We start from the raw sequence: 57,671 nt of genomic DNA, 5'->3' as shown, positions 1-57,671 counted from the left end.
TGGAAAGAGCTATACCCAAGCCTTAAGTTTACCTTCAACAGGTGTTAACACCACAAAACTTCACTATATGTCGAAGTTTGTGTATGAATTTGAAAACGATGATGGCAATTGGACAATTGGTGAGATTCATCAGCGATTAACTAAAATTTCTCGAATGAAAGCTCAATATACTCCTTGGCAAGTAGGATTGGCAGCTGCTCTAGCTTGTGGAGGATTTACCTTTCTTTTAGGCGGAGGAATAGTTGAAGTAATTTGTGCATTTTTAGGCGCTGGAGTTGGAAATTATGTTCGACGAAAGATGATTGACCGTCGCTTAACGATTGTGGCAAATATTATTGTAGCTGTTACTGTTGCTTCCTGTGTGTATGTAGGAGCATTTTATCTACTTCGTCTTTTTATTCCTTTAAGTAAACACTTACTTGATGGTTATATTGGAGCGATGCTATTTGTGATTCCAGGCTTTCCTTTTATTACTTCGGGACTTGATATGTCCAAATTAGATATGCGGTCTGGTTTAGAGAGAATGGCATATGCATTAATGATTATTTTAATTGCAACTAGTGTAGGTTGGGGTGTAGCGATGATTTTAAATGTACACCCACAAGATTTTTTACCTCTTAATTTAGGAGCAGTAACTTTAACTATCTTACGTTTGATTGCTAGCTTTTGTGGAGTTTTTGGCTTTTCAATTATGTTTAATTCAAAAATTCAAATGGCGACAGCTGCTGGGCTAATTGGAGCAATTGCTAATACACTACGTTTGAGTTTAGTACAATGGATAAATATGCCGGCAGCTGCTGCAGCATTTATTGGAGCTTTTATCGCAGGGATGCTAGCATCCTTCATTCATCAAAAAATAGGCTATCCAAGAATTGCAATTACTGTCCCTTCAATTGTGATTATGGTGCCAGGGCTTTATATGTATCGTGCAATGTTTAATTTTGGATTTATTTCAATTAATATTGGTGCACGGTGGGCAATGCAAGCAATAATGATTATTTTCTGCTTACCACTCGGATTAATTGTGGCAAGAATTTTAACAGATAAACATTGGCGTCATGCTGGATAGAATAATACCTGTGGAGTTTCCATAGGCATTTTTTGATAGTATATTTAAGCAAAATTGACTTAAAATCATCTTGACAAAAATATGATTTATATTAAAATTATTAACAAATAAATTAAAAGATTTTGAAGAGCAGAGTAACTAATTTTAATTTAGTACAGAGAATTGACGACTGGTGAGAGTCAAGTAAAGGGAATTAGTGAAGATGGGCTTGGACATCAGAGTTAGTGAATTTTTAGCTAACTACGGGGTTGCATTCGTTAAAAATGCAAGGTAATTCTCAATGGAGAGCTACTTACGAAGGTTATTTATGTAAATAAATAATAAATTAAGGTGGTAACACGAAGCACTCGTCCTTATGTGATGAGTGCTTTTTTGTTTGCAATAGGAGGTATGATGATGACAATTTTTGAAGAAGCTAAAAAAGGATTAGTACTTGATGGGGCAATGGCAGATGAGTTGCAAAGACAAGGAACAGATTTAAATAGTAAGCTTTGGACAGCGGCTGCATTAATTGATCAAGAAGAAAAAGTTTATCAAGCCCACTTAAGTTATTTTAAGGCAGGAGCCAATATTGTTATTACCGATACTTATCAAGCAAATATTCCAGCTTTCGTAAAGGCTGGTTACAGTCAAGAACAAGCCAGTGAATTTATCAAAAAAGCAGTTAAAATTGCTAAGAAAGCAAGAGATGATTATGAAAAGAAAACTGGTATTCATAACTATGTGGCAGGGACAGTAGGACCTTATGGAGCTTACTTGGCAGATGGAAATGAGTATCGAGGAGATTATGAATTAAGTAAGCAAGAATACTTAGATTTTCATTTATCAAGATTAAAGTTAATTCTATCTGAACATCCGGATATCATTGCAATTGAAACACAACCTAAATTAAGTGAAGTAGAGGCCTTACTCGATTGGCTAGCACAAAATGAACCAAAGATTCCAGTATATGTAAGTTTTACCTTAAAAAATAAAACTTCAATTAGTGACGGAACTTCGTTAGCTAAGGTTGCCCAAACCATTAATAAATATGAGCAAGTTCTTGGGGTGGGAGTTAATTGTGTAGCTCCAACCTTAGTATCACCAGCTTTAGAAGTTTTGAATAAAAATACTAGTAAGCCTTTAATTGTTTATCCTAATCAAGGATCAAGCTATAATCCTGAAATTAAAGAGTGGGAAGAAGTTAAAGAAAGTTTTGATTTTTCAAAATTAACTAAAAAATGGTATGAAAAAGGTGCCAGAATAATTGGAGGCTGTTGTACTACAGGCCCTAATGAAATTAGCCAAATTAGTAAAACTTTAAATCAACTTAAGGAAAGAAGGTAAATAAAATGGCACATGAAACACACTTAAAAAGAAAGATGAGCACACGTCACATTCAAATGATTTCTTTAGGTGGGGTAATTGGGACAGGATTATTTTTAAGTTCTGGCTATACCATTCATGAAGCAGGCCCTTTAGGGACAGTACTTGCTTATGGAGTAGGTGCCTTAATTGTCTTTGCGGTAATGTTGTGCTTGGGAGAACTATCAGTAGCGATGCCATATACTGGTGCGTTTCATGTGTATGCTAAAAAGTTTATTAGTCCTTCTGCAGGATTTGTGGTAGCAATCCTGTATTGGTTAACTTGGACAATTGCATTAGGGTCAGAATTTACGGCAGTTGGATTAATTATGCAAAAATGGTTCCCTAATACTCCCGTTTGGATCTGGAGTTTAGTGTGTATGATTGTTATTTTTTTAAGTAATTTCTTTTCGGTGAAGGGATTTGCAGAAAGTGAATTTTGGCTAGCTGCCATCAAAGTATTGGCAATTGTAGGATTCATTATTTTAGGTGGGGCGGCTATTATTGGTTTATTATCAGTTAAAGGTGAGCATGGAGCTCCAGGATTAGTTAATTTTTATAAAAATGGTTGGCTTCCTAATGGTTGGGGTGGTGTATTTACCACTATGCTTACTGTTAACTTTGCTTTTTCAGGGACAGAGTTAATTGGAGTTACAGCTGGTGAAGCAAAAGACCCTAATAAAGCAATCCCGCAAGCAATAAAAACGACTTTGTGGCGTCTATTGGTATTTTTTATTGGTAGTATTGTTGTAATGGCCGCTCTAATTCCTTATAAAGTAGCCGGAGTGACAGAAAGTCCATTTGTTTATGTTTTGGATGAGATTCATGTGCCTTTTGCGGCTAATATTATGAACTTTGTAATATTGACAGCAATTATTTCAGCTGCTAATTCAGGGCTCTATGCTTCAACAAGAATGCTTTGGTCTTTAGGAAATGAAAAGACCTTGCCTGCTGTTTTTGCTAAAACAAATAAAGCTGGTGTTCCGGTAGTGGCGCTATTAGCAAGTATGTGTGGCGGTATATTAGCATTAATTTCAAGTAAAGTTGCTGCTAGTACAGTATATTTAGTTTTAGTATCAATTTCGGGATTGGCAGTAGTATTTGTATGGATGGCAATTGCTTGGTGTGAATTAAAGTTCAGAAAGGAATATATAAAAGCTGGTAAAAAAGTTAGTGAGTTAAAATACCGTACTCCTTGGTATCCAGTAGTTCCATATTTTGCATTTTTTGCTAGTTTGATTTCTTGTATTTTGATTTGGTTTGATTCAAGTCAAAGAGTTGCCTTGTACTATACTGTGCCATTTGTAGCAGTTTGTTGGCTAGGGCATTGGCTATGGCTAAGACGAAGAGGTATAAGTAAAGAAAAAAGAGAGGTTGAATAATTAAGTTAGATTATTTCATTTTGGAATAATTATAAAAAATAACAATTTTTGGATTATACTAAAAGGGTTGGTATTTTTTATAGGAGTGTTCAAATGAAAAAATTAAGTAAGCTAGTAGCAAGTGTCGCTTTCAGTGTAGGACTATTAGGAGTAAGTACTACAGCTCATGCAGCAGATAATCACTATGTAGTAAAACATAATTCTTTTGTTTACAATAGTAAGTTAAAGAAAGTTAATCTTTATAAGAAAGTAGCTGGGAAAAAATATACATCAACTACTTACCGTGTAGGTACTACTTTAACAGCCGATAATGTTAAGACAATTAAGGGAAAGAAATATTATCAAATCGGGAATAATAAGTTTGTTCGAACAAGTAATTTACAAACTTTTGCGGACTACTTGAAAAAGAATAAAAATAAAGTAGTAATGCCTGATTTAGATGAAACCGATAGCGATGCTCAAGGAAATTTAACTGATTCAGGGTTAAAGAAAGTGGCAGAAAATAACCAAAAAGATACTACTATTTATCATCGCGAAGATAGTAAAATGAAGAGTAAACTTTTAAGTAAAGCTAAAAATCTTTTTGGTGCCTTTCATTATGGTAATCACCTTGGTTTTGGTAATTGGGCATCCCCAAATCGTAAAGGAACCACTGATTGTTCAGGATTTGTGTGGATAGCGATGAAACAAGCAGGCTACAATGTTTCAGAAAAAGCTTTTGCTACCCCAACTATGGAAAGTGATGCACGAATTAACCACCAATACTTCACCAAAATTTCTGCTTCAAAGGCAAAAGCTGGTGATGTAATGATTGTAAATGTTGGTAACGGATTATATAGTAATGGTCATGCTGCTATTTTAACCGGTAATTATCACGGGCTAGCTACGCCAATTATTCAAATGGGTGGTAATGGAAATAGTGTTAACTACAGTACTCTTGGCCCATCACTTGGACAAACTCTTTTGGGTGGTAGATTTACCTATGCTCGTCCAGTAATGAGCTACCAAAAAGATCAAAATTAATATTAGTTTTAACTAAACTAGTGGATAAAAAGAACGATGATTTATGGAAGAATCATCGTTCTTTTTGTTTGAAAGTATACTTATAGATTTAGCCATCTAATTTTCAACTAAGTCTACAAATTTACCATCAGTAATATTTTGTAACTCCTGAGGATTAATTTTAATACTACGACCTACTTCACCGCTAGATACAATAATAAGAGGCTGATCTTTCATAGTTTCGGAAAGATAGATAGGAAAATGGTGTTGTTCATAAATTCCAATTGGTGTATTAGCGCCATGGACATAGCCAGTTGTAGGAACTAATTTTTTTAAAGGCAATAATTCACATTTCTTATTGCCACTAGCTTTTGCAAGTTTCTTCATACTTAAGTGATCATTGATAGGGATTACAGCTACAATTGGGCTAACTTTATTTCCCTCACAGACTAATGTTTTGTAGACCAATTTGCGGTCTTCGTCTAAAATGGAAGTATCAACTTGTTGGACATCCCCTTGTTGAACAGTTTTAAAAGTTTTTTGTTCATAAGGAATTTTTTTCTGATCCAATATTTTTTCAACTAAAGTTTTTTTAAGTTTTTTATTTTTATTTTTTTTCGACATAATTTTCACCCAATCATTATCATAACGATGTTAAGGTTGAGTGTCAAAAGGAGTAATTATTTATGAGATTATTAGCCATTAAAATTAAAGCAGGTCATGAGATTGAAGATGGATTGACTTATTTTTTACAAGAACAATTAGGAGCCAAAGGAATTGAAGTACGTAAACGTAGCGATTTTATTGAGCAAGAAAATCGTGATCGCTCAATTTTAGTTGAATTAGAAGATATTGCTGATTTACCAGAAGATTTGGAATTAACTGCATATTTTGAAGCAGATGAAGATAAAGATGAGTTAGTTAAGAAAATTACAGCTAAAATTGAAGAAATGAGAAGTTATGGTTTACAAACTGGTAATATTTCATTAGAAACCAACTATGTAGCAGATCAAGATTGGAATACAGCTTGGCAAAAATTTTATCATGTAATTGATTTTTCTCGCCATTTAGCGATTGTGCCTGAATGGGAGGATTATCACCCAGCTTTTGGTGATCAACAACTTATTAGACTAGATCCAGGTTTGGCTTTTGGAACTGGTGGACACACGACAACCCAACTAGTGTTAATGGCGCTAGAGCGGTCACTGATAAGACCTATGAAAGTAATGGATATTGGAACAGGATCAGGAATTTTAGCAATTGCTGCTAGTAAACTTGGTGCAAAAGAAGTCTTAGCAACTGATATTTCTGATGAAGCAGTTACAGCGGCAAGAGAAAATATTAAATTAAACCATTTAGATAATATTAAAGTTAGAAAAGCTAATTTATTAAAAGATACTAATGAAAAGTTTGATTTGATTCTAGCAAATATTTTAGCAGAAGTACTGGTAGACTTGATTCCAGATTTAGATACCCATTTAGCTGAAAAAGGAAAGGTAATTTTTTCTGGAATTGATTATTTACAATTACCTAAAATTGAAGAATTACTGGATGAATATGGATTTGAGATTAAATTAAAGATGCGTGAAGGACGTTGGATTGGACTTTTAATTGCACGCAAGGAAAACTAATGAGAGTAGAGGTCAAGAATGAAAGAAGATAAACAAAGTTTTATCAGCAAACTTAATCAAAAAAATTTTATGCCAGTAATTTGGCTGACAATTTTAGGATTGGTAGTTTGGATAATTAGTCCACTGATACATTTAGCAGTTGTTTGGCGAATGGGGCTAATCTTTTTTATTTTTAATAGTATATTAGCTTATGAAATTGGTCATTTAATTGCTGTACGAAAAGCCAGTAAGTGGTGGTTGCTACTTTTTCCGATAGTATTTGCAATTGTGGTAGCAATCCATTATGCTACTTATAATTACTTATTATGTGTGGTTTATATTTGTATGGAATTATTTGGTTTATGGCGAGACGATTTTTATCATGAACCAAAATAAAGAAATTGAGGTGAATTTAAATGTCAAAATATCAAGAAATGACGCATGAAGAAGTTTATGAAGAATGTAAAAAATATATGAATAAGGAGCACTTAGAGTTTGTTGAAAAAGCTTATCAATTTGCTAAAGCAGCTCATGAAAATCAATATCGCGCTTCTGGACAACCATATATTATTCACCCAACACAAGTAGCAGGTACGCTAGCAACTTTACGCTTAGATCCAGATACAGTAGCAGCTGGGTATTTGCATGATACTGTGGAAGATACTCCAGTTACTAATGAAGAAATTAAAGAAAAATTTGGGAAAGATGTAGCATTTATTGTTGATGGAGTTACCAAATTAAGTAAAATTCCTTATAAGTCTCGTAGTCATGAGGAATATTTAGCTGATAACCATCGTAAAATGATGATTGCTATGGCAAAAGACTTGCGAGTAATCATGGTTAAACTAGCCGATCGTTTGCATAATATGCATACACTTGATCATTTGCGCCCTGATAAACAACGCCGCATTGCTGATGAAACTTTAGATATTTATGCACCTTTAGCTGATCGTTTAGGAATTGGAACAGTTAAGTGGGAACTTGAAGATATGAGTTTGCATTATTTAAACCCACAACAATACTATCGCATTGTTAATTTAATGCAGTCAAAGAGAAGTCAGCGTGAAAAATACATTGCGGATGCAATTTCTGTCTTAGAGAAAAATCTTGATGATTTAGGAATCAAGTATGAGATTTCAGGACGTCCTAAGCATATTTATTCAATCTATAAAAAGATGGTTAATAAGCATAAAGATTTTAGTGATATTTATGATCTCTTAGCTGTTAGAGTAATTGTAAAGTCAATCAAAGATTGTTATGCCGTTTTAGGGGCAGTTCATACTAAATGGAAACCAATTCCAGGCCGTTTTAAAGATTATATTGCTGTGCCAAAAGCTAATGGTTATCAATCACTGCATACGACAATTATTGGGCCAGGTGGTAAACCTTTAGAAATTCAAATTAGAACTGAAGAAATGCATCGAATTGCTGAATTTGGGGTAGCTGCTCATTGGGCTTATAAAGAAGGTTTACAAGAAGCCGAACAAAATGATGTGAATAAAAAGTTAAATATGTTCCAAGAAATTTTGGAATTAAAAGATGAAACAGTTGATTCAGAAGAATTTATGAAGAGTGTAAAAACTGATTTATTCTCTGATCGAGTGTATGTCTTTACGCCAAAAGGGGATGTTTATGAACTGCCTAAAGGATCAAGCCCACTAGACTTTGCCTATTTAATTCACTCTGAAGTGGGTTCTCATTCAGTAGGAGCCCGCATTAATGGTAAAATTGTCCCACTTGATTATCAGCTAAAAACTGGTGATGTTGTTGAAATGCTAACACAAGCTAATGCTCAACCATCACGTGATTGGGTAAATTTGGTAAAAACTTCCCGTGCTAAAAACAAGATTAGACGCTTTTTTAAAGCACAAGATCGTGAAGAAAATATTGAAAAGGGAAAGAAGCTAATTGAAGAAGAATTAACAAACCGGGGCTTTTTGGCGAAAGATTTTTTAGATAAAGAACATTTAGCAAAAGTATTTGACCATTTCAATGCTAAAGATGAAGACGATCTTTTTGGAGCCATTGGCTATGGGGAAGTTTCTGTCCTTACCTTAGCTAATCGTTTAACAGAAGATGTTCGCAAAGCTCAAGAAGACAAGAAAAAGCAAGAGCTTGAAGAAAAAATAATGAATACTGGGCAACAAAGTGTTAATCAAGAAACTCCAAGCCCTAACAATGTTATGCGCCTTAAACATAATAATGGGGTTATGGTTCAAGGTGTTTCAGATTTAATGCTTCATTTAGCTAAATGTTGCAATCCTGTACCAGGTGATCCAATTATTGGATATGTTACTATGGGTCGTGGAGTTACAGTTCACCGCACAGATTGTCCAAATGTAACTGAAAAAGCTAGAGAAGCAGGGCGATTAATTGATGTAGCATGGGAAAATATCGCTAAAAACAATAAAAATGAAAGTTATAATGCTGATATTGAAATCTATGGTTATAATCGCTCCAAACTCTTAAGCGATGTAATTACAGCATTAAATACAAAAACACAAAATATCGTTAATATTTCTGGAAAAGTTGATAACAATAATATGGCTCATATTTATGCAACTGTTTCAGTGCGTGATGCAGCTCACTTGGAAGATATTTTAGTAAGAATGCGTGATATTCCAAACGTTTATGAAGCAAAGAGGTCAAATAATTAATGAGAGTTGTAATTCAAAGAGTTAATAAAGCACAAGTAGCTATTGATGGAGAAACTGTTGGAAAAATTAAACGAGGCTTTTTGTTATTAGTGGGTCTTAAGGAAGGAGACACTGAAGAACAAGTAAAAAAGGCAGCTAATAAAGTAGCTAAAATGCGCATCTTTGAAGATGAATCAGGAAAAACAAATAAATCTTTAAAAGATGTAAATGGTGAAATTTTGAGTGTAAGTCAGTTTACTTTGTTAGCAGATACTAAACACGGAAATCGACCAAGTTTTATGCAAGCAATGCGTCCACCCAAGTCAAAAGAATTATGGGAATTATTTAATGAAGAACTAAAAAGTGCTGGTTTCCAAGTAGAAACTGGTAAATTTGGTGCCGATATGCAAGTGAGTTTAGAAAATGATGGTCCTTTTACAATTGTTTTGGATATTTAAGAAAAATTTATCGTTTATTATTGACTTTTTTTAAAGAAAATAATAAGCTTAACAAAGAATTATCGATGACAAAGATTGAAGATTAGCACGATTCGTTTCAGAGACTGCTTGGCTGGTGAGAAAGCAGATGAATCATAATCTGTGACCCCTTTAACAGATAATTAAGCGTCTCGCGAGCGTTAATCGTAGGAAACCTAAAGGTGGTACCGTGCTAATTTTAAGCGCCCTTGTTTTTCAAGGGTGCTTTTATTTTGTTATAGAAAAAAGGAAGATTAAATGAAAGTTCAAAGACCTAAAGGTACAGTTGATATTTTGCCAGATGACTCTTATAAATGGGAAAGAGTAGAAAATGTTGCACGCAATTTCTTTTCACGAGCTCATTATCGTGAAATGAGAACACCAATGTTTGAAAACTATGAAGTATTTTCACGTTCAAGTGGTGAAAGTTCAGATATTGTTGAAAAAGAAATGTATGACTTTTATGATAAGGGAAATCGTCATATTGCATTGCGTCCAGAAGGAACAGCTGGAGTAGTACGTGCTTATGTAGAAAATAAGTTATACGGACCAGAGCATGTAAAACCATTAAATGTTTTTTATATTGATCCAACTTTTCGTTATGAACGTCCTCAAGCGGGACGTCAACGTCAATTCCATCAAATTGGAATTGAGAGTTTTGGCTCAGATAGCTATTTAGCAGATGTAGAAACAATTGTTTTAGGACATGATTTACTTGCTGAATTAGGCGTAAAGAATTATGAATTACATATTAATTCTTTAGGAAATGCCCAAGTAAGAAAAGATTATCATGACGCTTTGGTAAACTACTTTACTCCTTTAAAAGATAAGCTTTCTGAAGATTCTCAAAGAAGATTAACAATGAATCCTTTAAGAATTTTAGATTCTAAGGCAGCTGAAGACCAAGAATTTTTACCGGGTGCTCCTAAGATTGTCGATTATTTAGATGAAGAATCACGTGAAAACTTTAATAAAATCACCTCAACTTTAACCCAATTGGGAATTGACTATGTCTTAGATGATGATTTAGTAAGAGGATTGGATTACTATACTGGCATTATTTTTGAATTTATGGTTGAAGATCCAACATTGTGGGAATCTGCTACCACAATTTTAGGTGGGGGAAGATATGACCACTTAGTTGAAGAATTTGATGGGCCACAAACGCCAGCTGTTGGTTTTGGAATTGGGGAAGAAAGATTAATGCTTGTCTTGCAAAAGCAAAACCCTGAACTTTTTGGTAAGCCCGCAGTAGATTTCTTTGTTGCAAATATTGGAGAAGGAACTGAATTAAAAGCAGTAGAAATTGTACGCTCAATTCGTAATCAAGGTTATAGTGCTCAATATGATGTTGATCAAAAGAAATTAAAGGCTCAATTTAAGAAAGCAAATCGAGTAAATGCAAAATATGTAATTACTTTAGGTGCCAAAGAACTAGAAAATGGTATTTTGAACATTAAGCGTCTTGCTGATGGTGAAACAATTGATTTAAGTTTAAATGATTTAAATGATATGGAAAATGTAGTAAATAAATTAGAGGGTTAATTATGGAAAAAAGAACTGATTATGCAGGAAATATTACTTCTAAATATATTGGTCAAGAAGTAACTTTATATGGTTGGGTACAACGTGTACGTAATTTAGGAAATTTGGTTTTTATTGATTTAAGAGACCGTGAAGGAATTGTCCAAGTTGTTGTAAATAAAGATTCTGGAAAAGAATTAATGGATATTGCTTCTAAATTAGGTAGTGAATACGTAATTGAAGTAAAAGGTAAAGTTGTAAAACGTGCTAGTGAAAATCCAGAAATGAAAACTGGAGAAGTTGAAGTTGAAGCTAGCGAAATTGATGTTTTAAATAAATCAAAAGTTCCACCTTTTGAAATTAAAAATGATATCAACGCTGCTGAACAAACTCGTTTGAAGTATCGTTATCTTGATTTGAGAAGACCAGATTTGCAACAAGCTATTATTACACGTGCTAAGATTTTAAAGGCAGTACATGAATACTTTGATGAAAATGGCTTTATTGATATTGAAACTCCTATTTTAGGTAAATCTTCTCCAGAAGGTGCACGTGATTACTTGGTTCCTTCAAGAATTTATCCAGGTAGCTTTTATGCATTGCCTCAATCTCCTCAATTGTTTAAGCAATTATTAATGGGGGCAGGATTTGATAAGTATTATCAATTAGCTCGTTGCTTCCGTGATGAAGATTTACGTGGAGATCGCCAACCAGAATTTACTCAGATCGATATGGAAACTTCATTCTTAGATGAACAAGGTGTTCAAGATTACACTGAAGGTTTACTCAAGAAGGTAATGAAAGACGTTAAGGGAATTGATATTGAAACTCCTATTAAGCGTATTACTTGGGATGAAGCAATGAACAAGTATGGTTCAGATAAGCCGGATACTCGTTATGAAATGTATCTTCATGATTTAAGTGATATTTTTAAAGATAGTGACTTTAAAGTATTTTCAGGAGCAATTGCTGATGGCGGAGTAGTGAAGGGCATTGCTGTTAAGAATGGTGCCAAGCAATATTCACGTAAGAAGATTGAAGAAAAGCAAGATTATATTAAACGTTATAATGCTAAAGGTTTAGCATGGGTAAAATATGAAGATGGCGAATTTTCAGGCCCAATTGCACGCTTTTTAACTGATGAAAATAAAGAAGCTTTAAAGAAAGAATTTAATCTTGAAGGTGGAGAATTAGTTGCGATTGTCGCTGATAAGTGGAAAGTAGTGACTGATTCGCTTGACCACTTACGTCGTGAATTTGCTAAAGAAACAGGAATTATTCCAGAAGATACTTATAGTTTTGTATGGGTAGTTGATTGGCCATTATTTGAATATGATGAAGGATTTGGTCGTTGGATTGCAGCTCACCACCCATTCACGATGCCTGATGATGAGGGAATTAAGTTACTTGATACTGATCCTCATAAGGCACATGCTCGTTCATATGATATTGTCTTAAATGGTGATGAACTTGGTGGAGGCTCAATCCGTATCCACAAACGGGAAATTCAAGAAAAAATGCTTAAAGCTTTAGGCTTCAGCAAAAAACGTGCTTATGAACAATTTGGTTATCTTTTGAATGCATTAGATATGGGATTCCCACCACATGCAGGACTTGCGATTGGACTTGATCGTTTTGCTATGATGCTTGCTGGTAAGGATAATATTCGTGATGTTACAGCCTTCCCTAAGAATGCATCTGCTTCAGAACCAATGATGCATGCTCCAGCACCAGTTGCGGATCAACAATTAGCAGATATTGGAATTGAAGTTGAAAAGCAATATCATGATAGTATCGCTGAAACTAATGAACGTTTAGAAAAAGAAGCAGCACAACAAGCTGACCAGAATACTGACTGGGATAAATAATATAAAAAGAGCTAGTTTGATATGAATCCTAAATTAGGACGTAGCACTAGTTCTTTTTATTAGGCAAATAAGTGGCTTGAAGCCATCAGCAATGTTATAACTTAGTAAAGTAAAAGATTAGGAAGGATGAGAAGATGAGTAAATATGAAAAAGCAATTTTTGCTGGGGGATGCTTTTGGTGTATGGTTGAACCTTTCGATCATTGGGATGGTGTAAAAAGTGTTGTTTCTGGTTACACTGGTGGTGTAGTAGAAAATCCAACCTATGAACAAGTTTGTAGTGGACTAACGGGTCACAAAGAAGCAGTAGAAATTACTTATGATCCAAGCAAAGTATCTTATAAAAAATTGCTTGATGCTTACTGGCAAGTGGTGGATCCTACTGATGATGGGGGTCAATTTCAAGATCGGGGTAGTCAATATGAGCCGGTTATTTATTATACAAATGAAAAACAAAAACAAGAGGCTTTGGCATCTCGCAAAGAATTAGAAGAATCTCATAAATTTGATCGGCCAATTGTAGTAGCGATTGAAAAAGCAGAACCTTTTTATCCAGCTGAAGATTACCATCAAGATTTTTATAAAAAAGATCCCCTTCGCTATCAAATTGAAGAGATGGGTGGAAGAGAGCAGTACAAGAAAAATTATTGGGGCAAATAAAATAATAAAGGTAGTGAAGTTTTAAGAAAGGTGTGTTATAAAAGAAGAGGTAATATATTAAATAGCAAGAGGAAAATTCATGGATCAATTGGAAAGATTGACAAGGCGACATAATTATCTTTCAAAAGTTTCAGCGGCTTTGTTTTATGCGCTAGCAGTAGCTGTAGCTTTGAACTTTTTTTGGACACCTGGGAAGATCTATGCTTCTGGGGTAACTGGTTTTGCACAAGTATTGCAGTCAGTTTCAGAAAGATTTTTACCCTTTACTTTAACTACTTCGATAATGTATTTTGTTTTGAACGTGCCTTTATTTATTTTAGGATGGTTTAAAATTGGACATAAGTTCACCCTTTTCACGATAGTGGCTGTGCTCTTGGCTTCTATCTTAATGAAATTCATTTCACCGGTTAAATTAACATATGACCCAATAATTTGTGCAATTTTTGGTGGAGTGATCAACGGAATTGGAACAGGATTAGCACTTAAGTCAGGAATTTCAACTGGTGGCTTAGACGTTCTAGGGATTATTCTACGTAAAAAAACTGGTAAAAGTTTTGGCCAAATTAATATCTTTTTTAACTTGATTATTGTTATTTGTGCAGGTTTTGTATTTGGGTGGAACAGAGCTTTATATACTGCACTAAACATTTTTATAAATGGTCGTGTGATTGATGCAGTTTATACTCAACATCAAAAGTTACAGGTTTTGATTGTTACGGAACACCCTAAGCATATCGTCGAAGGAATTCAGGAGAGAATGCATCGCGGTATTACAATTTTGCATGATGCTGAAGGTGGTTTTAGTCACACAGAAAAAACTGTCTTATTAATGATAGTGGATCGTTATGATATGTATGATATTTATAATATTGTTAAGAAAAACGACCCTTATGCTTTTATGAGCACTACAGAAGTTTCGAAAGTTTACGGAAGATTTATTGAACAAAAACCTGTTTAGTTTTTTATAATAAAATGAATCTTTAGTATTGACCGTTGAAGTTCGGTTAGCTATAATTTATATATATTGTTGTGACACACTAAGTTGTGTCAAGAAATGGAAGGAGGGATCACACATGGCCAAGACAATCGTTCACGAAAACGAGTCTATTGATGATGCTCTTCGTCGTTTCAAACGTTCCGTTTCTAGAAGTGGTACCTTGCAAGAATACCGCAAACGTGAATTTTACGAAAAACCTAGTGTTAAGCGTAAGTTAAAATCTGAAGCAGCACGTAAGCGTAGACATTATTAATAAAGAAAAGCTCTGATAGATTAAGGTCTATCTAGAGCTTTTTTTTCACAAAAAGCTTAAAATATAGATAGAAAAATTTTAGGAGGAATTGATTATGGCATTAACTGATACTTTAATGGAAGATATGAAAACTGCAATGAAAAATAGGGATAAAGAGGCTTTAACTACCATTCGTTCAATTAAGGCTGCCCTAATGAATTATAAGATTAAAGTGAATCATGATTTAACTGCTGAAGATGAATTAAGTGTTTTATCGAGTGCAATGAAGCAACGCAAAGAATCTTTAGAAGAGTTTGAAAAAGCTGGGCGTAAAGATTTAGTTAAGCAAACCAAAGATGAAATAAAAATTTTAGAAAAATATATGCCAAAACAAATGACTCCTGAGGAATTAGAAGCAACTGTGGCAGAAGTAATTACTGAAGTTGGGGCAACTTCGAAAAAAGATTTTGGTAAGGTAATGCAAGCTTTAATGCCAAAGATCAAAGGTAAGGCTGATGGTAGTCAAGCTTCTGCAGTTGTTGGTAAAAAACTCAATTAGTGTAAAAAGGAAGGATTTTTAGTGGAACAAGCTTTATTAGAAGGAACATTAACACCTACCCAACCAGATAATATTATGAATTTAGTTGGAATTAATGATGGTAACTTACGGTTAATTGAAGAATCCTATGATGTAACTATTAATGATACAGGTAGTGCAATTGAAGTTAAGGGCCCAAATGATGTAGTTAAAAAGGTGATGGCAATCTTAACTGCTTTAGATAAAGTCGTAACTAAAGGTGTTTCGATTACTGCGACAGATGTAGTAAGTGCAGTAAAGATGGCTGATAAAGGAACTTTAGAATTTTTTGGTGAACTATACAACAAAGTTTTGATTAAAGATGCTAAAGGCCGGCCAGTACGAGTTAAAAATATGGGTCAAAAACGTTATATTGAAGCTATCAAAAAACATGATGTTGTTTTTGGAATTGGACCTGCTGGGACTGGAAAAACATTTTTAGCAGTAGTAATGGCAATTAGCGCTTTTAAAAAGGGAGAAGTTTCTCGAATAATTCTTACGCGTCCCGCAGTTGAAGCAGGAGAATCACTAGGATTTTTACCAGGTGATTTAAAAGAAAAAGTTGATCCATATTTACGCCCAATTTATGATTCACTTTTTGCAATTTTAGGCGTAGAAACTACTAATCGGTTAATGGATCGCGGCTTAATTGAAGTTGCTCCGTTAGCATATATGCGTGGTAGAACCTTGGATGATGCTTTTGTAATTTTAGATGAAGCTCAAAATACTACTCAAGCGCAGATGAAAATGTTTTTGACCCGTCTAGGGTTTAATTCAAAAATGGTGGTTAATGGAGATCAAACTCAAATTGACTTACCTGGAAAAGCTAAGAGTGGATTACTCCAAGCAGAGCACATTTTGGCTAATATTGAACAAGTTAAATTTATTAACTTCACTTTCAATGATGTAGTTCGTCACCCAGTAGTAGCTAAGATTGTTAAAGCTTACGATGAAAATGGAGAGACTAAATAATGGATAATTTAGATATTTCCTTTAATGATGAAGTAGGATTCTTAAAAACAAGAAATAGAGATTGGAAAGAATGGATTGCGAAACTTTTGTATTCAGCTAAAGACGCAATTGGAAAAGAAAATCCTCAAGAAATAAGTATTAATTTTGTAAATAGTGAAAGAATCCATGAAATTAATAAAAAATATCGAGGTAAGGATCGTCCAACAGATGTAATTTCTTTTGCAATTGAAGATGACGATGAAATGCAAATAATGAACCAATTTTTAAGCGAAGATCCAAATTTTGTTGAAGATATTGGCGACTTATTTATTTGTCCAGAAGTAGTTGAAAAACAAAGCATTGACTATGAAACTGGATTTGATCGTGAAATTGGCTATACTCTTGTACATGGTTATCTTCATTTGAATGGATATGATCATATTGAAGATCAAGAAGCAGAAGAAATGTTTTCCATTCAAGGAAAAGTTTTAAAAGATTATGGCTTACCCCTTTATCCAAATCAAGAAACTCATGGAAAGCAGATCCATTGATAAAGCGCATTTTTAAAATGTGGTTTTTCCATTGAAAATCAAAGAAAGAAGAATAGAAATGGTAGAAAAAAATAATTTTAAATCTGGCTTTGCCGCATTAATTGGCCGTCCCAATGTTGGGAAGTCCACATTATTAAACTATCTTGTAGGACAAAAAGTAGCCATTATGTCCCCTCAACCACAAACAACTCGTAATAAGATTTCAGGAGTTTATACTGATGAAAATGAACAAATTATTTTTATAGATACTCCAGGAATTCATAAACCTAAAAATAAATTAGATGATTTCATGGACAAATCAAGCTATTCAACATTAGATGAAGTTGACGTAGTTTTATTTATGGTGGAACCTGAACCCGCAGGTAAGGGAGACCAATATATTGCTGAAATGCTAACTAAGGTAAAAAAACCAGTTATTTTAGTGATTAATAAGATTGATACGGTTCATCCTGATAAATTATTGCCAATTTTAGATTCTTATAAACACTTAGGTGATTTTGCAGATATTGTTCCAATTTCAGCAAGTCAGGGAAATAACGTTGATGAATTATTAAGAACTATTTCTAAATATCTTCCAGAAGGCCCTCAATTTTACCCTGCTGATCAAGTAACGGATCGTCCGGAGTACTTTATTGTGGCTGAATTAATTAGAGAACAAGTTTTACGCCAAACTAAAGAGGAAGTACCACATGCAACAGCTGTTGTAGTAGATCGAATGAAGGATCACGAAAATGGTAAGTTGCAAGTGGAAGCTACAATTTATGTAGAACGTGATGGGCAAAAAGGAATTATTATTGGAAAAGGCGGTCAAATGTTGAAAAAGATTGGGACAGCCGCTCGTCACGAAATTGAAAATTTATTAGGAGAAAAGGTTAATTTACGTCTATGGGTGAAAGTCCAGAAAAATTGGCGTTCAGATCCACTATTTTTAAATAGAATTGGTTATAATTCCAAGGAATTACGCTAATGGTAAAACAACTGGTTGAAGTTGAGGGAATCGTTTTTAAAAGGAAACGATACCAAGAATCAAGTGTTTTATTAAAGATGCTTACTAAAGAGTATGGGATTATTAGTGTAATTGTAAAAGGAGCTTTAAAAAATAAATCTAAATTGGGTGGTGCAACCTTAAATTTTTCTTATGGAACTTACGTAATTAATACAAATTTTAAAGGAATAAGTAATCTAAGAACTTTTAAAAATACTAATCAATTTGATAATTTATATCTTGATGTGATAAAAAATGCCTCAGCTGCCTATCTTTTAGACTTAATAAGCCATGCTTTTATTGAGTATGAAAATGTAGGAAAGTTTTATGGATTAATTCTGGAAGCTTTAAAGGCAATTGATTTAGGTAAAGATCCTCAAATTATTACTCAATTAGTGCAGTTGCAGTTACTTGAAGCTTATGGAGTAAAGCCGAATTTTGAAGAATGTGTTATTTGTCATAAAAGACAAGGTAAATTTGATTATTCTTTAGAATTGGGAGGCATTATCTGTAGTGACCATTTTGAAAAAGTTTCGCGAAGAATGAATTTGCCAGCAAAGCTTGTAAGTTTACTACGCACTTTAATGCTAGTAGATATTAAACGAATTGGGAAAATCAATATTGATCCATATTTAAAAAAACAGACTCAAGGCGTAATTGATCGAATTTATCAAAATTATCTTGACTTGAATTTAAAATCTAAAAAGGTTCTTCAAGAATTAGAAGTCTTTTAAAGTAAGTCTAGGTAAGAGAACTAGTAATTTTTTGCAATTAGTGCTAAAATATATAAACGGATAATTGGCGATTATAAAGGATAAAAAAGTACTAGAACAGCGAATGTGGATAGTGAGAGCACAACTAGGAAAGGCACCTTTTAGCCAAATTAATTAAGAGCAGGGAGAATACTCCCTGAATTAGGGTGGAACCGCGAACCAATCGTCCCTATGCAAATTTTTGCATAGGCTTTTTTTATAGCCTATGATGTGAGGAGAATACATATGTCAGAAAAACTGAATATTCAGAATATGATTTTTAAATTAGAACAATTCTGGGCCTCTAAAGGTTGTATGATTATGCCATCATATGATGAACAAAAAGGTGCAGGGACAATGAGTCCATACACTTTTTTACGTGCCGTTGGTCCAGAACCTTGGAAGGCATGTTACGTTGAACCTTCAAGACGACCAGCAGATGGTCGCTATGGTGATAACCCTAATCGTTTATATCAACACCATCAGTTTCAGGTAGTTATGAAACCAGCGCCAAAGGAAATTCAACAATACTATCTAGATAGTTTAAGAGTGTTAGGAATTGAGCCTTTAGAACACGATATTCGTTTTGTTGAAGATAACTGGGCAAACCCATCAATGGGATGTGCTGGTGTTGGTTGGGAAGTATGGCTTGATGGAATGGAAGTTTCCCAGTTCACTTACTTCCAAGTAGTTGGAGAACTTGAAGTTAAACCAACAATGAGTGAAATTACTTATGGTGTAGAACGCTTAGCTTCATATATTCAAGATGTTAACTCTGTATTTGACCTTGAATGGGGAGATGGGGTTTTATATCGTGATATCTTTAAACAACCAGAATATGAACATTCTAAATATGCTTTTGAAGAAAGTAATCAAGAGCAATTACTTAAGGCATTTGATGATTACGAAGCAACTGCAAAGCAGCTATTAAGTAAGAACTTGATCCATCCTGCGTATGATTACATTTTAAAGTCTAGTCATACTTTTAACTTGTTAGATGCCCGGGGAGCTGTTTCTGTAACTGAACGTGCAGGATACCTTTCACGAATTAGAAACTTAGCTCATCTTGCTGCAAAGGGATTTGTAGAAGAGCGTGAAAAGCGTGGTTTCCCACTATTAAAGCATCAAGAAAACAAAGAAAAGGTGGCAAATAATGACTAAAGATTACTTATTTGAAGTTGGTATTGAAGAAATGCCAGCCCATGTTGTTTCAAAGAGTGTAAAACAATTAGCTGATAAAACAAAAAAATTTTTAAAAGAAAATGGTTTATCTTTTACTGATATTAAGACTTTTTCAACTCCACGCCGTCTTACAATTTTAGTAAAAGATTTGGCCGAACAACAAGAAAACATTGATGAGGTTAAAAAAGGTCCAGCTAAAAAGATTGCACAAGATAGTGATGGAAACTGGACAAAAGCAGCCCAAGGTTTTGCACGTGGTCAGGGAATGACAACAGATGATATTTATTTTGAAGAACTAAAAGGCACAGAATATGCTTATGTACACGTACAAAAAGAAGGTAAAAAAGCTAGTGATATATTGATGGGGATGAGTGATATTGTTAAAAGTATGACTTTCCCTACTAAGATGCGTTGGGGTGCAAGCGGTGATTTTGAGTTTGTACGTCCAATTCATTGGATGGTGTCACTTTTTGGCAGTGAAGTTGTACCAGTTAAGTTACTTGATATTGAAGCAGGTAGAAAGACTCAAGGACACCGTTTCTTAGGAGATAGTGTAGTATTAGCAAATTCTAGTGACTATGAAGAAGCTTTAAAGAGTCAATATGTAATTGCTAATGCGGCTGAACGTAAAGAAATGATTGTCCGTCAAATTGAAGAACTAGCTGCACATCATAACTGGAAAGTAAAATTAGATAAAAGTTTACTTGAAGAAGTTACTAACTTAGTTGAGTATCCAACTGTTTTTGCTGGAAGCTTCGATGAAAAATATTTAAACATTCCAGATGAAGTTTTGATCACTTCAATGAAAGATAACCAACGTTACTTTGAAGTATACGATGAAAATGGTAAGTTAATTAACTACTTTATTTCAGTTAGAAATGGGAACAGCGAATATCTTGATAACGTAATTTCAGGTAATGAAAAAGTTTTAGTTGCTCGTTTAGATGATGCACAATTCTTCTATGATGAAGATAAGAAATACCCACTTTCTCATTTTGTAGATAAGTTAGCTAATGTTTCTTTCCACGATAAAATTGGTTCAATGTCTGAACATATGACAAGAGTAAAAGAAATTGGAAATTATCTTGCTAAGCAATTTAATTTATCTGATGAAGTGGTTAAAGATTTTAATCGTGCAGCGGATATTTACAAGTTTGATCTTGTGAGTTCAATGGTAGGAGAATTTGCAGAATTACAAGGGATCATGGGTACTCACTATGCTAAATTGGCTGGTGAAAATGAAGCTGTAGCAAATGCAATTAAAGAAAGCTACATGCCAATTAGTGCAGAGGGAGCATTACCTACAAGCGAAGTTGGATCACTTTTGTCAATTGCTGAAAAATTAGATACGATCATTGCCTTCTTTGGGGCAGGGATGATTCCAACTTCCTCTAATGATCCATATGCTTTAAGAAGAAGTGCCTACGGAATTGTTAGAATTCTTCTAAATGAAGATTGGTCACTGTCTATTAAAAAGGTTTTACCAGAGATAATTACTTTAATTTCTGGTAAAACTCCTGCTAAACTCCCTAAATCAGATGAACAAGAAAGTGAAATTGCTGATTTTATTCGTGACCGTGTAAAACAATTTTTACAAAGTAATGACTACAAATATGATGTTGTGGATGCAGTGTTAGCTTCTAGTCAACAAGATCCAATGCAAATTGTAGCAGCTGCTAAAACCCTTCAAAAGCATCACGATGATGATGATTTCAAACCAGTTGTTGAAAGTTTAACTAGAATTACCAATATTCTAAAGAAGGCAGAATTAGCTAACGATTCAGAAGTAAATGCAGATTTATTTACTTCTGATAGTGAAAAAGAACTTTTTGCAGGGGTTGAAAATTTACAAAATGATGATTTAGCAATTGATGAATTATATCAAGGATTTGTAGATTTACAGCCGGTTATCAATGATTATTTTGAAAGTAATATGATTTTAGATAAAGATGAAAAGGTTAAGAATAATCGCTTGACCCAATTGCAAAAAGTAAATGACTTAGCTAGTCGCATGGGTGATTTAAGTAAACTAGTAATTAAGTAGAAAAGAGTCAGGCAATGGCAGGCCGTATTCCAGAAGAATTAATTAATGAAGTAAGAAATTCGGTAAATATTGTTAATGTCATTGGACAGTATGTATCTTTAGAAAAAAAGGGCAAAGATTACATCGGTTTATGCCCTTTCCACCAAGAAAAAACTCCTTCCTTCACGGTAAATGAAGAAAAGCAATTTTTTAAGTGTTTTGGATGTGGGAAGGGTGGAAATGTATTCAAGTTTATCATGGAAAAAGAACATTTGAATTTTCCAGAGAGTGTTCGTGTAGTTGCTCAAACTGCTAATATTCCTTTACCTGAAACACAAGGGTCACGTACCTATACTTTAAGTCCTTTAAAACAAATGTATAAAGATACTGCTGAATTTTATAATTTTGTTTTAGTAGATACTCAATTAGGTGAACGAGGCCGACAATACGCACAAAAGCGTGATTTAGATGATGAAATTATCAAACATTTCCAGATTGGGTATGCACCAGAAAGACCAAATGATCTTTTTAAATATTTAAGTAAGAAATATGACGAACAATTACTAAGTCAAAGTGGACTTTTTGTTCAAGGCGAAGATGGGACTTTATATGATCGCTTTCGTGATCGCTTAATGTTTCCATTAGGGGATGAGGCTGGATACACTGTAGGATTTTCAGGGAGAAGAATCTCTGAAAATAAAGAAATAGCTAAGTATGTGAATTCACCTGAAACGAAAATTTTTAATAAATCGAAGTTGCTCTTCCATTTTTCTGAGGCTAAAAAAGAAGCCCGTAGTAAACAAAAAAATGAGTCACAGTTAATTTTATATGAAGGATATATGGATGTGATTGCTGCCTATAAAGCAGGAGTTAAAACAGGGATTGCATCGATGGGAACAAGCTTAACCGATAGTCAGGTTTCTCTGATTAAACAAGTAACTCCAAATATTATCATTAATTATGATGGTGATAGTGCAGGGGTGCATGCAAGTGAGCGAGCAATCAAAATGTTTGCTAGTAAAAAGCAAGTAAATCCATATGCATCTTCAAATGATGAACGCAACTTAAGTGTGGTAAGTTTACCAGATGGGATGGACCCAGATGAATATGTAAAAAAATACAGTGCCAAAGCTTATCGACAAGCGTTAAGTAATGCTCAACCAGCAATTGATTTTTTGCTGAGCCGGCTTGCTAAAAGGTATGATCTTACTAATACAAATGAAAAAGAAAAATTTGCCAGAGCGGCAATTTCATTAATTGTTCAGGCTACAGATGATTCTTTAAAACAAGGCTACTACCTTAATGAAATTGCTAAAAAGACAGAAATTTCTGTCGATTTATTAAAACCAGAGTGGAATCGGCAACAAATTGCACGTAATCGGGTAAATAGAAAAATTTTTCGAAATACCCTTAGTCAGTCGCGCAGACTCGATGATGAGCAGGTTACTTCTCCTGCGGTTGAAGAACAAGTTGATAAAAATGTTGTCTTAGATAGATTATTGTATTTATTTATCCATTCAAATAAAGCTCGAGATTTAATTTTGAGTAAACATTTCTTATTTCCGGTAGAAAGTTATGCACGCTTGGAAGAACAATGGCTCCAGTTTCAAGAAATGCATCAGAATCCTAATGTAGAAAGTTTTGTGGATTTTGTATCACCAACCAATTTAAGTACAATAGTTACTAATTTTGAAATGAATCAAATGCCACCAATTGAAGATGAGACCTTGGAACAAGAAATTGATGATTTGATCCAAGCAGTTAATGCAGAAAAGTTAGATAATGAGCTTAAAAAGTTAAAAGAAGAAATTGAAGATGCAATTCAAAAGAATGATAATAATAAAGTATTGCAACTCTCAAAAAAAATTATAAATTTACGTAGAACAGAAAAAGAAGGAGGATTACTTTAATATGGCAGAAAAAAAGACTACAACTCAAGAACAACCAAGTCTCGATAAAGTAGTAAAAGAAGTTGTCAAAGAAGTAAAGAAAGATAAGCAGATCGTTGATACAGACTTTACTGCACGCTTAATTACTCCTTATCATTTAGAAGGAAAAGCAGTTGATCAGTTAGTTCAAGAATTTGAAGATAACGGGATCTCAATTGTTGATGAAAAGGGTGAACCTTCTAAGTTAGCATTAAAGAAACAAAAAGATGTTGAAAAAGCTGAATTAAAAGATATGTCAGCTCCATCTAGTGTTCGAATGAATGATCCAGTAAGAATGTACTTAAAGGAAATTGGTCGTGTTTCTCTTTTAAGTGCAGACGAAGAAATTGCATTAGCAAAGAGAATTGAAGATGGTGACGAAGAAGCAAAGCAGGAGTTAGCAGAAGCCAATTTACGTTTGGTAGTTTCAATTGCTAAAAGATATGTTGGACGTGGAATGTCATTTTTGGATTTAATCCAAGAAGGTAACATGGGATTAATGAAAGCAGTAGATAAGTTCGACTATCGATTAGGATTTAAGTTTTCTACTTATGCAACTTGGTGGATTCGTCAAGCCATAACTCGTGCAATTGCTGATCAAGCACGGACAATTCGTATTCCTGTTCATATGGTAGAAACAATTAATAAATTAATTCGTATTCAACGTCAATTGCTTCAAGATTTGGGGCGTGAACCAACGCCAGAAGAAATTGGTGCTGAAATGGATATGCCAACAGATAAAGTAAGAGAGATTTTGAAAATTGCCCAAGAACCTGTATCAATGGAAACACCAATTGGGGAAGAAGATGATTCTCATTTAGGAGACTTTATCGAAGATAAAGATGCAACAAGCCCTGAGCAACATGCTTCATATGAACTTTTAAAAGAACAGTTGGAAGGAGTACTTGATACTTTAACTGACCGTGAAGAAAATGTATTGCGTTTACGTTTTGGCCTGGATGATGGACGTACTAGAACATTGGAAGAAGTAGGACGAGTATTTGGTGTTACTCGTGAACGTATTCGTCAGATTGAAGCTAAAGCTTTACGTAAATTACGTCACCCAAGTCGGTCAAATCAATTAAGAGACTTTTTAGATTAATAGTTAAGTTAAAAGGAGGAAGAAGAAAATTCTTTCTTCTTTTTCTTTTGTAAAATTTTAGTAAACTAGTATTAGAAGACTTACAAGTAGAAGGGAAAATAAAATATGGAAGAAAGATTAGGACATCTAGCAGAAATGGTGGATCAGGATGCAAGATTAGCTGATATTGGAACGGATCATGCGTACTTACCAATTGAACTTATTAAACGAAAAAAGATTGATTTTGCAATTGCTAGTGATGTTGCTAAAGGGCCGCTTGAAAATGCAAAAAAAGATATTGCTGAAGCTGGATTACAGGGAAAAATTGAAACTAGATTAGGATCTGGATTAGAAACTTTAACAGATGATGATAATTTAGATACAATAGTAATTGCAGGGATGGGTGGAAAGCTGATGACAGATTTACTGGAACAGGCTAAAAATTCAAAGAAACTCTATCCAACTTTAATCTTAGAACCTAATGTCGGTGAACCAGGAGTTAGAAGTTGGCTAGTTGATAATCAATATAAGATAGTAAAAGAAGAAATTATTGAAGTCAGTGGCCACATTTATGAATTAATTAAAGCTACCTTGCAAGAGAAAAAAGTTCCCCTCTCGGAAATGGAGATACAATTTGGTCCGGAATTATTAAAGGAAAAGAATTCAGTTTTTACAAAAAAATGGACCAATCAGTTAAAATACCAAACCCAATTATTGAGTAATCTCAATAAAGCAAAAGTTAAGGCAAATGATAGAATAAAAGAAACAGAAAAATTAATAGCAGAAATTAAGGAAGTATTATAACAATGACCCAAGTCAGAGATATTGTAAAACAGTTACAAGAAGTTTTCCCAGAAGATATTGCTAGTAAGGGAGACCCTGTTGGAATTCAAATTGGTTCTTTAAGTCAGAAAGTAACCAAAGTGATGACTACGCTTGATGTACGACCACAGGTAGTAGAAGAAGCAGTAGAAAACAATGTAGATTTTATTGTGAGTCATCATCCAGTAATTTTTCGTCCAGCTCGTAATTTAGATTATGCTGATCCGCAAAATGCAATGTATGCCAATATTATTAAAAACGGAATTACAATTTATTCAATTCATACGAATTCAGATAAAGCAAAGAACGGTTCTTCTCAATGGGAAGCAGAGGAATTAGGGTTAGAAAATATTGAACCATTTGCTCCTGATGCCGATGGCATTGCAATTGGACGTAAGGGAAAATTACCCCATAAGATGACGGCCTATGATTTTGCCTACTATGTTAAAAATAAAATGAATTTAAAAATGGCGCGACTAATCACACCAAGTAATGAAAAAGAAATTTCAACTGTCGGATTAATTTGTGGAGATGGAGGAAAATTCTGGAAACGTGCTGTTGAAGAGGAAGTAGATGCCTTTGTAACTGGTGATATCTATTATCATGTTGGTCATGACATCATTTCTTCAGGTTTAACAGTAGTGGATCCAGGCCATTATAGTGAAAAGCTATTTAAATATAAGGTAGCTGAATTATTAGAAAAATGGAATAAAGAGAAAAGTTGGAAAACTGAAGTTATTATTTCAGAAGTTTCAACAAATCCATTTCAAGATTTATTTTAAAGAGGTAATATAAAATGACAGAATATCCAACCCTTTTACCACGTTTTTTAAAGTACGTTCAAATAAATTCACGTTCAGATGAGAACTCTACAACTGTTCCCTCTACCAAACGAGAAAAAGATTTTCAAAAAGATGTTTTAATGAAGGAATTGATGGACTTAGGTCTAAAAGATGTTCACTACAATGAAAAAAGTGGCTGTGTCATTGCAACTATTCCTTCAAATATTGACTATAAAGTTCCAGTTTTTGGCTTACTAGCACATAGTGATACGGCAGATTTTAATTCAGTAAATGTTAAACCTCAAATTACTAAAAATTATGATGGAAAATCTAAGATCCGTTTAGGGGAATCAGAATTTTATTTAGATCCAGAAGTTTTTCCTCATTTAAAAAACTACAAGGGTCAAACTATCATCTCAGCATCAGGTGATACTTTACTTGGTGGGGATGACAAATGTGGAATTTCTGAAATTATGACTTTTGCGGAATATTTGATGACTCATCCAGAAGAAAAACATGGTGAAATTAGAATTGCTTTCACTCCAGATGAAGAAATTGGTACTGGAGCACAACATTTTGATGTAGATGAATTTAATGCAGATTTTGCATATACTGTTGATGGCGAAGCGCCGGGTAAATTAGATTGGGGAACTTTTTCTGCTGCTCAATTTAGTTTAGATATTCAAGGGGTTAACGTACACCCAGCTGTAGCAAAAGGACAAATGATTAATGCAATTCAAGTCGGAATTGATTTTCAAAATTCTTTACCTCAGAATGAAGTACCCGAAAAAACTGATGGAAAAGAGGGATTTTTCCATTTAATGAATTTTGAAGGAACAGTTGACAGTGCTCATTTAGATTACATTATTCGTGATTTTGAACGACAAGGGCTTGAAGAACGTAAGAACTTGGTTAAAAGCATTGTTAAGAAGATGAATGAAGAGCTTGGCAGTGAAAGAATTAAGTTGAAGATGTGGGATCAATACTATAATATGGCTGATGAACTGAAGAAGCATATGGAGATTGTTGATTTGGCAAGGGAGGCTTATAAAGCAGAAGGTTTAACAATAAACGAAGATCCTGTTCGCGGGGGTACAGATGGTTCTCAATTAACCTACATGGGACTCCCAACTCCAAATCTTTTTGCAGGTGAAGAAAATATGCATGGTCGTTTTGAATACACTGTTTTAGAAAGTATGTGGAAAGCCGTCGATGTATTACGTCAAATTAATAAATTAAATGTTGAAAGAAACAAGTAACAACGGCATTTTAAAGAGGTTACCTTTGATTAAAGGTAGCCTCTTTTTTTGTTAATTTGGTTTTAAATTTTATAAAAGGTAAAAATTTGTAGAGGAGTCGCCCAGTGTTTACTAATATTATTGAATTTATCTTTTTAGTATCACATTATAATCATTTTATAGTATAATACAGATATAAAATGATATTTATTAAAGGAGATTATTATGGAAGTTAAAAAAGTTCAAGTAAATGTGGATAGAGAAATTGCAGAAGATGCAGAAAATGTAATGAACGAAATCGGAATAACTCCAACCGCTGTAATTAATACTTTGTATAGAGAGATTGTTGCAACAGGCAAGATTCCTTTGAGTTTTTCCTTGACTCCTGAACAAATAGCAACTATGAGAATCAAAGAAGCTGCAATGCGTCTACCAAATAAAAAGATAGAAACAGATGAAGAAATTGCGGAGTTCTTTGATGAAGAGTAATGAAATATACATAGCTTATGTATCATGGAAAAATGATGGTAAGCACAGACCAGTTTTAATTGTAAAAGTTAATAAAAAAGAAGTTAGGGTATTTAAGATTACGACGCAGTATGAAAATAAATCTCAATTTATTAAAGAAAAGTATTATAAAATACAAGATTTAGTTTCAGCTGGATTAGTAAAACAATCGTACATTGATACTGGTGAGACGTATACTTTAAATAGTGACAAAATTAAGTTTAAAAAGATTGGAACGCTTGGTTTAGTAGATATTTTGGGGCTTGATAAGTTCATTAATAGAAGGTACAAAAAAAGGTACAAAAAAGAGTAAGATTTCTAAAAATAGAATTCTTACTCTTAATTTTTAGTCTAGGGAGTTTTTCAAAAACTCTTTCTTTATTTTAAATCTGTCTGATTTTTGGATTCTAATCTATTATTATTAAAAACGAAGGTAGCACTCGCTGTGGCATCTCCCTTGACGCCTGTAAGCCAAGTACCAGTTAAATTCTTTGTACCCATAATTAATGATTCATTTAAACTGTCAGGTTCGCCAAATTGCTTTACGATAGTTTCGTATGAAGATCCATCTTTTACTTTATTGAAAGTAGCTAAAGTAATTTTAGTTGGACGACTAGAAAATTTAAATCCACTAATATCTTTTGATACAACATTATTGTTAATTGTTTGAATTACAATAGTAACGTTTCCTTTAACAAAAGTTTCATCTTTAACTTTTATGCCATTTGTTGTACTTGAGGAGGTTGAAGAGGGAACACCTAATAGTTTTTCTACATTGGTGAGGGTTGAACCTCCCTGACCTTCTTGAGCCAAATCACCGACCTTGATTTTATTGAATTTTTGTCTCAATTCTTTATTTTGTGAAATTATTTCATTTTTACTACTTGATTGTGAAGTAGATGTTTTTGTGGAATTTCCTGTATTTCCACAAGCTGTAACTCCTAAAGCTAACAAAAGGGTGGTACTTGCTAACAATAATTTATTTAGTTTCATTTTTGTATTCCCTTTTAAAATTCTTTAAATTAGCTAAGTAGATTGAACCCCCGATGATGGCTAAGATTCCACCTACCCAGCCTAAAGCAGGAATTAACGAAATGGCTCCACCAACTATTAAGAGTACATTTGATGAAGTTTTAACTTGCTCAGTTCCCTTATAATAGATGGCTCCAACAATTCCTAAAACCAAAATTGCTATTTTTATGATGTATAGCAAGATAGTAATTATACTGAATGTTATTGCGCTATCCGAATTATTGCCGACATCCACCATGGCTCCGGCAACCATAAACCAAACACCAAAAAGTAAAACGATACCTCCAGCTAGTCCTACAATCCCATTTGTTAGGGCTAAATTTTTGTTTTTCACTGAAAAACACTCCTTAAGTAAATTCAGCTTTTAAAGTCTTCAGTATCTGGACTGTAAATATGAGATTGTTTTTTTATTTTAAGATATAGCTAAATTATATAATTAATATTTTCACTATCATCCTGTCAGTCAATGTAGTAGCAAATTAATTCTTCTACCAAAAAACACTTTCCTTTACATCCACTATAAATTTTAATATGAGTCCTTTCTTTAAGTAACTCTTTTAATTTCCTATTCATTACTTTTATTTTACTATTTAATGACTATTAATTCTATAAAATTAGTGGTTTATGGAAATAATAGTGAAAGAGGGCGAGGTCTAAAAACGTGTTAAAGGAGAAAAATAAATGAAACGTGAAAATTTAAAAGATCTAGGCTTGCATGACGAACACATAGGGTGGCGTTCACCCTTTTGCGATAGAAGATAAAATTAATATTGCTTAAATAATCCAAGTTATTTAAAATTAAAATTATCTTTCATCTTGGAGGAATTAAAAGTGAAAGTTATTTGTGACTTTGTGTCTGTAAATTTTGGAGAAAAAGTGGATTATGATTACAAATTTTATCAAGATATTTTCAAAAGTATTATTTGCATTGGTTTTAGTGGCAGGAGCTGTTAAGTCGATTCAAATTTTAGAGCCAGCGCAACCAACGTTTGCCTCAATTTTCTCTCCGAGGAGACCTAACTAAGTGGTGCCAAGAAGTCCAGACTGGGTTTATGTTGGAAACTTTAGTGCAAGAATTAGAGAGTTGTTATGGGAACGCATTCAGGAAAATTTAAAAACTGGAGAAGCTACCTTAATTTATTCTACAAATAATGAGCTAGGGTATACTATCAAGACAACACGAAAAGATAAAAAAGTGGTAGACTTTGATGGATTGCCTTTAGTGAAGCATCTTATTTTTAAAGAGACGTCTTTAAAAGAAGAGAAAAATTATGGATGGAGTACAGCTGCTAAGATGCATCAAGCTAGGCGTACTAAAAGTAAATTAATTGTTCATTCTTCTTTATCTAAAGAAAAATATTTAAAAAATGTAGTATGTATTGATACTGAGATTACCGGATTGGATCCTGAAAAAGATGAACTGATTGAAATAGCTGCTGTTCGGCGTAATAAGACCGGTGAAATTATTAAGTTTCAGCGTTATATAAAAATTGATCAAATAGTTAGTTCAAAAATATCCCAATTAACTGGTATTACTAATGAAATACTTAATAAATCGGGATCAAATTTGGATAATGCTTTAACTGACTTGGAAGAGTTTATTGGGGATAATCTTATTATGGGTTATAACATTAGATTTGATTTAGAATTTCTACGTTTTGGATTTATTAAAATGGGTAAAAAGATGTTTAATAAAAGTAGAGATTTATTAAGATTGATAAAAAGAAAGAATAAGTTCATGAGCAATTATCATCTAAATTCTGTATTAGATAAATATAATATTATTAATGAAAACCCTCATACTGCAGCTGGGGATGCACGAGCAACTTTTTTTATTAGGTGAAAAGCTATATGAAGAAGGAATATTAAAGATCTAATTGGTGTTTTTGATATTGCAAAAATTAGCTATAATTAATTCGGCGATTATTAAAACTCATCAAAATTTAGAAGTAGTAATTTAAAAAGGTTGATATAACGGAATTTTTAACTGTATTCTCCACGTAAGTGGAGGCAATTGTAAATATCACTTCCTTACCTATCTTCATCTACTAAAAGTATAGATTTTGTAGATGGGTCAAGATTTGTGTGCTCAGTTATTGATTTTATTATTCGGTATTATCCAATCAACTTTGTAAGCTAATATAAAAATAACAAGTGTATTATTTCAATCTGGAAGATTTTAAGACAAACGTTTAAGAATGGTATAAAGTAAAGGAGTTGAAAAAATTAAATATTTTTGGAGGAAAATATGCAAAGTAATGTAGAGAAAAATGGAAATAACAATTTTTCTGTTAGTTTATTGATGCCTTGGATCAAAGGAGTAATGGAAGTTAATGAGAACTTCATGCATGTCAAAATGCCTAATACAACTTTCTTTGGTCTTATTCCAGCAGGTGGAAGAAATCAAAATATTCCGCTCCCTGGTTTAACAAGTGTAGAAATTGAATCAGTCTACAAAATTGGAAGCATGCTTTTAGGAATTTTGATTGCCATCGCAGGATTTGCTATGTTTAATACTAGTGCCTTAGGAGCAGTGTTAGTAATTCTTATTGGTGCTTTAATATTTTTAAGTGGTATCCGGACTAAATTAATTTTTGAAAAGTCTGGAATGGAACAATCAGTTGCAGTACCATTTTTTGAAAGTGCCCATGTACGTGAGTTTGCAGATGAAGTTAATAATAAGATTCAAGAATATCAAAATGATAGAAATACTCGCGCCCAAATGGATCGCCAAATTCAAAATCAGCAAGCAACTTCTCAAGATATTGTAAATGCGATTAATAATCAGCAACAACAAGAACAAGCCCCTCAACTTAAAGCTGTTAATGCTTCTACGGATGTTTCTAGCGATACAGACACTAAGTTTTGTTCAAGTTGTGGTAACCAAGTAGCTGCTTCAGCTTCATTTTGTACAAACTGTGGAACAAAATTAAATTAATACTGAAAATTTATCCCCTTTTATATAAATCCCCTCATGGAATTATGATTTGATGTAAAATTCAAGCCATAATTCTTTTTTATTAATAACATTAAGTGCGGGGGTACTAAAAAATGGTGGGAGGGGCGCCGTTTAATTCCTGAAGAAATGCCTAAATCTTAAGCCTTTAAAATAACAATTGTATTATTTCAATCTGGAAGATTATTAGACAAACTATTAAAAATATTATAAACTTTAAAAGTTGTAAAAATATTTAATTTTGGAGGAAAGTAATGAAAACGTGTCCAAATTGTCATGCAGAAATGACAGAAGATGTAAAATTTTGTACAAATTGTGGAACAAAACTAGATAGTGCTACTTCACAACAACCTAATACTTCAAATTCAGGAGTTTCGAATGGATTTAGTAATTTTGCCGAAACTATTACTACAAATGTAGATTTTAAAAAAGAAGGAAAAAATTACTGGTCTTGGTTAAAATCAGGTTGGTTCCATCCTATGGAAGAAGTTGACGGTAGTTCCTGGTATGGAATCAGTACATTAGTTGCTGAAATTATTTTAACTTTTATTGGAGTTCGAATTTTAATTGGTAAAGGGATTAGTGAGGCTATCAAGGGATCAACAATTAGTATTGCTGATAAATCAATGATTACTAAGTTTGTTAGTGGACTTGTTTTTAAACTCAGTTTACTAACAATTGTAATTTGTGCTGCCTTACTTGCGGTTACTTACTTTATACGCTTATTTGTTTATGGGCGTAAAGAGAATCCATTTTCTTTCGTTAACGAAGTATCACATCGAGCAAGTTTAGGAGTAATTATAACCGTACTTTCTTTCTTATCATTAGCTTTATTTAGCTCTCCAAGTATTGGTGCAATAAAGTGGAATGTGTTTTTAATCAGTGCGGGCCTTGTATTATTTACCTTAGCAATTTATAGTATGATTTTTGCAGGTGAAGGCGCAGTTCATGATAAATACTTTGGTGCGATCCTTTATGCAATTGCGTATGCCATCATTCTTTACATTGCCTGGTCTGTAATAAAAGATATGGCTGTTTCAGCTATTATGTCTCAATTCCATGTAGACTTAGGCCAATTTTGGAATTATATGGGAGGCAGTCGCTACTAAAATGAAAAAATTTTGTCCAAATTGTGGGAAACCGGTTAATCCGACTGATAAAGTATGTGGTAATTGTGGACATCGCCTTTCTGACCAGAAAGAGCCTGTAGAAAAAGTTTCCAAATCTACTCAGCTTCCCCAAGAAACTGAACATAGTACTCAATCTTCTGCTTTAGATTCTAAACAGCAATCTTCAATGAAATGTCCAAATTGTGGGAAATCTGTTAGTCCAACTGATAAAGTATGTGGTAATTGTGGATATCATTTAAGCGAGCCTTCTAGGGTTAAAAAGGCACCTCAACAATCTAAAAAATCAGTTTCAAATTTTGAATCTAAACCCCAAATTCAAAAAAGAACACAATCTGTTCCTCGTCGGCCAATGAAAACAAAAAATAAAATTTTACTTGGCTTAGGAATTGGAGTAGTGATTATTTTAGGTGGAGGCTATTATGCTGGTAGCCAATATTTTAGCCAATCAAATCAAGTGGATCGAATTTTTGCAGCGGTAAAGAATCCTAATGCTAATTTATCTAAGGATGTAATTTCAGATGATAATACAACTAAAGTAACTGCAGCTAGCTTAAAGCCATTCCAAAATTATTATCATGAAAATCAAAAAGAAGCCGATGATTTAGCAGAAAGTATGAAAAATAACACTAATACTTCTCAAGTTCAATTAGTTAAAAATGGCTCTAACTTCTTAATTTTTCCTAAGTATGTTTTGAAATTGAGAACCTATAAGCCAGAAATTTCAACTAATCATGATAATTCTATTGTTAAGATTAACGGGAAAACTATTGGTAACTTAACTGAAGATGGTGCTAGTTATACAACAACTAGTCCAAGCCTTTTTCCAGGGAAGTATAATTTAGAAGTTCAATCGGATGTTTCAGGTCGTACTTTAAAAACAAGCTCTAGTGTAGACGTTTGGAATAATAAAGATATTAATTTGGATATTAAAACCCAAACTTTTAAAATTAAAGGCACACCTAATGCTGATGTATATATTAATGATCAAAAGATTGGTACGTTAGATAATGATGGTGAAGCTACTTGTGAAGATTATCCAATGACAAAAAATATGAATCTTTATTTAACAACTACTTACAATAAAAAGACTATTAAATCAGAAGTAATCACTGATTTAGAAGGAGAAATTGACAGTATAAGTGATGAGGAAAATGGAACCTCAAACAGTGGTACTGTAACAATGGAAGATGGTAGCTGTATTGTTGAACCTCAGTGGGATGGCGTTATTTCTAAAGATGATGCTGAGAAACTATTGGATAATGCATGGTCCTCACCAGATTCTGATGAATTTATTGATGGTGAAGACAATAAAGACTACAACGATATTAAGAAAGTGCTTAAGGATATTGATAAAAATGAAGAAATAAATTCCGCTGACAAGGAAATCGTTGTTGAGTCAGTAAGTCCTGCTGGAAAAAATATGAGTGCAATAATCTTTAAGATTAATTGGACTTTCCATAAAGATGATCATGATAAAGATCAAACTATGGAGTATAAAGGTGGCTTAATCGAAAAAGATGGTGATGATTACAAGATTAAAACCATTGGAATAGGTAAATTAACTAAAGATAAAAGAGTAGATACAGATGACGATGATGACTAAAAAATTAATTTTACTTAGTAGTGTAGCTTTAATAAGTTTAGGAGCAACTGCTTGCCAAAATGATCAGCAAAAATCAAGTACAACTTCGTCTGCTAGTGCTTCTCAAAGTAAGAATAATTTTCCAGAAATAGGGAGAGATAAAAGTACTTCTTCGACAGCTAGTGAAAAGTCAGGGTCAGTTGATTCTGACTTTTCTAATAATGAATGGATGTTAATGGGCTATTTAACTTATAAAGATAAAAGTATTAATAATCTTCAAAGTACAATTCAAGAAATTGAAGATGACTTTGCTAAAAGAGATTTGACCGCCCAGAAAAACTCGGAAAGCTCATATACTTTATCCAATCAATATGGAAGTGTTGATGTAAATATTAAGGAAGATAAAGTAGTAATCTCAAATGATGGTGTAACTACTGTTTCTAAAGATGAACTAGCAAAAGCATTTTCTGGAAAAATGTCTTCGATTAAGGCAATGATTAAATACATAAACTCTACTTCAAATTCGGATTCTTCAGACCACTCTACTAATGATAATGAAGGTGGTTGGAAAAGTAGCTTACCTGCAGAAATATGGGGTAAGTATGAAACAAAAAAATATGGGGCGGATCTTATGAGTACAGTAACCATTGATGCAAATTCGATAACTCTTTGGGAATCGGGAATGCCACCTCGTGAAGGCAAGAATGTTAAATACAAGCAAGTCTCTAATAATACTTATCTTATTCAATATGATGGAGAAGCTCGAGGGTTATATAAAGGTGAAAAAAATGCCCGAGTATTATTCAGAAAGAATGGCAGTATTTATCAACTTGGTGAGATACAAAATGGGAAAACATCCTGGGACTCACATGATTATTATAAAAGTAATTAATTGGATAAATTGAAGAATTTAAGAAAGAAGAACAATAATGACTAAAAAATTAATTTTACTTAGTAGTTTAGCATTAATAAGTTTAGGAGCAACAGCTTGTCAAAATAATCAACAAACTAGTAGTACATCTTCTTCGCAATCATCTGTAAGTAGTAAAGCAAGTCTACCATCTGTGAATAAAACAAGTAATTCTTCAGTAGAGGAGTCGAATCAATCCTCAAATTCAGAGATAAGCCAAACTTCTTCAAGTGATCAAATGAGTTCCTCAAGCGCATCTTCAACTAGAAGCGAGCAATCCCAAGATACTAACAAAGAATCAGAAACTAACCTTCCAGGGGATGAAGGAGCTTTCCCTATTCCAAGTGAATATCAGGGAACTTGGTATGGATATGACAGTGAGGGAAAAGAAGAAAAGATTACTTTTGAAGGATCAAAGATTATTACTGAGGAAGGCTCTACACAACTTCGTAAAGTAAATATAAAGAAGCTACCAGATATTCCAAGTGAAAAGCAGGCAGTCGCCGCTAAGGATTATAGTCGGGCACTAATAGTTAGCGTTGATGGTATTCAATATATTAATGTTAGAGGTTATTTCCAAGGTGCAGGAGATGGTGGATATTATGGCGCTCATACTGAAAAAGGACAGCCAGTAATTGTCACTGCACATGGAGCTGGCGCTTGGGCAGATGGAGTATATTGGAAATCCCCAGAATTAGCTAAACAATATAAAGATGAAAAATTTGATGATTTAAATTATCAAGATTAGAAATTAAAAGTTAAAACAAAAAGACTACATAATTACCTAACGAAAGTTAAATAGGTTATGTAGGCTTTTTGTTTGAATTTATTACAAATTTTCATATTGGAAGATATTTTGAAGGATTAAGTGTTTGTAGTAAAATAGGTATGTTTTTAGACTAGTTTCTAGCCTCATTGAAAAGGAGTAATTTTTAATGGTAAAATTAGGAGCTGCACTAAAGAACATACGTCTTCAAGCAGGCATTACACAACAAGAAATGTGTGAAGGTGTATGTTCTGTATCAGCCTATTCTAAAATTGAAAGAGATATTCATAATATTGATATAGATACGCTTTGTGAAATTTTTGATAACAACCTTGGTGTAATAGATGTTGACAGCTTTTTAAAAATTATGTTAAGTGAAAATTCTAAATCTGAAGAATCAAGGTTACTAGAAAGTATTTCTCAGGCACTTGTTTTAAAAGATAAAGATAAGTTTGAGAAGATTAGAAAAGAAGCGATAAATAAAAATTTAAGCGAATTAATCAAAGAAGGATTAGCATATGCAGAAACGAGTTTTGGCATAGCTAAAAAGTGGCCAGCCACTCCTGAAATTAAAAAAAGAATTCAAATTTTATATAGAGTAGAAAATTGGGGTGGAATAGCAGTATCGAATTTAAGAACTTTGTTGCCATTTATGGATAGTAAGGAAAGAGTCTCTTTTATTAAATTAGTGCACCGTACTTTTAAAGGAGAAGATCTAGATAACGATTTTAGGACGGAATTTTTATTTTTGCTGGTAGATTATTTGAAAATTTTACTAAATGATGAGGCTCCCAAGGAAGATTTCATTTTACCTTTTAACATAGTTGGAGAAATAGCTAGTCCTTTATACGATGAAGGTCATTTTGGATATAGTTTTATTGTTAAGAAAATTGAAGCTATTGTGACTGAAGATAAGGATCTATATCGAGATATCGTGGTAATCCAGAAAGCTATTAAGATGGTTCCAGAGGATGAATCTGAGTCGTTAGAAGACAATAAGTATTATCAAAAGAGGAATCTTAAATGAAAATTTCAGAGTTATTAAAATTAATCCGCACCCTTACAGGAAAAACTCAAAAAGAATTTAGTGAAGGAATCATGACCGAATCTTATTATTCAAAGGTAGAGCGAGGTATTCATCAGATTAATGCTGATAGCTTTTTTGAATTAATAAATAAAAACTACTCTGATCCAAAACTTGAAAGAAGTATTAGGCGGATTCTAGTTGCTGGTGAAAATACAAAAAGATTAGAAAAAATAAGTAATGAATTATCAAAGACACTTTCTGATGAAGAACAAACAAGGCAGTATTACGAAAAATTATATAAGGAAGTAAAAGAGTTAAATGAAGAAGTACCGCACTCTGTGTACCTAAATTTACTTTCACTAATAGTGGCAGTTTTTCCTAACCTGTTAAATGAGCAAGAAAAAGAGTTACTTCGAATTGATTTGAAAAAGATAAATTCTCCTACTTTAATAACATCTAGCATATTGCTAAGACTACAATATACTACTTCTCTTTATTCAACTGCGGAAATAATAAAACTGATGAAAATTTTAGGTCAGTATATTATGAAGAATAAAAAAGATACTTATTTATATTTAAAATTTGCAGAGGTAGTTGTTATTGGTATCTTCCATGGACGTTATGAGAAAAATGAAGAACTGAGGGAAGAAGTGAAAAAAATGTTAGATTGTGTTTTAAAACTTGACCCTCATAATACGACATTTATTTATATTAAGATTCATATATATTTATATGAAAAAGAAGTCTTAGGAGAACCTTATGCAAAAGTAAATGATGCCGTAAGTAGAGTTGTAGAAAATATTTTACCTAATTATTCAGCAAAACAAGATTAAAAGGAAGATAAGAAATGAAGGTTAAACAAAAACTAGGAGTTGTAACACTTGTGGCAATAAGCTTATTAGCGGCGGGTTGTAGCAAGCAAAATAGTAAAGATGAAACAAAGAATTCAGAATTAAATTGGGCTACTACAGGAGAAATAACCACTTTAGATGCAAGTAAAGTTGCAGATACTGCAAGTATGGGTGCATTGGTAAATATGGGTGAAGGTTTGTATCGAATTGATAAGACCGGAAAACCAAAGTTGGCATTAGCGGATAAGGTTACTGTTTCCAAAGATAAAAAGCACTATGATTTTTATTTAAGAAAGACCAAGTGGGCTAATAATGAAGATTTAACTGCAGAAGATTTTGTTACTACCTATCGCCGTATTAGTGATCCGAAAACTAAGTCTTCAAGTATGGGGTTAATGGGTCTTTTTAAAAATGGAAAGGATATTGTTCAAGGAAAAAAGAAGGTAACTAGTTTAGGAGTATCAGCACCTTCTAAATATCACTTGCATTTTGATTTGCAAGTTCCTAATACAATGTTAAAAGAGTACTTAAGTTTACCTTCCTTTTATCCTCAAAATAGTCGTATTTTGAAAAAGGCTGGTTCACGTTATGGAACATCTTCAAAATATTTTGTGGCTAATGGACCATTTAAAATAAAAAAATGGGATCCAAATCAAAAAAATTGGGTTTTAATTAAAAATGAAAATTATTGGGATAAAAAGCATGTGCATTTAAAAAAGATTAATGTTCAGTCTAATGCAAGTACGATCACTAGTTATAATCTTTATCAAGCTGGTAAAAGTGATAATACCTTTCTAGATAGTAGCCAAATTGCAGCTAATGAGAAAAAGAAAGAATTTCATGATTTTCCGACTTATGCTATTACTAGAATGGATTTTAATTTCAAGAATAAAGCTTTAAAAAATTTGAAAATTCGTCAGGCTATTGCTGCAGCAATCAATCGACATGAACTTTTGAAGTCACTTCATAGTACCTCAAAACCTTTGCTGGGTCTTATTCCAGAAAACTACAATAAAAATCCTAAAACTGGCACTCCTTTAGAAAAAGATGCTTATGTAAAAGAAGCTGTAACCTATAATTTACAAAGGGCAAAGCAACTTTGGAGTGCTGGAAAGAAGGAAGAAAATCTTAAAAATCTTGAACTTACTGTTTTATCAGATGACAGTTCTGCAGGCGAAGAAACCGCTGAGTATATTCAAAGTAATCTCTCAGAATTACCAGGATTAACTGTGAAAGTTCGTCATGTTCCTTTGACACAGCAATTAGCACTAACGGCTGCTAAAAATTATGATCTAAATATTTATTCTACTTCTACACAAATTCCTAGTGCAATTGATCTCTTAAATAATTTCAAAAGTACAACGCCACAAAGTCCGGGCTGGGATAATAAAGAATATGATAGTTTATTAACAGATGCAATCAACAAAAATGGTGCTGATCCAATAAAACAGTATCAAGATTATGTTAAGGCAGAAAAACTTTTGATGAAGCAACAAGTAACAATACCATTATTTGAAATTAACAATTCAGTATTAATTAAATCTAAGGTAAAAGGTTACATTTTTATGCCAAATTACCTAGAGTTTGATTTTAAGTCGGTTTATGTAAATTAATATTTAAAAAGTAAATTATTTTTGGAGGATAAGATGAAATTTTGCCCAAATTGTGGAAACAAAGTTAAGCCAGAGGATAATGTTTGTAGTAATTGTGGTTATCGCCTTAAGCAAAAAAGTAATCAGGCATCTCAGACAAATTCAGATTCTTATCCAGCACCAGCAACTCGTACTGAAATTTCAAGACAGTCTCCCTCAAAAAAGAAGCATACTGCCTATAAGGTTTTCATTACTTTAGGCATTCTTGCAGTATTAGGAGAAGGAGGATACATTGCTTATCATCATTTTAATCAATCTTCTACTTCGCAAATTGAGTCTTCTGCTAATTCTACAAATTCAAGCAGTTCCGTTACTAAAACTAGTAGTGGAGAAAATAGCCAAGAGAGTACAACTACTAGTCAAGGTTCAGGTTATTGGAATTCAGAAAAGGAAGCAAAATTTGAAAGCTTTTTTGCTGATTGGGCTGCAGGGATGAACCAGAATTATACAAAGTACACAGGTGGTCAATTGCGTACAGATTCTGGTAGTGAATTTCCTAAAATGTTTGATCGTTTTGATGTAAATGATGAACCGGTTTCAATTGGAATGAGTGAAAATGGGGAAGGAAATAATGATTATAATGTGGTAGCAATGTATAATTATAATAAACCTGGCGCTCCTGGCACGCTTCATATTACCTACTTTTTTGCTTTTCATAATGGTAATCCAGTAGTCTTAGTAGATCAAAGTACGAATGGGGACCGCATAAAGGCAACAGAGACAGAAAATAAGAAACTAAGTGATGGCTTTGCTCGAATTGCAAATGAATAAGTGATAGGTAGTATTGACTAAAGAATGTAAAAAAGAGATCGTTTTTGTGAAGTGCCATAAGAAAGTTAGACACTTTATAAAATTTTAAATACTTGATAATACACGATTTCTGTATTTTGATATGAACCCTAAAATTAGGACATATTATTAATTAGCTTTGATTCATAATCGCATTCCGATATTCAATCGGTGTGCGATTTTTTAGTACAGTTTTAATTCGTTTAGTATTGTAATATTCAATATATTCTTTGATGGCTTCTTCTAACTCATCTAAATTACTAAAATTATTTTCGAATCCATAAAACATTTCTCTTTTAAGTATGCCAAAGAAACCCTCCATCATGCCATCATCTAAAGAATTACCTTTACGTGACATACTTTGGGTTATGCCATGATTTTTAAGCCATGATTGAAAGAGAGGATGTTGATATTGCCAGCCTTGATCAGTATGAAATACTAAACCATTAAGGGCCGGATACTTTTTATAGGCCAGCTTTAACATATCCATTACTTGTTTTAAAACAGGATGACGACTTAGAGTATAAGAGACAATCTCTTGTGTGCAACCGTCCATAATTGGGGATAGATAAAGCTTTTCACCATTCAAATGAAATTCCGTCACATCTGAATACCACTTTTTATTTGGAATTACAGACTTGAAATTACGTTTAATCAAGTTACTTTTGATCTTACCTACAGTTCCACGATAGCTTGAATATTTATGCTTACGTCTAATGGCAATGCCATATAAGTGCATTTTAGTCATTAGACGTTTTACTTTCTTATGATTGATTTTAAGTCCTTCACGTTGAAGTTGTGCAGTAATTCTTCTATAACCGTAGCGATGTTTGTGCTCTTCATATACTTCTTTGATCCTTTCCATGATATTTTGGTTTTTCCTATCTTTATCATCATGTCCTTGAACATAGTAATAATTACTCCTAGATAGGTGAGGAAGGTCAGGTTTAGAATTGATCACTTTAAGCACAAAACTCACAGTCACATGAAGTTCTTGCCTTAGCTGTGTGACTGCAGAAACTATTTCTTGTGCTTTTGGTTTCTGATTCTTTGTGCCACTAAGGCATCTAATTTTTTTATAAATTCGTTCTCGACAGTAAGCTCTAAATTCTTTTGTTTGAGGTCCTTGATTTGCTTTTGAAGTTCTTGAATCTGTTTGTCTTTGTTCTGCATTAGATCTTCTACCTTTCTTATGATTAATGACATTATACCCATTTTCTTTGTATTTGCGAACCCAATTGTAAAGCATGGCCCTACTACGTAAACCAAGATCTAATGATATTTGGGACATAGTTTCGTCTCCTGAAAGAACCCTTCTAATTGCCTTTTCTTTAAATTCTATTGAATAAAAAGTATAGGGCTTATCTAGGATTTCTAATCCATATTTATCGATTAATTTAAATAAGTATCTAAGACTATCAGAGGTAATTCCATATTCTTTTCCTAATTGAAGAGAAGATTTACCGTAATATTTCCAATTATTATAAATATCAATTTTATCTTGTTTAGACAGTTTAGTCATAATAAAAAACCTCGAAATTCTTGTCCGAATTTCGGGGTTCATATCATTTTACAGGAGTCGTGTATTTTAATTTATTGGAACGACGAATATTATTAAACCAAGTGACATACTTACTTAACACTTGCTTCATCTCTTCAAGAGAGCCAATCTTAAGTCGATTTAGGCATTCTCTTTTCATTAGGTTGAATATAGTTTCACCTGGCGCATTATCATGACAATTTCCTTTTCTAGACATGCTTTGTGTAATATTCATTTCTTTAAGACGGGCTTGATAACCAGCATTTTGATATTGAAAACCTTGATCAGAATGTAAAATTGGTCGTGCATCTTTTGGTAAATTTACTTCAAGTTCATCAAGCATCCTATAAATAGTCTTCATCTCAGGAGAGTAACTAACTGCACAAGCCAGTATTTCCAGAGATGCTTCATCAACTATTGGTGAAATATAGACTTTTTTGCCATTAGTTAATTTGTATTCTGTTACATCGGTATGCAAGACCTTATAAGGGATAGTCTCATCAAAGATCTGATTAAGAATATTAGGAGCCTTTTTGCCAACGCTACCTTTATAAGAACTGTACTTAGCTGTATTCTTATGATAAATCATGGTTTTAATACCCATATCACGCATAATTTTACGAACAGTTTCCTTAGCAAGATTGATACCAGTATCTTTTAAAGCGCCCCAAATACGCCGATAACCGTATGTTTCATTACTTTCATCATAATAAATATGATTAATTTCTTTCTTAACTTTAGCGTATTTATCGCACTTATTAATTCGATTTTTTAAGTTATCATAATATGTTTTTCGATTAAGCTTAAGCAGACTAAATAAGGTATTCAGCTTTACAGTTGGCACTTTAGCCCGAATATCCTTGATAATTAGCGTTTTTTCTTTGTTGGATAGCGAGGATATCGGGCAGCCACTTTTTTTAAGACAAGATTCTCCAGTTTTAATTTTTCGATTTCCGCTTCTTGTTTAATAATCTTCTCTTCATATTTTTGCTTCTCACTAAGTTTTATCTTTTGAGCTTGTTTCTTTTTAGGTTTCTTAGGCATTTTGGATGGATGTCCTTTCTGCTTAGGAAGTAAACCAGCCATACCTTCTTTTTTAAACTTATTAACCCAAGTGTAAACCTGAGAAGAATTTATATTGAACTTGGCAGCTACTGGAGTTATTCCTAAATTAGGATTATTTAAATAATAGCGTACCACATTTAACTTAAACTCAGGAGAATAGTTCATCTTCTTATGTTTAATTTTAAGAGATTCAAGGCCATTTTCATTAGCCTGATGAATCCATTTATATACCATAGAGTAAGGAATATTGTACTTTCTACTTAATCCCTTTATTGAATCTTGATGATTAAAGAATTCAGAAACAATCTTAATTTTGAACCCATTAGAATATTTAGTCATAAAAAATACCTCACAATCGTTAGATCTATGTCTAACAATTATGAGGCACTTCATTGGAAACGATCTCTTTTTGCTTATTAAGTTAAATTACTTAGTTGCTTTCTTAGCCTTAGTATCAGCTTTAACAGTTTTTGAAGCTTTTACAGCTTTTTTAGTAGGCTTCTTAGTATCTTTAGCAGCTACCTTTTTGCTATCTTTGGTAGCTTTCTTAGTATCTTTAGTAGTTACCTTTTTGCTATCCTTGGCAGCTTTTTTAGTGTCTTTAGTAGCTACTTTTTTAGTATCTTTAGTAGCTTTCTTAGTTACCTTAGTAGTCTTTTTAGTAGCTTTCTTTGAAGTTTCCTTCTTAGCAGTTTTCTTTGAAGTTGCTTTAGCATCTTCAACCTTAACATTAGCTAATTTAACGTATTGGTCTTTAGCAATTTTAACGTATTTCTTACCCTTGATAGTCTTTTCTTCAAGTTTGGCAACTTCACGCTTAGTGTTTCTCTTAATTACGCCGCTCTTAGCAACACGCTTACCCTTAGCATTGTAAATAAATGCATTGTGCTTGAATACTAAAGTCTTCTTAGTAGACTTCTTTGTATCTGCTTTCTTAGTGTCATCCTTTTTAGCATCACTTGCAGCGCTTGAAGCTTGGCTTGCACTTGATGAAGCAGCACTAGCTGCTGAAGAAGTTGCAGAACTTGCAACACTAGAATCAGCAGAGCTAGTTGCAGCACTTGCTACTGAAGATGAAGCAGAACTTGCAGCTGAAACATCTGCGCTACTTGCAGCGCTAGAAGCAGCAGAAGAATCTGCAGCACTACTAGTTGCTACAACAGCAGCAGAGTCTGCATCTGCAGCTTTAGCATTAACTCCACCAGCAACTGCAGGTGCTAATGCAAGAACAGTTCCTAAAACAGTTGCAGAATACTTAATAGATTTTTTCATGATATCTTTCTCCATTCAAAATAATTTTTCTATCAATAATAATATCTTACACATTAAGATTTGCAATTAGTTCCTAATATCTAAAGACTTTCTTAAACTTTTTGTAATATCGGCAGATTTTTGAGGAAATATTTTGCAACACTTAATTAATGAGACAGTGTATAATTGAAGAAAGATAAAGGAGAGAAAAATGAAGAACAAATTTATATTATTGACCGGTGTTACCTTATTAGGTTTGAGTTTGGCGTCTTCAGTAAATGCTGCCAGTATTAATACTAATTTAATTCATAATAGTTATGTTTATTCAGGTAGTGGGAAACGTCTTAATAAAAAGACATTAAAGAAAAATAGTATCATTAAAGTCCTAGATACCAAAACAATTAAGAATAAAAAATACGTTAAGATTGCTAAAGACCAATACATTAAAGCTACTAATGTAGCAATGCCAATTAAAAGAACTTTAACCCATAATGCTTATATTTATAACGATAAAGGTAAGCGTGTTAAGAAAGTAGTTTTAAAGAAAAATAGTAAAGTGACTACTTTTGAAACGGTAACAATTAATAAGAAGAAATTTTATCGTATTGGGAAAGATCAATATGTTAAAGTAGGAAACTTTAAGCCAACAAAAGTTTTATCTTCAGATAATAAGATTGAGAAAACTCTTAAACAGACTGCTGCTTTGTACGATGAAGAAGGAAATGTAATTAATGGTGATTATGTTCAAGAAGGTACCACTTTAGAGATAAAAGGTACTAAAATTATCGATGGTGAAAGATACTATCAAACGGCTGGGGGTTATATTAAGGCTGCAATGTTTGAGGATGAAGGAGTAGATTCAACTAAATTATCAACAAGCGTTAATTTTGAAAAGTTGAGTAATACAATTTCTTCAACTAGCTTAACTACTACTCAATTGCAAGAAAAATATCATAAAGCTGATGAAAAAGTTCGTCGTGATTATGATGAAGCAGTTGCTACAGCTAAAAAAGTATTAGCAGACAAAAATGCAAGTACTCAGGACCTCACAATTGCAAACACTGATCTACAAGTAGCTTTTAATGCAATAAATGGAGAACAATAAAAATATCCTTGAAAAAGGATATTTTTTTGTTGCTAAGCAATTATATTTTTAAAATCTAGCTTTATCATTTAAAATAAGAAGGAGTATAAAAGAATAGAGGTGCCTAATTATGGAAAAGAAAATATATGGAGCAGATATTATCATAGATAGCTTAAAAAAACATAATATTGATCTTGTTTTTGGTATTCCTGGAGCAAAGATTGATCGTTTATTTGAAGCTTTAGATGGGAAAGATAGTGCAGACTCCCCTCAATTAATAGTAACTAGACATGAACAAAATGCAGTTTTTATGGCTCAAGCCTATGGGCGCTTAACTGGTAAAACAGGAGTAGCTATTGCAACCTCTGGTCCGGGAGTAGGAAACTTAACTACTGGTTTAATGACTGCTGATGCAGAGGGAGATCCAGTTTTAGCAATTGGGGGACAAGTCCAAAGAAAAGATTTGTATCGTGCAACTCACCAATCGACTCCTGCAAAGCAATTAATGGCTCCAATTACACAATTTAGTGCAGAAATTCAAGATCCAAATAATATTTCTGAAACAATGGCCAACGCAATCGAAGCAACGCAAAATGCACCTAAAGGAGCAGCTTTTGTTAGTTTGCCACAAGATATTGACGATGCAATTATTACGGAAAAGCCTCTTCCTGTCTATCCTTATCCTAAAATGGGACCAGCAGATCCAGCAGATTTGAAGAAGGTTGTTGAATTAATTAAGGAAAGTAAATTGCCAGTTATTTTGGTGGGGCAAAGAGCTGGAGATGAATCTTCAACAAAGGCGTTGCGTAAACTATTAGATAAGTTTCCTTTCCCTGTCGTAGAAACTTACCAAGCAGCTGGAGTTATTTCAAGAAAGTTAGAAAAAGATTCTTACTTTGGTCGTGTAGGATTATTTAGAAACCAAGTAGGAGATCGGCTTTTAGCAAAAAGTGACCTAGTATTGGCAATTGGGTATGATGCAATTGAGTATGAGCCTCGCAATTGGAATAAAGAAGGAAACTTACGAATTATTAATTTGGATAGTGTTCCGGCTCAAATTGATAATAACTATACACCAATGATGCAATTAGTTGGGAATATCACTACCAGTTTAAAACAATTAACTGATCTTTTCTGTGATGAGTGTTACTCATATCCAGATAGTAGTAAGAAGCTGTTAGCTGATTTCAAAGCAGAACTTGATAGAGAAATTGAAGTCCCGAAGCAGACCAAGCCGACAAAGTCCCATCCCTTAGCAATTGTTAAGGCAATTCAAAATAATGTTAATGATGATACTCATGTAGCTTTAGATGTAGGTTCACATTATATTTGGATGGCACGTTACTTTAGAGCTTATCAACCAAGACATTTATTAATTTCAAATGGAATGCAGACTTTAGGAGTAGGTTTGCCATGGGCAATTGTCGCTGCTTTACTTTATCCAGAAAGAAAGGCAGTTGCGGTTTGTGGAGATGGGGGCTTTATGTTTTCAGCCGCCGAGTTGTCAACTGCAGTTGAACATAATTTGAACTTGGTAACTATTGTTTGGAATGATGGCGGGCACTATGATATGGTTAAATTTCAAGAAGAATTGAAGTATCCACAAGCTGCAGGGGTAAACTTTGGTGAAGTAGATATTGTAAAATTTGCAGAAAGTTTTGGAGCAACAGGGATGCGAGTTAATAAGCCGGAAGAACTAAATGAGGTTTTAAAGCAGGCTTTTGCTACAAAAGGTCCTGTAGTAGTTGATGTTCCAGTTGACTACTCCCATAATAAAGAATTAGCGAAAAACTTGATTGATTCTCAATTAGGATAGTAAAAAGGAAGTTAACAATGACAACATTATATGAACATGGAACACTTGCTTCTTTGATGGCAGGTAATTTTGAAGGGACTTTAAGCTTAAAAGAACTTTTGAAACATGGAAGTATTGGAGTAGGAACTTTTAATGATTTAGATGGTGAAGGAATTATTTTAGATGGTCATGTTTATCAAGCAGAATCTTCTGGAAAAATAAATGAAATTACCGATTTAGAACAAAAAGTTCCCTTTGCGTCGGTTCATTTTCCTGAACAAGGAGAAAAAATTGAATTAAATAATACTGATATTAAAGTAATAGAAGATGAATTACCAAGAAAGTTCAACTTACGCAATGTGTTTGCAGCAGTTAAACTTCATGGAGAATTATCCTATTTACACACGCGTATTGCGCCTAAGCAAGAGAAACCTTATCCAAGTTTTTTAGAGGTTTCAAAAGATCAACCAGAATTTACTTATGAAAATGTTTCTGGAACAATTATTGGCTATTATGCACCAGCCATTTTTGACACAGTAACAGCTGGTGGCTGGCATCTTCATTTTTTAAGTGATGATCGTCAGATTGGAGGCCACTTATTAGATTTTAAGAGTAAAAAATTAGTAGGAAATTTGGAAGTTTTTGAAACTTTTGAGCAGCATTTTCCAATTTATAATCAAGAATTTAGAAATGGTAAAGTCAATCTAGACACATTAAGACAAGATATCGCTAGTTCTGAAAAAGCGTAAGAAATATTTTAAAGTAATTAATAACTATCTGATTACCCAAGACTATCTCTAAAGTTAAAACAAGAATGAACCACAAAATTCAAGTGAGGATTTGGTGGTTTTATTTTGTTCAAATAAGAAAAATTATATTAAAAATCGCACCCACAACTAGAGGGATGCGATTGATATCAGGTATATTAATCTTTAAATTGGGTTTTTACATATTCTGCATATTTTGGCGTTGATTTAATTAATTGCTCGTGAGTACCAGCACCATCAACTGTTCCGTGATCAATGAAATAAATTTCATTCGCGTCAACGATTGTACTCAAGCGATGGGCAATTACCAAGGTGGTCCGGTTTTTCATTAAACTATTTAGTGCCTTTTGAACCATTGCCTCAGATTCAGAATCAAGACTAGCGGTTGCTTCATCTAACATTAATATTTTAGGATTACGTAAAAATGCTCGAGCAATTGCAATTCTTTGTCTTTGCCCACCAGAGAGCTTAATTCCACGTTCACCGATTTGAGTATTAAGTCCGTCTTCCATTTCTTTAACAAATTTTTCTGCATACGCCATTTTTAGCACATGCCATAGTTCATCTTCAGAAACTTCTCTTTCTAATCCATAAACAAGGTTTTCTCGGATAGTGCCTGGCATTACAGAAGAATTTTGACCAACTAAACCAATTTGCTGGCGCCAATTGCTTAAATCAAGAGTATCAATATCCTTATCACCAATTAGAATTTGGCCAGAAGTGGGTTGATAGAAGCGCTCAATTAGGGCAAAAATAGTGGATTTTCCTCCACCTGATGGACCTGCAAAAGCGACGACAGTATTAGGTTTAGCTTGAAAATTAATATTATGTAGAATTTGTTTTCCATCCTCATAAGAAAAGTTAACATTGTCAAACTTAAGAACTTTATTGGCAATATCCGATTTTTCTTTATGAGGAAGAAATTCTTCTTTTTCTAATAAAATTTGCTGGAGACGCTCAGTAGAACCACTAGTTTTTGAAAGTTCATTGAAGAACTGACTAATGATAATTACGGGACTCATAATTTGGAAAAGATACATTAGAAATGATACTAAAGCACCCATAGTAAGAGAGCCACGCATTACTCGAATTGCTCCATAGCCTAAAATTCCTAGGAAAAGAATCATCATTAACATATTAATGATTGGTTGAGTTAATGAGTTAATGAAGGCTTCTTTACGGCCAATATTGTAAAGACGATTGATACGATCATGGCCATTTTTGAGTTCTCTTTTTTCACCATTGGATGATTTAACTAATCGGATTTCTCCTAAGACATTAGTAGTGGTACTAGAGAAATTGGCAACCTCATCTTGGCGTTTACGTCCAATCTTACGTGACTGACTCATAATTGGAAGCATGGCAATAACGAAGAGTGGTACCCCAATAAACATTAAAATAGTCATTTGCCAATCCATGCTAATCATAATAAAAAGAGCTCCGAAAAATTGTAGGAGAGAAGTCATAGCATTGGGTAAGGTAGAAGCTAATAATTGCTTCACTTGCGACGTATCATTAACTAAGCGTGAACTCATGTCCCCAGTTTTGTTATTATCAAAATAGTTAACTGGCATTTGAAGTAATTTGTGCCATAAGGCTTCACGCAGACGTGAGACAATGTGTTCACCGAAGATTCCTAGTAAAAGTCCAGAAGCTGCACTAACTAATAATCCCCCAATAAAAATAATAACTGTCAAAATAATCAAAGTAGGAGAGATTGATTTGAAGTTATTAATTAGCTTCTGGGCAAGTTGTGGTACAAAAAGATTAGCCCCAGTTCCAATAAATCCTAAAGTGACTCCCCAAATTAATTTTGAATAATTTGGATGGAGTTTATTTACTAAAGCAAAAAAGTCTTTAAAATTAAATTTTTGTTTTGAATACAAAATGTACTCCTTTCTAGTGATTCTTCAATTTTAACATTAAAATTATAATTTTAATATCTTAAAACATATGTTTGAGATTTGAGAACTCATGGACTAAAATTAAAATAGATTTTGAAAAGTTAGAGGGTTAAGTGATGAAGACAAAGGTAGAGTTACCTAATAATATTGAAGTGCGTGGTGCGCATCTACACAACTTAAAAAATGTTAATGTAGATATTCCGTTACATAAATTTATAGCGATTTCTGGTTTGTCAGGATCTGGGAAATCATCTTTAGCAATGGGAACTCTTTATGAAGAAGGGTCGAAAAGATATTTAGATGCTCTTTCTACTTACATGCGGAGACGAATTAAACAGGGAACCAATGCGGCAGTTGACAGTATCAAGCATATTCCCTCAGCACTTGCTTTGCGACAACGTCCTAGTGTTCCTAATGAACGTGCAACAGTTGGGACAACAACAGAGACCTATAATGTCTTACGATTGATTTTTTCTAGATTGGGAAGCCCAGTATGCCCCAATGGACATCAATTAAAACCAAGTTTAGCAATTGCGCAAGCAATGAGTAAAACAGGAAGTGAAATGGGCGAAATTACTTGTTCAATTTGTAATGTAAAATTCTATGTACCTAGTGCCGAAGATTTTGCTTTTAATTCAGATGGAGCCTGTCAAAATTGTGAGGGTACTGGAAAAGTACGAACACTTGATGAAAGCAAACTAATTCCGGATGAGAATTTAACTATCAAAGAAGGAGCTGTTGCCTCCTGGTCGCTTCCAGGAAGAAATTTTATGCCCAATGTTGCAGAATTTGCAGGTGTAAGAATTAATGTGCCCTTTAAAGAGTTAACTGCAAAAGAAAAAGATTTTGTTTTAAGTGGGCCCGAGAAAAAGTATAAAATGGATTTTCTTTCTGGAACTGGACGAGTATTTCACGATTTTAATGCTCTTTATGAAAATGCCCATCAAGCAGTTTTAAAGTCGGCACAAAGTAGTAAGAGTGAAAGGGCCCAAAAGAGAATTTCTGAATTTTTTACTTATTCAACCTGTGAAGTTTGTCATGGATCACGCTTAAAGCCTGAATTATTAAAACAAAAAGTAAATGGAAAAAATATTTTCGAAGTAGAAAATATGCCCTTAGGTAAACTTCCTGCGTGGAGTAATGAAGTTTTAACAAACTTACCAGCAGAAATGCATGAAATGGCAAATGAACTGATAACAGAGTTTATCAATAATTTGCAGCCCTTACTTGATCTAGGCCTAGATTATTTAACTATGGCTCGTCCTGGTAATACATTGTCGACAGGAGAACTACAAAGAATTCAATTAGCAAGAACCTTGCGCACAGAAACCACGGGTGTGCTTTATGTGTTAGATGAACCCTCCATTGGACTTCATCCAGCTAATGTTGATGGTTTAATTAAGGTAATGAAAAAAATTGTTGCTCAAGGTAACTCCTTAGTGGTAGTTGATCATAATGTTGATATTGTAGCTGCAGCAGATGAAATAATCGAAATTGGACCAGGCTCCGGACAAGAAGGAGGGAGGCTAATTGCTCAGGGGACACCAAAAGAAATTGCCAATAATTCACAGTCGTTAATTGCTCCTTATCTTACTGGGCAAGGAAATCTTTTAGTACGTAAACCTGCGCAAAAAATTAACGAAGATAAAATAAAATTTGAAGTAAATGATTATTTTAACTTAAAGGATGTTAAAACAGAAATTCCTATTAACCAATTGACAGCTGTCACTGGCTTTTCAGGAGCAGGAAAAACCAGTTTAATTTTGGATTCTTTGGTTCCAGCAATTCAGGCAAAAGATAGACAAAGTTTCCCTCAGCAAGTAAGTAATTTTTCCTCTTCTATTAAGAAAGTTGTAAGTGTAGATGCAAGTCCGATTGGGAAAAGTACACGTTCAACAGTGGCTACCTATACTTCAATTATGGATAATTTACGTAAACTTTTTGCTAAGCAACCATTGTCTAAAGAACGGCACTATACTCCAAGCTATTTTTCTTATAATAAGGAAGGGGCATGTGTGACGTGTGGTGGAACTGGAATTGTAACTTTAGATATTCAATTTTTACCCGATATGCAACAAACTTGTCCAACCTGTCAAGGCAAGCGCTATAATGAACAAATACAAGAAGTAAAGTGGCAGGGCTATTCTATTGTAGATATTTTAAATTTAGATGTTAATGAAGCACTGACTATTTTTAAAGATGTCCCTAAGATTGAACGTGAATTAAAATTACTTCAAGAAGTTGGTTTAGGTTACTTGCATTTAGGTGAGAGTACGCCAGCATTATCTGGTGGAGAAGCCCAGCGTTTAAAATTAGTGACTCATTTAAGCAAAAAAGAAGAGAATACTTTGTTTGTTTTTGATGAACCAACAATTGGACTTCATCCATTAGATGTAAAGGTGTTAGTGGAGGTAATGCAACGTTTACTTGACCAAGGTGCAACAATCATTACTATTTCTCATGATCTTAACTTAATTGCAAATAGTGATTATATCTTAGATATGGGCCCGCGTGGGGGAGAAAATGGCGGAAAAATTGTTGCTGCTGGGTTAACACAAGATTTAATTAAATCACCACAAAGCTTAACGACAGAATATTTAGCCAAATATTGGAGAAAATTTAAAAGTTAATAAGTAGAAATAATGGGTATTTTCAAAGGAAATTACCTATTTATTTTTTTATAAAAAATAATATAAATGTGTTACTTTAACAAAAATCAAAAAAAATAAAAAGGCATACACAAAAAAAAACGAGAAATTATCAAGCATACCTTCAAAAATAACTTATATTGACAATTAAATTATTATGTAAAGTTATATAAAGTACAATATTTGAATTTATTGACTTGGAAACATTTTATAAAATAATGTAATTTTATACGCCTTAAAAATAAACTCCTAAAAATGGATTAAGTAATAATGGTGGCAAAAAAACTACCCCATCAAAAATAATCATTAGGAGAAAATATGGAGCAGAAAAAATGGTTTGGCTTCAGCCAAGACTTAGTTTTTGGTGAAGTTATGAAAAATAAGAAATTTTGTAAATATGTTATTCAAGCAACAATTCCCACATTGTATGATTTTGAAATTATCAGTATTGAGTCTCAAAAAGAATTCAAGGGGACTGATGCTAAGGAAAAAGGTGTTAGGCTTGATATTTTGGTCAAAAATAATGATGGCGACCTCTTTGATATTGAGATGCAAAATGCTAATGAGTATAACTTAGGCAAACGGATGCGATATTACCAATCTCGAATGGATACTTTTGCATTAGATTCTGGTAGTACGTATAATGAGCTTAAGAAAACTTACATTATATTTCTATGTATGTTTGATTACTTTAATCAAGGAAAAGCAATTTATACTTTTCATGAATATGAAGATTCAAATAAAGGATTACAGCTAGATACTGCTTCAACAAAGATAATTGTTAATGGGGCAGCTACTTATGTTGAAAATAATTCCAAGCTATTAAGTATTATCAAACTGATGCAAGGGAAAAGTGACTTTTCAAATAAGTATATCGACTATGCTTTAGAGAAAATAGCACAAATTAATAATGATCCGAAGAAAAGGAGAGCAATTATGGAATACGAAACTAGATTACTAGAACGGGAACAATATGGTGAACAAAAGGGAATTAAGCAAGGGGCGGTAGATACATTAGCATTATCTAAAAAAATCAAATATTTAAAATCACAAGGCCTTACAGATGAAGAAATCTATCATCGTTATATGGGTAATAGTTCTCTTTCTTCTGAGCAATTAAAGGAACTAATTACTTTAATTAATTAATGTTAGTTAATTTATTATTAAAAAGAAACAAAGAACAAAAGACGCTCCCAAACTTAGTTTTAGAAAGTTTATACTTTAATTCAAGTACTATTACTATTTCAAAATGGTATTAAGGATTATTTGCAGACCAGCCACTGCTAGATAAAAGAATTGAAGGTCTACAAAAGAGCGCAGAAAGTTAAATTTAAATCTGAAGCTTCAAAAGGAAGTCTCAGATTTTTTATTTATGGGGCATAATTTTACTGTAAAATAAACTTTTAATTAAATAAGTGAGTACCATAGAGCACAACACCATATGATACAGTGCAGCATGAGATAAAATATGAAAAATTATAGTTATAGTTTGGATTTAAATCTACCTCCAACTTCTACAAAAGCCCAACAAGAACTACATCATGTAGTAGTTAAATTTTTGACACAGAATAAAAAGGATAAATTAACAGTATCTAGATTATGTAAAACTGCAAAAATATCTGGAAGTACTTTTTATCTCTATTACTCTTCAGTAGAAGAATTATTAGAAGAAGTCAGAAATAGTTGGTTGCAAAAGTTAATTGATTTAGACAAAGAATTAACAAATTCTCAACGCAAAAGGGGAGAAGATTTTGAATACTTTTCAAAAATCCTCGATTTTATTGATAGAAATCTGGATTTCATTGAAGCTTTTTTAATCAACAATTATGATATCCAACTAGCTGAAAAATGGAAAATAGCTTTAAAAAGGCAGTTTTGGATCAGATTAGGAAAAGGAAAAGTTACTCCAAAACAAGATTTTAATTTTGAAATAATTGCTAGTGCAACCTTAAATTCCTATATTTACTATGTAAAAAATCATTCTGTAATTTCGCGTACAGATATCTACCAAGAAATTGCTCAGGTAATGAATTTTCTAGAAAACTAGACACTTAATTGAAAAGTGTCCTGGGCCCTTTGTTAATTCCTGTTTATAATGTAGACAACATTAATTAAGGAGTTGATTATATGAATAACTATAAATTACACTTATTTCACACGGGCAAAGTTAGAATTGAACCAGAATTAGCTTTTGGAGGCGACCATGCAAGTTTGGCAAAAGCATCTGGATTTTCCTTAAGACGTTCACCCAAAATTTGGCTTCCAGTTTCGGTCTTTTTAATTGAATCTCCTCATGGCTTACTTTTACTAGATACAGGATGGAGTAGATCAATGAGTCCAAATGGTGAATTTGATAAAAAAGCACAAATTAAATCCTTAGGTTCTCGAATTTTATATCACGTTAATCAAGGAGTGGTACCTTACGGGAAAACTGCTTCTGAGCAGCTAGCTCAAAAAGGAATTTCTCCTAAAGATATTCAAGCTGTAATAATTTCTCACCTTGATTGTGATCATGCTAATGGGTTAGATCAATTTAAGAATGCTAAGCGAGTACTTGTTTCAAAGCAAGAATACGAATATGCTCGCAAACATAGGATTCGTTTTTATAAAAAGTGGTGGTCAGATCTAGATAATATAGATTTTTACCAATGGAATGATACTGAAGGCCCATTTAAGCAGTCGTATGATGTGTTTGGAGATAAGACAGTAGAGTTAATTAATATTCCAGGTCATACCGCCGGGCAAGTAGCCACTAAGATTACTAATCCTCAAACTAAACAATTTGTGCTCTACGTTGGGGATGGTGGGTATAGTGAACACTCTTGGAAAAAGATGATCACTTCTGGAATTTCAATGAATAAAGACTGGCAAAAGAAATCTTTGCAATGGATTAAAGAGCAAAGCCAAAAAACTAACTGTAAAGGTGTGTTTGCTTGTCACGATAATCATTTAAAGCCAATGTCAATAGAATTTTAAGAGATAAAAAAATAAAACTCCAGGATTTTAAATAATTTTGGAGTTTTATTTTTTGAAACTATATCATATCGTCTTTTTTAAGATTATACTTAAGACATAGAACTTTATTTATTTTTATAGAGAAAGATAGAATTATGGTTAATAAAAAGAAATTAAAGAAATTATTACATCAAAAAAGTAAAACAAAAATCTCATTTAAGAAAAAAGTTGTCGCGTCCGATGAAGAAGAGATAAGTGATTATGATACTCGTATTCCAATTGCTAAAAAGGAAGATATTAAAAAGAACGGTGAAACACATGAGCTTAATAAAATTCGACGGTTAACTGCTAAAAAATACCTAAATAAATTTCGATATAGTGCCTCCGACCATAGTTTAATTAAATACTATTACTATCTAAGAGAATGGTTTGATTGGACAGGAATTATCGCTGATATTTCTATGCCCACAGGAAATGATTCAACGAAATTAGATGGAAAAGTATTAATCGATAAGTTTTGCTACTATGACAAAAACTCAGGTAAAAAAGAATTATTAGATCATCACATTTGGCTAAATGTTAATAATATTCGTTATCTAATGAGTGGATCCAAGCTTACCTTGGGTATTGGGGACGTCATTCAAGCATCTAGTCGCATCATGCAGTATTCAGGTAATAAGGGAACAGTTGAAAAATTTGGCTTAGGTTCCACAATTATTCATGCAGGTGGGGTGACAACTTCTCATACTAATTTTACTAATAAAAATTCTCAAACAATTATTAGTAATTACGATCATGGGGATGATTGGGTATTAAAGCTGGACAATAGTGGTGTTCCAGATACCACGATTGAGAACTACCAGTCTACTAATGATATTCGCTTTTTTGCTAATCGAGAACATGGGCACGTCTTAGCCACCTATCAACCTAGTCGCTACCAACATTACTTTGAGCGCTTGCAAGAAAGTGAGTCGGATTCACTTATTAATCAAAATCCAACTGAACGAGTTTATACAGGAACGATTTATGATTTACGAGTGTATGAAGAAAATGGCGAAGCAATCCCCAAGCTTGTTTTTGAAAAAATAGAAAACTCCATTGGAAGAATAGTTTGTGCCCGACGAATTCTTGAATATAATGAAGAGTTACGTAGACTAGGTACGCTATATAAAGGGGATAAGCTAAGTTTTACATATAGCGGAAATGATTTTGATAATATAAAAATTGAAGACCTACATAAAATTAAGCGCTTAAGTTCTCATTCAAATTATAAGCTTCCACGCAATAAACAGTTACTAGCTGGTTGGATTATGAAAACTTTTTATTATGGGCCAACCCAAGATTATGACTTAGTGGGGAAATATTTGCATTGGCAACAAATCAGTAATGGAGAAGATGCAGAAATTGATGAAGAAGATTTTGATAAGATTTATGGACTTACAGTTTCAGAAATTGCTAGAAAACTCCATTTAAGTAGAAGCAAGGTACAAGATTTTTTAGAAACAAAGTACCCTAATAGTGGGGATGTGTTATATTCAATTATTGATCTCCAAGATAACGAACATCGGTATTATAAACCTGATGTTTTAGAAGAAGTAGAGAATCACCTTAAGTACAAGGGGGTCAAAGCTCAAAGTGCTCTTGAGCGAGTTAAAGCTACTAAAAATAATTATTCTCATCAAGTTAAAGAAAAAATTTCTGCAATTCCGAAAGCTAAACAAAAATCAGAACTTAGTGAAATGGAAATTGAGCAGGAATTTTTGGCCGGAGCTAAGGAACAAGCTGCTCC

52 protein-coding genes and 1 other annotated feature (2 of these 53 cut by a window edge) are annotated in these 57,671 nt (G+C 33.3%); of the genes, 45 read left to right on the top strand and 7 right to left on the bottom strand.

Translation table 11 applies throughout. The annotated features are described in order from the left end of the window. The 4 genes from FP435_RS04355 to FP435_RS04340 all read left to right on the top strand — a co-directional run. Positions 1–1,069 carry the 3' portion of a threonine/serine ThrE exporter family protein gene (locus FP435_RS04355; RefSeq protein WP_265482872.1) on the top strand. 302 nt of this gene lie to the left of the window's left edge, so only the last 1,069 of its 1,371 coding nucleotides appear in the window; its start codon lies off the left edge, out of view; its stop codon occupies positions 1,067–1,069. A 112-nt stretch (positions 1,070–1,181) separates the two neighbouring features. Beyond that, positions 1,182–1,427: a binding site (T-box leader), on the top strand. Between the two features lie 35 nt (positions 1,428–1,462). Next, a complete protein-coding gene (gene mmuM, locus FP435_RS04350; RefSeq protein WP_265484639.1) occupies positions 1,463–2,395 on the top strand; it encodes a homocysteine S-methyltransferase in 933 nt (310 codons plus the stop codon). Between the two features lie 5 nt (positions 2,396–2,400). Beyond that, positions 2,401–3,795: an amino acid permease gene (locus FP435_RS04345; protein WP_265482871.1), complete on the top strand. Its 1,395-nt coding sequence runs from the start codon at positions 2,401–2,403 to the stop codon at positions 3,793–3,795. A gap of 93 nt (positions 3,796–3,888) precedes the next feature. Continuing rightward, on the top strand, positions 3,889–4,818 hold the full coding sequence (locus FP435_RS04340) for an NlpC/P60 family protein (protein ID WP_265482870.1): 930 nt from the start codon (positions 3,889–3,891) through the stop codon (positions 4,816–4,818). A 96-nt stretch (positions 4,819–4,914) separates the two neighbouring features. Here the strand turns inward: FP435_RS04340 and ybaK are convergent, their stop codons facing one another. Next, entirely contained in the window at positions 4,915–5,421 is a 507-nt protein-coding gene (gene ybaK / locus FP435_RS04335) for a Cys-tRNA(Pro) deacylase (protein ID WP_265482869.1), read from the bottom strand. Between the two features lie 62 nt (positions 5,422–5,483). Here ybaK and prmA point away from each other — a divergent pair, with 62 nt between their 5' ends. The 23 genes from prmA (at position 5,484) to FP435_RS04220 (ending at position 28,491) form a co-directional block, all read left to right on the top strand. Then, entirely contained in the window at positions 5,484–6,428 is a 945-nt protein-coding gene (prmA, locus tag FP435_RS04330; RefSeq protein WP_265482868.1) for a 50S ribosomal protein L11 methyltransferase, read from the top strand. Between the two features lie 18 nt (positions 6,429–6,446). Beyond that, complete coding sequence (locus FP435_RS04325; RefSeq protein ID WP_265482867.1) at positions 6,447–6,803, top strand: hypothetical protein; 357 nt, start codon at positions 6,447–6,449, stop codon at positions 6,801–6,803. 20 nt (positions 6,804–6,823) lie between these two features. Then, positions 6,824–9,064: a RelA/SpoT family protein gene (locus tag FP435_RS04320; RefSeq protein ID WP_265482866.1), complete on the top strand. Its 2,241-nt coding sequence runs from the start codon at positions 6,824–6,826 to the stop codon at positions 9,062–9,064. Next, complete coding sequence (dtd, locus tag FP435_RS04315) at positions 9,064–9,501, top strand: D-aminoacyl-tRNA deacylase (protein ID WP_265482865.1); 438 nt, start codon at positions 9,064–9,066, stop codon at positions 9,499–9,501. The genes FP435_RS04320 and dtd overlap by 1 nt, the downstream gene beginning before the upstream one ends. 276 nt (positions 9,502–9,777) lie before the next feature. Then, a complete protein-coding gene (gene hisS, locus FP435_RS04310; RefSeq protein ID WP_265482864.1) occupies positions 9,778–11,064 on the top strand; it encodes a histidine--tRNA ligase in 1,287 nt (428 codons plus the stop codon). Positions 11,065–11,066: 2 nt separating this feature from the next. Next, a complete protein-coding gene (gene aspS / locus FP435_RS04305) occupies positions 11,067–12,911 on the top strand; it encodes an aspartate--tRNA ligase (protein WP_265482863.1) in 1,845 nt (614 codons plus the stop codon). Positions 12,912–13,045: 134 nt separating this feature from the next. After that, positions 13,046–13,570 carry a peptide-methionine (S)-S-oxide reductase MsrA gene (gene msrA, locus FP435_RS04300; protein WP_265482862.1) on the top strand — a complete coding sequence of 175 codons (525 nt, stop codon included), beginning with the start codon at positions 13,046–13,048 and terminating at the stop codon, positions 13,568–13,570. Between the two features lie 79 nt (positions 13,571–13,649). Continuing rightward, on the top strand, positions 13,650–14,528 hold the full coding sequence (locus tag FP435_RS04295; protein WP_265482861.1) for a YitT family protein: 879 nt from the start codon (positions 13,650–13,652) through the stop codon (positions 14,526–14,528). Positions 14,529–14,643: 115 nt separating this feature from the next. Beyond that, positions 14,644–14,820, top strand: coding sequence for a 30S ribosomal protein S21 (gene rpsU / locus FP435_RS04290; RefSeq protein WP_003647180.1), 177 nt, complete (start codon positions 14,644–14,646; stop codon positions 14,818–14,820). A 94-nt stretch (positions 14,821–14,914) separates the two neighbouring features. Further along, positions 14,915–15,358: a GatB/YqeY domain-containing protein gene (locus FP435_RS04285; protein ID WP_265484612.1), complete on the top strand. Its 444-nt coding sequence runs from the start codon at positions 14,915–14,917 to the stop codon at positions 15,356–15,358. Between the two features lie 75 nt (positions 15,359–15,433). Beyond that, positions 15,434–16,348, top strand: coding sequence for a PhoH family protein (locus tag FP435_RS04280; protein WP_265484638.1), 915 nt, complete (start codon positions 15,434–15,436; stop codon positions 16,346–16,348). Then, positions 16,348–16,878: an rRNA maturation RNase YbeY gene (gene ybeY, locus FP435_RS04275; protein WP_265484611.1), complete on the top strand. Its 531-nt coding sequence runs from the start codon at positions 16,348–16,350 to the stop codon at positions 16,876–16,878. Before FP435_RS04280 ends, ybeY begins: the two co-directional genes overlap by 1 nt. A 58-nt stretch (positions 16,879–16,936) precedes the next feature. After that, entirely contained in the window at positions 16,937–17,845 is a 909-nt protein-coding gene (era, locus tag FP435_RS04270) for a GTPase Era (RefSeq protein WP_265484610.1), read from the top strand. Next, positions 17,845–18,597: a DNA repair protein RecO gene (gene recO / locus FP435_RS04265; protein ID WP_265484609.1), complete on the top strand. Its 753-nt coding sequence runs from the start codon at positions 17,845–17,847 to the stop codon at positions 18,595–18,597. Before era ends, recO begins: the two co-directional genes overlap by 1 nt. Positions 18,598–18,861: 264 nt before the next feature. Further along, a complete protein-coding gene (glyQ, locus tag FP435_RS04260; RefSeq protein ID WP_265484608.1) occupies positions 18,862–19,776 on the top strand; it encodes a glycine--tRNA ligase subunit alpha in 915 nt (304 codons plus the stop codon). Next, a complete protein-coding gene (glyS, locus tag FP435_RS04255) occupies positions 19,769–21,841 on the top strand; it encodes a glycine--tRNA ligase subunit beta (protein WP_265484607.1) in 2,073 nt (690 codons plus the stop codon). Before glyQ ends, glyS begins: the two co-directional genes overlap by 8 nt. A gap of 14 nt (positions 21,842–21,855) precedes the next feature. Then, positions 21,856–23,730 carry a DNA primase gene (dnaG, locus tag FP435_RS04250; RefSeq protein ID WP_265484606.1) on the top strand — a complete coding sequence of 625 codons (1,875 nt, stop codon included), beginning with the start codon at positions 21,856–21,858 and terminating at the stop codon, positions 23,728–23,730. A 1-nt stretch (position 23,731) separates the two neighbouring features. Further along, a complete protein-coding gene (gene rpoD / locus FP435_RS04245) occupies positions 23,732–24,850 on the top strand; it encodes an RNA polymerase sigma factor RpoD (RefSeq protein ID WP_265484605.1) in 1,119 nt (372 codons plus the stop codon). A 105-nt stretch (positions 24,851–24,955) separates the two neighbouring features. Next, positions 24,956–25,633, top strand: a complete 678-nt coding sequence (locus FP435_RS04240) for a tRNA (adenine(22)-N(1))-methyltransferase (RefSeq protein ID WP_265484604.1) — start codon at positions 24,956–24,958, stop codon at positions 25,631–25,633. 2 nt (positions 25,634–25,635) lie between these two features. Beyond that, complete coding sequence (locus FP435_RS04235; RefSeq protein ID WP_265484603.1) at positions 25,636–26,433, top strand: Nif3-like dinuclear metal center hexameric protein; 798 nt, start codon at positions 25,636–25,638, stop codon at positions 26,431–26,433. Positions 26,434–26,447: 14 nt separating this feature from the next. Further along, complete coding sequence (gene pepT / locus FP435_RS04230) at positions 26,448–27,692, top strand: peptidase T (protein ID WP_265484602.1); 1,245 nt, start codon at positions 26,448–26,450, stop codon at positions 27,690–27,692. Between the two features lie 204 nt (positions 27,693–27,896). Continuing rightward, on the top strand, positions 27,897–28,160 hold the full coding sequence (locus FP435_RS04225) for a type II toxin-antitoxin system RelB/DinJ family antitoxin (RefSeq protein ID WP_265484601.1): 264 nt from the start codon (positions 27,897–27,899) through the stop codon (positions 28,158–28,160). Continuing rightward, positions 28,150–28,491 (top strand): MazF family toxin-antitoxin system, encoded by a 342-nt coding sequence (locus tag FP435_RS04220; protein ID WP_265484600.1) that lies wholly within the window; start codon positions 28,150–28,152, stop codon positions 28,489–28,491. Before FP435_RS04225 ends, FP435_RS04220 begins: the two co-directional genes overlap by 11 nt. Positions 28,492–28,556: 65 nt before the next feature. Here the strand turns inward: FP435_RS04220 and FP435_RS04215 are convergent, their stop codons facing one another. Both FP435_RS04215 and FP435_RS04210 read right to left on the bottom strand, forming a co-directional pair. Next, positions 28,557–29,171: a DUF3862 domain-containing protein gene (locus tag FP435_RS04215; RefSeq protein ID WP_265484599.1), complete on the bottom strand. Its 615-nt coding sequence runs from the start codon at positions 29,169–29,171 to the stop codon at positions 28,557–28,559. After that, positions 29,158–29,544 (bottom strand): hypothetical protein, encoded by a 387-nt coding sequence (locus FP435_RS04210; RefSeq protein WP_265484598.1) that lies wholly within the window; start codon positions 29,542–29,544, stop codon positions 29,158–29,160. The genes FP435_RS04215 and FP435_RS04210 overlap by 14 nt, the downstream gene beginning before the upstream one ends. Before the next feature lie 693 nt (positions 29,545–30,237). Between FP435_RS04210 and FP435_RS04205 the strand changes: the two genes are divergently transcribed. From FP435_RS04205 to FP435_RS04160, 10 genes are all read left to right on the top strand, one after another. Continuing rightward, positions 30,238–31,053, top strand: coding sequence for a type I-E CRISPR-associated endoribonuclease Cas2 (locus FP435_RS04205; protein WP_265484597.1), 816 nt, complete (start codon positions 30,238–30,240; stop codon positions 31,051–31,053). Positions 31,054–31,458: 405 nt separating this feature from the next. Continuing rightward, positions 31,459–32,148, top strand: coding sequence for a zinc-ribbon domain-containing protein (locus tag FP435_RS04200; RefSeq protein WP_265484596.1), 690 nt, complete (start codon positions 31,459–31,461; stop codon positions 32,146–32,148). A 272-nt stretch (positions 32,149–32,420) separates the two neighbouring features. Continuing rightward, positions 32,421–33,275, top strand: coding sequence for a zinc ribbon domain-containing protein (locus FP435_RS04195; protein WP_265484595.1), 855 nt, complete (start codon positions 32,421–32,423; stop codon positions 33,273–33,275). A 1-nt stretch (position 33,276) separates the two neighbouring features. Further along, entirely contained in the window at positions 33,277–34,899 is a 1,623-nt protein-coding gene (locus FP435_RS04190; protein ID WP_265484594.1) for a TcaA 3rd/4th domain-containing protein, read from the top strand. After that, complete coding sequence (locus tag FP435_RS04185; protein ID WP_265484593.1) at positions 34,883–35,770, top strand: hypothetical protein; 888 nt, start codon at positions 34,883–34,885, stop codon at positions 35,768–35,770. The genes FP435_RS04190 and FP435_RS04185 overlap by 17 nt, the downstream gene beginning before the upstream one ends. A 37-nt stretch (positions 35,771–35,807) precedes the next feature. After that, positions 35,808–36,536 (top strand): hypothetical protein, encoded by a 729-nt coding sequence (locus tag FP435_RS04180; protein ID WP_265484592.1) that lies wholly within the window; start codon positions 35,808–35,810, stop codon positions 36,534–36,536. A 187-nt stretch (positions 36,537–36,723) separates the two neighbouring features. Then, complete coding sequence (locus tag FP435_RS04175) at positions 36,724–37,581, top strand: helix-turn-helix domain-containing protein (protein ID WP_265484591.1); 858 nt, start codon at positions 36,724–36,726, stop codon at positions 37,579–37,581. Beyond that, positions 37,578–38,414 carry a helix-turn-helix domain-containing protein gene (locus tag FP435_RS04170; RefSeq protein ID WP_265484590.1) on the top strand — a complete coding sequence of 279 codons (837 nt, stop codon included), beginning with the start codon at positions 37,578–37,580 and terminating at the stop codon, positions 38,412–38,414. The genes FP435_RS04175 and FP435_RS04170 overlap by 4 nt, the downstream gene beginning before the upstream one ends. A 14-nt stretch (positions 38,415–38,428) precedes the next feature. After that, positions 38,429–40,045 carry a peptide ABC transporter substrate-binding protein gene (locus FP435_RS04165; RefSeq protein ID WP_265484589.1) on the top strand — a complete coding sequence of 539 codons (1,617 nt, stop codon included), beginning with the start codon at positions 38,429–38,431 and terminating at the stop codon, positions 40,043–40,045. A 33-nt stretch (positions 40,046–40,078) separates the two neighbouring features. After that, positions 40,079–40,855, top strand: coding sequence for a DUF4767 domain-containing protein (locus tag FP435_RS04160; protein WP_265484588.1), 777 nt, complete (start codon positions 40,079–40,081; stop codon positions 40,853–40,855). A 151-nt stretch (positions 40,856–41,006) separates the two neighbouring features. Here the strand turns inward: FP435_RS04160 and FP435_RS04155 are convergent, their stop codons facing one another. The 3 genes from FP435_RS04155 to FP435_RS04145 all read right to left on the bottom strand — a co-directional run bounded on the left by FP435_RS04155 (position 41,007) and on the right by FP435_RS04145 (position 44,750). Beyond that, entirely contained in the window at positions 41,007–42,395 is a 1,389-nt protein-coding gene (locus FP435_RS04155) for an IS3 family transposase (RefSeq protein WP_265482988.1), read from the bottom strand. Between the two features lie 43 nt (positions 42,396–42,438). Beyond that, a protein-coding gene (locus FP435_RS04150; RefSeq protein ID WP_265484587.1) for an IS3 family transposase occupies positions 42,439–43,817 on the bottom strand; the annotation gives its coding sequence in 2 pieces (ribosomal slippage) (positions 42,439–43,337 and positions 43,337–43,817; 1,380 coding nt in all). A gap of 87 nt (positions 43,818–43,904) precedes the next feature. Beyond that, on the bottom strand, positions 43,905–44,750 hold the full coding sequence (locus FP435_RS04145) for an SLAP domain-containing protein (protein ID WP_265484586.1): 846 nt from the start codon (positions 44,748–44,750) through the stop codon (positions 43,905–43,907). Positions 44,751–44,940: 190 nt separating this feature from the next. Here FP435_RS04145 and FP435_RS04140 point away from each other — a divergent pair, with 190 nt between their 5' ends. The 3 genes from FP435_RS04140 to budA all read left to right on the top strand — a co-directional run bounded on the left by FP435_RS04140 (position 44,941) and on the right by budA (position 48,357). Then, positions 44,941–45,834, top strand: a complete 894-nt coding sequence (locus FP435_RS04140; RefSeq protein WP_265484585.1) for an SLAP domain-containing protein — start codon at positions 44,941–44,943, stop codon at positions 45,832–45,834. Positions 45,835–45,943: 109 nt separating this feature from the next. Next, positions 45,944–47,629, top strand: a complete 1,686-nt coding sequence (gene alsS / locus FP435_RS04135) for an acetolactate synthase AlsS (protein ID WP_265484584.1) — start codon at positions 45,944–45,946, stop codon at positions 47,627–47,629. A gap of 17 nt (positions 47,630–47,646) precedes the next feature. Continuing rightward, positions 47,647–48,357 (top strand): acetolactate decarboxylase, encoded by a 711-nt coding sequence (gene budA / locus FP435_RS04130; RefSeq protein ID WP_265484583.1) that lies wholly within the window; start codon positions 47,647–47,649, stop codon positions 48,355–48,357. 176 nt (positions 48,358–48,533) lie between these two features. Here the strand turns inward: budA and FP435_RS04125 are convergent, their stop codons facing one another. Beyond that, a complete protein-coding gene (locus tag FP435_RS04125) occupies positions 48,534–50,261 on the bottom strand; it encodes an ABC transporter ATP-binding protein (RefSeq protein WP_265484582.1) in 1,728 nt (575 codons plus the stop codon). Positions 50,262–50,395: 134 nt separating this feature from the next. Between FP435_RS04125 and FP435_RS04120 the strand changes: the two genes are divergently transcribed. The 5 genes from FP435_RS04120 to FP435_RS04100 all read left to right on the top strand — a co-directional run. Next, positions 50,396–52,909: an excinuclease ABC subunit UvrA gene (locus FP435_RS04120; protein WP_265484581.1), complete on the top strand. Its 2,514-nt coding sequence runs from the start codon at positions 50,396–50,398 to the stop codon at positions 52,907–52,909. 336 nt (positions 52,910–53,245) lie between these two features. Continuing rightward, positions 53,246–54,073, top strand: coding sequence for an Rpn family recombination-promoting nuclease/putative transposase (locus FP435_RS04115; protein ID WP_265484580.1), 828 nt, complete (start codon positions 53,246–53,248; stop codon positions 54,071–54,073). A gap of 322 nt (positions 54,074–54,395) precedes the next feature. Further along, positions 54,396–54,974, top strand: coding sequence for a TetR/AcrR family transcriptional regulator (locus FP435_RS04110; protein ID WP_265484579.1), 579 nt, complete (start codon positions 54,396–54,398; stop codon positions 54,972–54,974). An 80-nt stretch (positions 54,975–55,054) separates the two neighbouring features. Continuing rightward, positions 55,055–55,903, top strand: coding sequence for an N-acyl homoserine lactonase family protein (locus FP435_RS04105; protein ID WP_265484578.1), 849 nt, complete (start codon positions 55,055–55,057; stop codon positions 55,901–55,903). 134 nt (positions 55,904–56,037) lie between these two features. Beyond that, positions 56,038–57,671, top strand: partial view of a hypothetical protein gene (locus FP435_RS04100; RefSeq protein ID WP_265484577.1) — the 5' portion only. 388 nt of this gene lie beyond the right edge of the window; the window shows 1,634 of its 2,022 coding nt (coding positions 1–1,634); its start codon is at positions 56,038–56,040; the stop codon falls past the right edge of the window.

Source organism: Lactobacillus sp. PV037, assembly GCF_014522345.1.
Lineage (GTDB): Bacteria > Bacillota > Bacilli > Lactobacillales > Lactobacillaceae > Lactobacillus.
Note: the sequence above shows the minus strand (reverse complement) of the source record. Positions and strands in the feature narration are given on the sequence as shown.

Bases quoted from the DNA above. Each gene is read 5' to 3' on its own strand.
- FP435_RS04120 (WP_265484581.1), top strand. From the start codon at position 50,396: ATGAAGACAAAGGTAGAGTTACCTAATAATATTGAAGTGCGTGGTGCG.
- rpsU (WP_003647180.1), top strand. From the start codon at position 14,644: ATGGCCAAGACAATCGTTCACGAAAACGAGTCTATTGATGATGCTCTT.
- hisS (WP_265482864.1), top strand. From the start codon at position 9,778: ATGAAAGTTCAAAGACCTAAAGGTACAGTTGATATTTTGCCAGATGAC.
- FP435_RS04285 (WP_265484612.1), top strand. From the start codon at position 14,915: ATGGCATTAACTGATACTTTAATGGAAGATATGAAAACTGCAATGAAA.
- glyQ (WP_265484608.1), top strand. From the start codon at position 18,862: ATGTCAGAAAAACTGAATATTCAGAATATGATTTTTAAATTAGAACAA.
- FP435_RS04225 (WP_265484601.1), top strand. From the start codon at position 27,897: ATGGAAGTTAAAAAAGTTCAAGTAAATGTGGATAGAGAAATTGCAGAA.
- FP435_RS04170 (WP_265484590.1), top strand. From the start codon at position 37,578: ATGAAAATTTCAGAGTTATTAAAATTAATCCGCACCCTTACAGGAAAA.
- FP435_RS04320 (WP_265482866.1), top strand. From the start codon at position 6,824: ATGTCAAAATATCAAGAAATGACGCATGAAGAAGTTTATGAAGAATGT.
- FP435_RS04145 (WP_265484586.1), bottom strand. From the start codon at position 44,750: ATGAAAAAATCTATTAAGTATTCTGCAACTGTTTTAGGAACTGTTCTT.
- era (WP_265484610.1), top strand. From the start codon at position 16,937: ATGGTAGAAAAAAATAATTTTAAATCTGGCTTTGCCGCATTAATTGGC.
- ybaK (WP_265482869.1), bottom strand. From the start codon at position 5,421: ATGTCGAAAAAAAATAAAAATAAAAAACTTAAAAAAACTTTAGTTGAA.
- pepT (WP_265484602.1), top strand. From the start codon at position 26,448: ATGACAGAATATCCAACCCTTTTACCACGTTTTTTAAAGTACGTTCAA.
- FP435_RS04110 (WP_265484579.1), top strand. From the start codon at position 54,396: ATGAAAAATTATAGTTATAGTTTGGATTTAAATCTACCTCCAACTTCT.
- recO (WP_265484609.1), top strand. From the start codon at position 17,845: ATGGTAAAACAACTGGTTGAAGTTGAGGGAATCGTTTTTAAAAGGAAA.
- FP435_RS04185 (WP_265484593.1), top strand. From the start codon at position 34,883: ATGACGATGATGACTAAAAAATTAATTTTACTTAGTAGTGTAGCTTTA.
- FP435_RS04200 (WP_265484596.1), top strand. From the start codon at position 31,459: ATGCAAAGTAATGTAGAGAAAAATGGAAATAACAATTTTTCTGTTAGT.
- FP435_RS04345 (WP_265482871.1), top strand. From the start codon at position 2,401: ATGGCACATGAAACACACTTAAAAAGAAAGATGAGCACACGTCACATT.
- FP435_RS04195 (WP_265484595.1), top strand. From the start codon at position 32,421: ATGAAAACGTGTCCAAATTGTCATGCAGAAATGACAGAAGATGTAAAA.
- FP435_RS04140 (WP_265484585.1), top strand. From the start codon at position 44,941: ATGAAGAACAAATTTATATTATTGACCGGTGTTACCTTATTAGGTTTG.
- prmA (WP_265482868.1), top strand. From the start codon at position 5,484: ATGAGATTATTAGCCATTAAAATTAAAGCAGGTCATGAGATTGAAGAT.
- mmuM (WP_265484639.1), top strand. From the start codon at position 1,463: ATGATGACAATTTTTGAAGAAGCTAAAAAAGGATTAGTACTTGATGGG.
- dnaG (WP_265484606.1), top strand. From the start codon at position 21,856: ATGGCAGGCCGTATTCCAGAAGAATTAATTAATGAAGTAAGAAATTCG.
- FP435_RS04165 (WP_265484589.1), top strand. From the start codon at position 38,429: ATGAAGGTTAAACAAAAACTAGGAGTTGTAACACTTGTGGCAATAAGC.
- FP435_RS04115 (WP_265484580.1), top strand. From the start codon at position 53,246: ATGGAGCAGAAAAAATGGTTTGGCTTCAGCCAAGACTTAGTTTTTGGT.
- FP435_RS04190 (WP_265484594.1), top strand. From the start codon at position 33,277: ATGAAAAAATTTTGTCCAAATTGTGGGAAACCGGTTAATCCGACTGAT.
- ybeY (WP_265484611.1), top strand. From the start codon at position 16,348: ATGGATAATTTAGATATTTCCTTTAATGATGAAGTAGGATTCTTAAAA.
- FP435_RS04155 (WP_265482988.1), bottom strand. From the start codon at position 42,395: ATGACTAAACTGTCTAAACAAGATAAAATTGATATTTATAATAATTGG.
- dtd (WP_265482865.1), top strand. From the start codon at position 9,064: ATGAGAGTTGTAATTCAAAGAGTTAATAAAGCACAAGTAGCTATTGAT.
- FP435_RS04160 (WP_265484588.1), top strand. From the start codon at position 40,079: ATGAAATTTTGCCCAAATTGTGGAAACAAAGTTAAGCCAGAGGATAAT.
- FP435_RS04295 (WP_265482861.1), top strand. From the start codon at position 13,650: ATGGATCAATTGGAAAGATTGACAAGGCGACATAATTATCTTTCAAAA.
- glyS (WP_265484607.1), top strand. From the start codon at position 19,769: ATGACTAAAGATTACTTATTTGAAGTTGGTATTGAAGAAATGCCAGCC.
- FP435_RS04240 (WP_265484604.1), top strand. From the start codon at position 24,956: ATGGAAGAAAGATTAGGACATCTAGCAGAAATGGTGGATCAGGATGCA.
- FP435_RS04325 (WP_265482867.1), top strand. From the start codon at position 6,447: ATGAAAGAAGATAAACAAAGTTTTATCAGCAAACTTAATCAAAAAAAT.
- FP435_RS04280 (WP_265484638.1), top strand. From the start codon at position 15,434: ATGAATTTAGTTGGAATTAATGATGGTAACTTACGGTTAATTGAAGAA.
- FP435_RS04215 (WP_265484599.1), bottom strand. From the start codon at position 29,171: ATGAAACTAAATAAATTATTGTTAGCAAGTACCACCCTTTTGTTAGCT.
- FP435_RS04220 (WP_265484600.1), top strand. From the start codon at position 28,150: ATGAAGAGTAATGAAATATACATAGCTTATGTATCATGGAAAAATGAT.
- FP435_RS04105 (WP_265484578.1), top strand. From the start codon at position 55,055: ATGAATAACTATAAATTACACTTATTTCACACGGGCAAAGTTAGAATT.
- FP435_RS04175 (WP_265484591.1), top strand. From the start codon at position 36,724: ATGGTAAAATTAGGAGCTGCACTAAAGAACATACGTCTTCAAGCAGGC.
- rpoD (WP_265484605.1), top strand. From the start codon at position 23,732: ATGGCAGAAAAAAAGACTACAACTCAAGAACAACCAAGTCTCGATAAA.
- FP435_RS04340 (WP_265482870.1), top strand. From the start codon at position 3,889: ATGAAAAAATTAAGTAAGCTAGTAGCAAGTGTCGCTTTCAGTGTAGGA.
- budA (WP_265484583.1), top strand. From the start codon at position 47,647: ATGACAACATTATATGAACATGGAACACTTGCTTCTTTGATGGCAGGT.
- FP435_RS04235 (WP_265484603.1), top strand. From the start codon at position 25,636: ATGACCCAAGTCAGAGATATTGTAAAACAGTTACAAGAAGTTTTCCCA.
- aspS (WP_265482863.1), top strand. From the start codon at position 11,067: ATGGAAAAAAGAACTGATTATGCAGGAAATATTACTTCTAAATATATT.
- alsS (WP_265484584.1), top strand. From the start codon at position 45,944: ATGGAAAAGAAAATATATGGAGCAGATATTATCATAGATAGCTTAAAA.
- msrA (WP_265482862.1), top strand. From the start codon at position 13,046: ATGAGTAAATATGAAAAAGCAATTTTTGCTGGGGGATGCTTTTGGTGT.
- FP435_RS04180 (WP_265484592.1), top strand. From the start codon at position 35,808: ATGACTAAAAAATTAATTTTACTTAGTAGTTTAGCATTAATAAGTTTA.